Source organism: Kribbella sp. NPDC058693 (assembly GCF_042715335.1).
In the GTDB taxonomy this organism is placed as follows: Bacteria; Actinomycetota; Actinomycetes; order Propionibacteriales; family Kribbellaceae; genus Kribbella; species Kribbella jiaozuonensis.
The window spans coordinates 1,476,570-1,530,241 of record NZ_JBHXSQ010000002.1 but is presented as its reverse complement, the minus strand read 5'-3'; the positions used below and the strand labels follow the sequence as shown (position 1 = coordinate 1,530,241).

Here is a 53,672-nt window from a genome sequence, read left to right as displayed (position 1 = left end):
GGTCGAGGAGGCCGAGCGCACCGTCGACGACATCGAGGAAACGGTACGGCGCCAGGGCGGCGAACTGCGTACGGTCAGCGACGACGAGGCGATCGAGCTGGTCGACTACCCGCCGGTGACGTACCGCGAGATCGCCCGGGTGATGCTGCGCGACTACCGCAGCCGCTCGTTCCTCGGGTTCTCGATGATGGTGACGCAGGCGTTCCTCTACAACGCGATCTTCTTCACCTACGCGCTGGTGCTGAAGTCGTACTTCGGTCTGAACGACTCGAGCGTCGCGCTGTACTTCTTCCCGTTCGCGATCGGCAACCTGGCCGGACCGCTGCTGCTCGGCCGGCTCTTCGACACGATCGGCCGGCGGAAGATGATCTTCGGCACGTACACGCTTGCCGCGATCGTGCTGTTCATCACCGCGCTGCTGTTCAACTCCGGCGTGTTGAACGCCGCCTCGCTGACCGGGTTGTGGTGCGTGGTGTTCTTCTTCGCCTCGGCCGGCGCGTCATCGGCGTACCTGACCGTGAGCGAGATCTTCCCGATCGAGCTCCGCGGGCAGGCGATCTCGTTCTTCTTCGCGATCTCGCAGCTGACCGGTGGTGTGATCGCGCCGTTCCTGTTCGCGTCGCTGATCGGTTCGGGCGACAACCCGGCGCGCGGGCCGCTGACGGTCGGTTACATCGTCGGCGCGGGTGTGATGCTCGCGGGCGGGATCATCGCCTGGGTGTTCGGCGTCGACGCGGAAGGCAAGTCGCTGGAGAACATCGCCAAGCCGCTGTCGGCGACCGGCGGCGCCACCCGGTTCCAGGGCGCGACGCCGCGGATGCCGCGTACCGAACGCCGCGACCGCGAACCCTAAGATGACCGAGTGGGTTCGCTGCTGATCGCTGGTACGACGTCGGATGCCGGCAAGACGACCGTGGTCACCGGCATCTGCCGTTGGCTGGCGCGGCAGGGCGTGCGGGTCGCGCCGTACAAGGCGCAGAACATGTCGAACAACTCGATGGTCTGCGCCGACGGCACCGAGATCGGCCGGGCGCAGTGGATCCAGGCCGTTGCCGCGGGCGCCGAACCCGAGGCGGCGATGAACCCGGTGCTGCTCAAGCCCGGTAGCGATCGTCGCAGCCACGTCGTACTGATGGGACAGCCGTGGGGCGAGCTGAGCGCGCGGGGGTTCCTGACCGAGCGGGCCGAGCTCGCCAAGGCGGCGTTCGCGGCGTACGACGATCTCGCGTCGAGGTACGACGTGGTGATCAGCGAGGGTGCGGGCAGTCCGACCGAGATCAACCTGCGGCAGTCCGACTACGTGAACATGGGGCTCGCGCAGCACACGCGGGCGCCGGTCGTCGTGGTCGGGGACATCGACCGCGGGGGAGTGTTCGCGTCGATGTTCGGCACGGTGGCTTTGCTCGACGACGCCGATCAGGCGCTGATCAGCGGGTTCCTGGTGAACAAGTTCCGCGGCGACGTGTCGCTGTTGCGGCCGGGGATCGACATGCTCGCCTCGGTCACCGGCCGCCCGACGTACGGGGTCCTGCCGTGGTTGCCTGAGCTGTGGCTGGACTCCGAGGACGCGCTCGACATCCCGGTACGGCGTACCTCGCCGGGCGATCTGCTGACGATCGCGGTGGTGCGTTTCCCGCGGATCAGCAACTTCACAGACCTCGACGCGCTCGCGGTCGAGCCGACCAACAGCGTCTTCTTCACCACCAGCCCGGCCGAGGTCCGCGACGCCGATCTGGTCGTGCTTCCCGGCTCCCGCGCGACCGTCGCCGACTTGGCTTGGCTTCGTAGCCAGGGCCTGGCCGACGCGATCACTGCGCGCGTCAGTGAGGGCCGTCCGGTTCTGGGGATCTGCGGTGGGTACCAGATCCTCGGATCGTCCGTCTCCGATCCGTACGGAGTCGAGTCGGGCGGCGATCATCCCGGGCTGAGTTTGTTGCCGGTTGCAACGGTGTTTTCGCGCGAGAAGACGTTGGCGCGGCCGACGGCGACGGCGTACGAGATCCACCACGGGGTTGTCGAGGTGACAGGCGACGCGGAGGAGTTTCCGGGTGGTTGTCGGCGCGGCAACACCTGGGGCACGATCTGGCACGGGCTGCTCGACGACGACGCCGCGCGCCATGCTTTCCTCACCGAGGTCGCCGAGCTGACCGGCAAGCCCGCGCCCGACGGCTCGGTCTCGTTCGCCGGCCTCCGCGCGGAGCGGCTGGACCGGCTCGCCGACATGATCGAGGAGTACGCCGACACCGCCGCGCTGATGCGGTTGATCGAGAACGGCGCCCCGCCCGCACCCTTCGTCCCCCCAGGAGCCCCGTGAAGACCGACCTGCAGGACTACCTCCAGGGCACCCGCGCGTTGATGCTCGCCAAGCTCGAGGGGCTCAGCGAGTACGACCGCCGCCGCCCGCTGGTCCCGTCCGGCACCAACCTGCTCGGGCTGGTGAAGCACCTGGTCGGTATCGAGTACGTCTACCTCGGGACCAGCGTGGGCCGGCCGCCGGCCGAACAGCTGCCCTGGGAAGCGGACGGCTCCGTCTGGGAAGGCGCCGACATGTGGGCCAAGCCGGACGAGTCGACGGAGTACCTCACCGGCCTCTACCGCGAGGCCTGCGCCCACAGCGACCGCTCGATCGCCGACCTCGACCTGGACCACCCGGCCGAGGTCCCGCACTGGCCCGAGGGCAACCGCAGTACGTCGTTCGGCGCGCTACTCGTCCGCGTTGTCGACGAAACCGCCCACCACGCCGGCCACGCCGACATCATCCGCGAACTCATCGACGGCCAAGGCGGCAAAGACGCCAACCTGCTCGACAAGACCGGCTGGACGGAGTACTACGCGACCATCCAGCGAGCCGCGGAGACGTTCCTGGATGGATGACTTCGAGCGTCTTCGCGGGCGGCTGTTCGGGATTGCGTATCGGATGACCGGTACGGCGACCGACGCCGAGGAGATCCTGCAGGACGCCTGGCTGCGCTGGCAGGACGCCGACCGTACGTCGGTGCGGGACCCGGACGCGTATCTCGCGAAGACCGTCACCAACCTGTCCATCAAGCAGCTCACGTCCGCTCGGGCTCGGCGCGAGCTGTACGTGGGGGAGTGGTTGCCGGAGCCGGTCCTGACCGGGCGGTTCGACGCACTCGAGGTGGTGGCCGAGCGCGACTCGGTGTCGTTCGCACTGCTGCTCTTGCTGGAACGGCTGACGCCGGCTGAGCGTGCGGCGTACGTCCTGCACGAGGCGTTCGGCTACAGCCATCGCGAGGTGGCCGAGCTGATCGGTACGACGGATGCGAACGCCCGGCAGCTGCTGTCCCGCGCTCGCAAGCGAGTGGCGACCGAGCGTCGGCACCCGGTCGACCGGGCACGCTGGCGGGAACTTGTCGACCGATTCCTGGCCGCGGCTCAGTCGGGCGAGATCGAACAGCTCGAACGCCTCCTGGCCGAGGACGTCGTCTCCACCGCGGACGGCGGCGGCAAGGTGATCGCTGCCCGGAACCCGGTCGTCGGCCGGACCATGGTTGCGCGGTACCTGATCGGGACGCTGCAGAAGTTCGGCGCGGGTTTCGTCCTCCGCTTCGCCGAAGCGAACGGCGAGCCGGCACTGGTCGCCGAGGGCCCAGACGGGCTGATGGCGGTGTGCTTCCTCGAGGCTGGCCCGCACGGCGTGACCGACCTCCGCTTCGTGCTGAACCCGGACAAGCTCGCCTTCGCCGCCGCCCAGGTGTCACACATCGGAGGGCTGTCAGATCTGAGCTGGTGAACTGAAAGGACACCACATGAGCTCAATCCTCGTCACCGGCGGGACCGGCACACTCGGCCGGCCTACCGTGACCCGGCTCCGCGCCCTCGACAACGAGGTCCGCGTGCTCAGCCGCAACCCCGGCCCGGACCACGTCGTCGCCGATCTGACGTCGGGTGAAGGTCTTGCCGCGTTCGAGGGATCGGATGTGATCGTGCACCTGGCCACCAGCGAGGGGCGCCATGACGTCCAGCAGACCCGCAACCTGCTCGCGGCGGCACCAGGCGTGAAGCATCTCCTGGTGATGTCGATCGCGGGGATCGATCGCATCCCGATGCCGTACTACCGCTACAAACTGGAGGCCGAGCGCCTGGTGGCCGAGTCCGGCGTGCCGTACACGATCCTGCGCGCGACCCAGTTCCACAACCTGATCGACCGCGTCCTGGGAGCCCAACGATTCCTACCTGCGGTGCTTGCCCCGGCGATCTCTTTGCAGCCGATCGCCGTCGAGGACGTCGCCGTACGCCTTGCGGAATTGGTTGCCGGGCCGCCGGTCAACGGACGGGCTCCAGATATCGGCGGGCCCGAACGGCTGCCGGTGGTCGAGCTGGCGCGGCGGTGGAAGCAGGCTCGTGCGGTGCGTCGTCCGGTTGTGCCGTTGCGGCTGCCGGGCAAGGCGTTCCGTGCCTTCGCGGCCGGCGCGGCGATGGTCGACGGGCCTGAGTACGGTCGCATCACGTTTGCGGAGTACCTGCGATGAGGACCTATGTGCGCACGGTCCTGTGGATTCTTGCCGTCATGGAACTGGTCCTCGGGCTCTGGCTGACGATCGTGCCGAAGACGTTCTACGACCACGTGCCGACGGTGAACTGGACGCCGCCGTACAGCGATCACCTCTTCCACGACTTCGGTGGCGCGAGTCTCGGACTCGGCATCGTGCTGACCGCGGCCGCGATCCGGCTCGACCGGTTCTGGACCGTGATCGCCTTGGTCGCCTACCTCGCGTACGCCGGGCCGCACCTGGTCTTCCACCTCGGCCACCTGGAGGGCGACGAGCACGCATTGTCGATCGGGCTGGCGGTGATCCTCACGCTCATGGCGGTCCTGCCGATCACCGCTTTGGCGGGGACGCGCAAGTTGACTTGACGACTGTGACAGTGTGACTGTCACAATGGCGGGCATGGGTCCACTCGAGGGCGTGAAGGTGGTCGAGCTGGCCGGGATCGGGCCGGCGCCGTTCGCGTGCATGATGCTGGCGGAGCTCGGCGCCGACGTACTGCGCATCGATCGCCCGGGTGGCAGCCTGTCGCTCGGTCCGCCGGAGCTCGACCTGCTGAACCGCGGTCGCCGGAGCGCGGCGCTCGATCTGAAGCAGCCGGCCGCGGTGGACGTCGTACGGCGGCTTGTCGCGCGGGCCGACGTACTCGTCGAAGGCTTTCGGCCCGGCGTTGCCGAGCGGCTCGGGCTCGGGCCGGAGGAATGTCACGCGATCAACCCGCGGCTGGTGTACGCGCGGATGACCGGCTGGGGTCAGGACGGTCCGCTCGCGCAGACGGCCGGGCACGACATCGACTACCTCGGGTTATCGGGTGCCCTGCACCTGATCGGCCGGGTCGGCGGACCGCCGCAGGTGCCCGCCAACCTGCTCGGCGACTTCGCGGGCGGATCGCTGTACCTCGTGATCGGCGTACTCGCGGCTCTGCACAGTGGGCAAGGACAGGTCGTCGACGCCGCGATCGTCGACGGGTCGGCGCATCTGACCACGATGCTGCTCGGTGCGCTCGCGGCCGGATCATGGCGGCAGGAGCGCGGGACGAACCTGCTCGACACCGGTGCGCCGTTCTACGACGTGTACGAAACGGCTGACGGGAAGCATGTCTCGGTCGGTGCGCTCGAGCCGCAGTTCTATGCGGAGCTGATCGAGAAGCTGGGGATCGACGCGCCCGATCGCAACGATCCGTCGAACTGGCCCGCCCTTCGCAAGCTCCTCGCCGAGACCTTCCGGCAACGGACCCAGGCGGAATGGACGGCCGTGTTCGACGGCTCCGATGCCTGCGTCGCACCTGTCCTGCCGCTCGGCGCCGACCACCCGCATCTCGTTGCCCGAGGCACCTTTGTCGACCACCACGGCGTCCGGCAGCCTGCTCCCGCGCCGCGGTTCGACCGTACGCCGACCAGCCTGGGCCGACCGCCGGCGCGTCCGGGAGAGCACACCCGCGAGGCCCTGGCCGACTGGGGCATCACCGACATCGACGAGCTGCTCGGCTCCGGTGCCGCCGTACAGAACTGAGAGGAAACCGCCCGTGGAACGTCAGCTCTTCGACGCCGATCACGATGCCTTCCGGGAGAGCGTTCGCGCGTTCTGCGAGAAGGAGATCGTCCCGCACCACGACAGCTGGGAGGAGGCCGGGATCGTGCCGCGGGAGCTGTGGACGGCGGCTGGTGACGCGGGGCTTCTCGGATTCATGATGCCGGAGGAGTACGGCGGGGGTGGGGCGCGGGACTTCCGGTTCAACGCCGTGCTGATCGAGGAGCTGACCCGGGTCCGTGCGAGCGGGGTCGGATTCACGATCCACACCGACATCAATTCGGCGTACCTGCTGGACTATGCGACGCCCGAGCAGAAGGCGCGGTGGCTGCCCGCGTTCTGCGCGGGGGAGACGATCAGCGCGATCGCGATGACCGAGCCCGGCGCGGGGAGTGATCTGCAAGGAATCCAGACGACTGCGCGCCGCGACGGCGATCATTATGTGCTGAACGGGCAGAAGACGTTCATCTCGAACGGGATTCTCGCCGATCTGGTGATTGTAGTCGCGAAGACTGATCCGGAGGCGGGTGCGCAAGGGATCTCGCTGATCGTGGTCGAGCGCGGTATGCCGGGGTTCGAGCGGGGGCGGAATCTGGACAAGATCGGACTCAAGGCGCAGGACACCGCGGAAATGTTCTTCGACGACGTACGGGTGCCGGTGGAGAATTTGCTCGGCGAGGAGGGCAAGGGCTTCATCTACCTGATGGAGAAGCTGCCGCAGGAACGCCTGACGATTGCCGTGGTCGCGGCCGCAGCCTGCGAGAACATGCTCGAGGACACCCTGCGCTACGTGAAGGACCGCAAGGCGTTCGGCCGCCCGATCGGCTCCTTCCAGAACAGCCGCTTCGTCCTCGCCGAACTCGCCACCGAGACCCAGATCGCCCGCGTCTTCGTCGACCGCTGCATCCAGGAACTGAACGCCGGCGCCCTCACCGTCGCCGAAGCCGCCATGGCCAAATGGTGGACCACCGAACTCCAGAAGAAGGTCGTCGACCGCTGCCTCCAACTCCACGGCGGCTACGGCTTCATGACCGAGTACCCCATCGCCAAAGCCTACCTAGACACCCGAATCCAAACCATCTACGGCGGCACCACCGAAATAATGAAAGAAATAATCGGCCGCACGCTGGGCATCTAAAGAAGAAAAGAAGACAATAGAAAGAAAGGAAAGAAAAAGAAAGAAAGGAAAGAAAAAGAAAGGAAAGAAAAAGAAAGAAGAGAAGAGATGTATTTAGTTGGATGCGTGGCTGAGTTCGCCTCGTTGCCGCCGGTCAGATAGTGGACGCGGACAGGGTGGCGGGTGAGGCGAGCGCGTTCGCGTAACGCGACCGGGTTGCGTTCGAATTGACCTGAGAGCGACGGGCGTATGGATAGCGTGGTGACCTGCCGGAGAGGTAGCGGCAGGTCACCAGGTGCGAGCTGCCGTACCAACCCCTCCCGAGCGGTGCGGCACACCTGGCGTCGGGGTCTGGGAACGCCTGTTCAGGCTGACTCAGCGTAACGGTCGGATGGGCGGAGATCCAGAGCTACTCGTGCTCGGTCGATCCTGACGGGGGCAGCGTGAGCCGGCCCTGGACGACGTCGTCGGCGACCTCGGTCAGGCGGCGGTTGTTGGCGCGGGCGTAGCGTCGCAGTACCGCGAACGCCTCGTCGACGTCGACCGAGAGGCTGTGGGTGAGGAATCCCTTGGCCTGCTCGATCAGGACGCGGCTGTTGAGGGCCATCTGCAACTGCTCGGTGACGAGCTCCTGGCGGGCCAGGGTGCGCTGGTGCACGATGCCGATCGTGGCTGCGTCGGCCAGCGCCTGCCCGAGCGTGATGGTGTCCGTGCTCAGGGTCCCGGTCGACGTACTGAGCAGGTTGACCGCACCCAGCACGTTGTCCCGCAGCCGCATCGGCAGCGCCTGGACCGACCGGTAGCCGGCCTCGACGGTCGTTGCCGTGAACCGCGGCCACCGGGCCCGGGCGGTCTCGTCCCACAGGTCGGCGCACTGGACCGGACGTCCGCTGGTGAAAGCGTCCAGGCATGGTCCTTCGAGTGTTTGCAGCTGGGCTAGCTCGACCAGACGCGCCTCCTCGCTCGAGGCCGCGACGAGATTCAGTACGCCGTGGTGGTCGGCGAGCACGATGCCACAGGCCGAAACTCCCAGTAGCTCGCTGCAGCGCATCGCGAGCCGGTCCAGGAACTCGATGATGTCGAAGTCGTCGACGAGAGTGTCCGACAGCTCGATGAACACTTCCCGCACTCTGCGGTCAATTGCGGTCATCAGTCCTCCTCCTGTTCCTTCTCGACATGGTCGGGGCCAATCTCCTTCGGATCGTGCGGTGCTGTTGGTGGAGAGGCGTCGTGGTCGTTTGCCAGGTGGAGACGACCGGCCATCACGTCGACGGCGACCTCGCGGAGCGACCGACCACTGCTGTAACTGTGTGCTCGCAAGAGCGCCAAGGCGTCGACGACGCTGATGCGTTGCTGCGCCGCGAGGCGCCCCGCGGCTTGGTGTACTTCGGCACGCCGGGCCACGAACGCCGCCTCGACCACGCTGTCCAGGTCGGTATTGAGACCGCGACGATGATCCAGGGCGAGAACGAACACCGTATCGGCGAACATCAATGCGTCCTGCAGCTGATCCGGCCGGAGCGGTCCGGCCTGCCGCCGGTACACACTCAGTACGCCCAACCTGGCGGCGCCGGCAGCGACCGGGAAGGCGAATGCGCCCTGCACGCCCCGGCCGTCGACGGCTGCCGTGAACACCGGCCACCGCCGCCCGGCCTCGGGCCCACTCAGATCTGATCCCAGCACCGGGGCGCCGGTAGCCATCGCCTCCGTGCTAGGCCCTTCGCCCAACGCGAACTGCAACTCGTCCAGCTCACCGATCTCGGGATCGGTTGCCAGCAACGGCTCCAGCAGGCCGCCGTTCCGCGTCAACGCGAGCCCGGCTCCGGAGGCCGACAACGCCCGGGCGCAAGCCGTCACCGCATGTAACAACGAAGGGGCGGTGCCATCGCCGTCGGCAACGGCTTTGATCGCCCCCCACACCCTGGCACCGCGGTCGTGATCCACCCATTCCGTCCAGATTTCAACCGCCTCCGGGCGGATGCTCCACCCTAGCGGCCGGATCCCCGAAATGCTGTTCATCGCGACGCGTGCCACCAACGTCCGTCACCACGGACCTCGCGGCCGACGGAGTCCGTCTGTTACCCAGTCCCGCGATTTCTACTCCTCGGCCGCCGGCTGCTCGTTCGGCGGCACCTCCACCTCGGACTCCGGCGACGTCGGTTCGTCGGGTCGTCTGCGCACGGTCGTCTCCCGCGCCACAACCGTGCGTACGCCGTACCACCACTCACTCATCAGGGCCCCTCCCGGACGTGTCGGCGGTGCGCGAAGCTACCGAGGTCCGGGGTAGCACCAGACCCGTCATTCTAGTCCCGGCGGCCTGCTCGGTGCCCTCCCTCGCGCGGGTCGTTCTGGCGTGATTGACTGCCTTCAAGCATCGAGGGAGGTCGCCATGGGCATCGTTTCTCCGGGGTTCACCGGTCGGCGGCGGGGCGGGACGGAGCTTCCGCCCGGGCAGTACCTGACCCGGGATTTCCCGGTCCTGTCGGCCGGGCCGACACCGCATGTGCTGACGGAGCACTGGGAGTTCACCGTCACCAGCGAGACGGGCGAGAAGTACAAGTGGGACTGGGCCGCGCTGATGGCGTTGCCGGCCGAGGAGATCACCAAGGACATCCACTGCGTGACCCGGTGGTCGAAGCTGCAGACGACCTGGAAGGGCGTCTCGCTCGACACACTGCTCGCGGACGTCGAGACCGGCGCGGACTACGCGATGGCGCACAGCTACGGCGGCTACACGACGAACCTGCCGATGGACGACCTGCTCGACGGGCAGTCCTGGATCGCCTACGAGTTCGACGGCGAGCCGCTGGACCCCGAGCACGGCGGACCGGCGCGGCTGCTCGTCCCACACCTGTACTTCTGGAAGAGCGCCAAGTGGGTCCGCGGCCTGGTGCTGTCCGACACCGAGGACCTCGGCTTCTGGGAGACGGCCGGCTACCACGAGTACGGAGACCCATGGAAAGAACAGCGATACGCCGGCGACTGACCTGGCAGGTCGGCACCGTCACCGACGTACGGCGTGAGACCGAGACGGCGCGGACGATCGCCCTCGAGGTACCGGACTGGCCGGGGCATGTCGCCGGCCAGCACCTCGACGTACGGCTGACAGCGGACGACGGGTACCGGGCCTCGCGCTCGTACTCGATCGCGTCGGCCTGGTCCAAGTCGCAGCCCTCGACGATCGAGCTGACCGTCGAGCAGGTGCCGGACGGCGAGGTGTCGCCGTACCTGGTCGACGTACTCAAGGTCGGCGATCCGCTGGAGATCCGCGGACCGGTCGGCGGCTGGTTCGTCTGGAAGCCGGAGCAGGACGGGCCGGTCCAGCTGATCGGCGGCGGATCGGGAGTCGTGCCGTTGCGGGCGATGCTGCGCGCGCACGCCGAGGCAGGGAGTACGACGCCGGTCCGGTTGCTGTACTCCGTACGGCGTCCGGAATCCGTGATCTATGTGAGCGATCTGAAGGACCTGGCCGCGTCGGACGATGTCGACGTGCACCTGGTGTACACGAGGGACGCGCCGGCGGGGGAGCCACGGGTCGGGCGGATCGATGCCGACGTGATCTCGAAGTACGCGCTCAAGCCGGAGGACGGCGGGACGACGTACGTGTGCGGGCCGACGCCGTTCGTGGAGACGGTGGCGAATCTGCTGGTCGCGGCCGGACATGACCCGGCTCGCGTGAGAACTGAACGTTTCGGACCGACTGGAGGCCCGCGATGAGTGAGACCTATTTGGACGGCAACGCGGCGGCCGGATCCCTGAGCGAACTGTTCGCCGTCGACCTGACCGCGGCCATCGCGCAGTGCAACGGCTGCGGCCACACCAGCGTCTTCGCGGAGGCCCGCTTGTACGTCGACGCGCCCGGGATGATCGCCCGCTGCCCCGGCTGCGAGTCCGTGCTGCTCCGCGTCGTGACAACCCCGAACGACACCTACCTCGACCTCCGGGGCCTGACCTACCTGCGGGTCCCGAACTCCTAACGCGGCTTGTTCTGGGTACGCCGGATCGTGTCGCGCTGGGTCTCGCCGACGGCTCGTTCGTAGGCGAGCACGAGGCCCTGAATGGTGACCGGCTTGAACCGCTCGACCAGGTGCTGGATGTGCTCGGGCGGGCCGCCGGAGTCGCGGTAGTGCGGCCAGACCTTGGTCCGGAAGACCTCGGTCAGCTCCTCGGCGAGTGCGCGGCCGTGCTCGGTGAAGATCCGGCCGGCGTCCAGGACCGCCTCGACCGGGAGGTCCAGGTCGAGCAGTTCGACGCCGAGGCTGAGGTGTGCGGTCGCGACCTGGAACACGTCCTCGTCAGGCGTCGGCTCGACCACACCGAGCGCGACCAGCATCTCGATGTCGTCGTCGGTGAGCTCCCGGCCGGTACGACGTACCAGCGCGGCGCGGTCGAGCGTTTCCGGGAGGTCGCGCATCCACGGCGTCAGCAGCGTGCGGTGCAGCGCGATGTCCTGCGGGGTCGCGTCGACCGGGATGCGATCCAGGTACCCCTCGATCGCCTGCAGCGTGAACCCGTGGGCCTGGAGCTCGCGGACCAGGTCGAGGCGCGCGATGTGTTCGGGACCGTAGTACCCGACGCGACCACGTCTGATCGGTGGCGGGATCAGGCCTCGACCCGCATAGAAACGCAAAGTGCGCACAGTCATTCCGACGCGCGCCGACAGTTCATCCACTGTCAGGGTGGCGTCGTCCCCCGAGACATCCGACATGGCGGAGATCATAACGACCCGCACTTGACCATCATGACAGTTCGACTGTCACAATCGACGGCATGACCAGCGAAGCGTTTCTGTACGACGCGATCCGGACACCGCGCGGCAAAGGCAAACCGACCGGCGCGTTGCACGAGGTCAAGCCGATCCAGTTGATCACCGGCTTGCTGCAGGAGTTGCGGACACGGCATCCCGAACTGGACGCGGCCGCGATCGACGACGTCGTACTCGGGGTCGTCACGCCGATCGGCGACCAGGGCATGGACATCGCGCGGACCGCCGTACTGATGGCCGGCTACCCGGAGACGACCGGCGGCGTGCAGCTCAACCGCTTCTGCGCGTCCGGGCTGGAGGCCGTGAACCAGGCGGCGCAGCGGGTGCGGTCCGGCTGGGAGGACTTCATCCTCGCCGGCGGCGTCGAGTCGATGTCGCGGGTGAAGATGGGCTCCGACGGCGGTGCCTGGGCGATGGATCCGGAGACCGCGCTCGAGACCGGCTTCATCCCGCAGGGCATCAGTGCGGACCTGATCGCGACCATCGACGGCTTCTCGCGCACCGACGTCGACACGTACGCCACCGAGTCGCACGCCCGCGCCGCGAAGGCCTGGGCCAACGGGTACTTCGCACGCTCGGTCGTACCGGTGGCGGATCGCAACGGTCTGCAGATCCTCGACCACGACCAGCTGGTCCGGCCGGGTACTTCGGTCGAGACGCTCGCCGGGTTGCCGCTGTCGTTCGCGGCGATCGGAGAGCACGGCGGGTTCGACTCGGTGGCATTGGAGAAGTACCTGACGGTCGAGCGGATCAACCACGTGCATCACGCGGGCAACTCGTCAGGGATCGTAGACGGCGCCGCACTGGTTGCCATCGGCAACGAGAAGGCCGGCGAGGCGCTCGGTCAGGCGCCCCGCGGGCGGGTGGTATCGGTCGGCGTCAGCGGTGCCGATCCGACCATCATGCTGACCGGCCCGGCACCCGCCGCCCGGAAGGCACTCGCTCGCGCCGGTCTGGAGGCGAGCGACATCGACCTGTTCGAGATGAACGAGGCGTTCGCGGCGGCGGTCATGCATTTCATGAAGGATCTCGGCGTACCGCACGAGAAGGTGAACGTGAACGGCGGGGCGATCGCGCTCGGTCACCCGCTGGGCGCAACGGGCGCGATGCTGATCGGAACCCTGCTGGACGAGCTGGAGCGGCGCGAGCTCCGCTACGGACTGGCCACCCTGTGCGTCGGCGGCGGTATGGGCGTCGCGACGATCATCGAGAGGCTCGCAGCATGATCGAGTGGAAGAACGATGCCGGTGTCGTCACGCTGACCTTGAACGACCCGGATGCGTCCGCCAACACGATGAACGACGCGTACGTCGAGGCGATGGGCCGGACCGTCGAGCGACTCGTCGCCGAGCAGGCCCTGCTCAAGGGCGTGATCGTGACCTCGGCGAAGTCGACGTTCTTTGCCGGCGGCAACCTGCAGATGCTGTCGCAGATCCAGCCGTCCGACGCCGCCCAGGTCTTCGACACGATCGAGGAGGTCAAGCGGCAGTTCAGGACCCTTGAAACATTGGGTGTTCCGGTCGTTGCCGCGATCAACGGATCGGCACTCGGCGGCGGACTGGAGATCGCGCTCGCCTGCCATCACCGGATCGTTGCCGACGACAACCAGATCGAACTCGGCGTACCCGAGGTGACGCTCGGTCTGCTGCCGGGCGGCGGGGGAGTGACCCGCACGGTCCGGATGCTCGGTCTGCAGGATGCGCTGATGAAGGTGCTGCTCCAGGGCCAGCGGATGAAGCCCGCGCACGCGTTGAGTGTCGGGATCGTCGACGAGGTCGTCCCCGCTGAAGACCTGCTCGATGCCGCGCGCCGGTGGATCACGGCGTACGACGGGGACGCCAAGCAGCCCTGGGACCGGGACGGTTACAAGATCCCGGGCGGTACGCCGTCCTCGCCGAAGCTGGCCGCGTTCCTGCCGGCCTTCCCGGCGAATCTGCGCAAGCAGCTCAAGGGCGCGCCGTACCCTGCGCCGCGAGCGATCATGAGCGCCGCGGTCGAGGGCAGCCAGGTCGACTTCGAGACCGCCTCACGGATCGAGTCGCGGTACTTCGTCTCGCTCGCCACCGGGCAGATCGCGAAGAACATGATCCAGGCGTTCTTCTTCGACCTGCAGTCGATCAACGCGGGCGGGTCGCGGCCTGCCGACGTACCTCGCTACTCCGCGCGAAAGGTCGGCGTCCTGGGCGCCGGGATGATGGGTGCCGGGATCGCCTATGTGTGCGCCAAGGTGGGCATCGAGGTGGTGCTCAAGGACGTGTCGCTCGAGGCAGCCGCGCGCGGCAAGGAGTACTCCGAGAAGCTGCTCGCCAAGCAGGTGTCGAAGGGGCGTATGTCGGCCTCGGACGTCGAGGAGTTCCTCAGCCGGATCACGCCGACCGGCGACCCGAACGATCTCGCCGGGTGCGACCTGGTGATCGAGGCCGTCTTCGAGGACGCGGGGCTCAAGCAGAAGGTCTTCGCCGAGATCGTGGGCGTGGTCGAGCCGGACGCGTTGCTCTGCTCGAACACGTCGACGCTGCCGATCACCTCGCTCGCCGACGGAATCGACCGGCCGGACGACTTCATCGGCATGCACTTCTTCTCGCCGGTCGACCGGATGCCGCTGGTCGAGCTGATCGTCGGCGAGAAGACCTCGGACCGGGCGATCGCGCAGGCGTACGACGTCGTACGGCAGATCAAGAAGACGCCGATCGTGGTCAACGACAGCCGCGGGTTCTTCACGTCGCGGGTGTTCGGGACGCTGGTGATGGAAGGCGCCGCGATGGTTGCCGAGGGTGTCGATCCGGTGATGATCGAGCGGGCCGGGACCCTGGCCGGCTTCCCGGCGCCGCCGCTGGCGATGCTCGACGAGGTCACGCTGACGCTGCCGCAGAAGATCCGCGACGCCGCTCGCGCGGCCGGCGACAGCGCGGGTGCGTTCGACGAGCATCCCGGGATGGCGGTTGCGGATCGACTCGTCAATGAGTTCGACCGGCGCGGCAAGGCTGCTGGCGCGGGCTTCTACGACTATCCGTCGGACGGTCCGAAGCATTTGTGGCCAGGACTGTGGGAACACTTCGCGCATGACAACGCCGTACCGCTGATCGATCTGCAGGAGCGGATGCTGTTCGCGATGGCGCTCGAAACGGTGAAGTGTCTGGACGAGGGGGTGCTCCGATCGGTGCCCGATGCCAACATCGGATCGATCTTCGGGATCGGGTTCCCGCCGTTGCACGGTGGTGCGCTGCAGTACGTCAACGCCTACGGGCTAAGCGCTTTCGCAGCCCGGGCCCGCGAATTGGCCGCTGTATACGGTGCACGGTTCGAGCCGTCGGCACTGCTCGTCCGCAAGGCGGCGGCCGGCGAGATCTTCGGCTGATCACGAGCCGATACCAACTCAAGCAAACTCCACACATTCGAACAAAGAAGAGCGCGTCCGGTCTTGCGCCGGGCGCGCTTTTGAGACATTGTGCTGGCACTTCTACAACGATTGACCTGTAGTAGGTTGTGCGAAAACTCGGAGATGCTTAACGACGTTAAGTAACTCGGAACCGTGCGTCGTACCCCTGCGACGTTCCCTCTCGGGAAGGTGGAATTCATGCCTGCTCATGTTCCGAACGCCGGTCTGACCCGGCGGGATCTACTCAAGCGGACCGGTGGACTGGCCGCACTCGCCGCGTTCACCGCGGCCTGCGGCGGCAATACCGGCCGACCGTCCTCAGGGGGCGGAGACGGCGGGTCGAAGGTCAACCTGTCGCAGTGGTACCACCAGTACGGCGAAACCGGCACGCAGCAGGCGGCGACGAAGTACGCCAAGGCCTACACCGACGCGAACGTCACCGTGCAATGGACTCCGGGTGACTACGGCAGCAAGCTCTCCTCGGGTCTGTTGTCCAACAAAGGCCCGGACGTCTTCGAGAGTCAGCTCAACATCGGCATGGTGAAGAGCAACCAGGTCGTGGCGCTCGACGACATCATGGCCGATGTCAAGGACGACTTCCAGCCGGGCGACCTGGCCACGAACACCGTGGACGGCAAGATCTACGGCATCCGGATGATCGTCGACCCGCAGGTCATCTACTACCGCAAGTCCCTGCTGGACAAGGCCGGGATCAAACCGCCGGAGACGATCGACGACCTGATCTCCGCGGCCAAGGAGCTCACCACCAACAAGATGAAGGGGATCTTCGTCGGCAACGACGGCGGCAACGCGCTCGGCGGGCCGGCGATCCACGCCGGCGGCGGCACGTTGCTGACCGACGACAACAAGATCGGCTTCACCGGTGCGGACCAGGCCAAGGCGCTGGGCAAGCTGCACGAGCTGTACGCGAGCAAGGCGGTGCTGCTGGGTTCGCCGACGGACTGGACCGACCCCAGCGCGATCAACCAGGGCCTGGTGGCGATGCAGTGGATCGGCATGTGGGCCGTGCCCGGGATGCAGAAGGCACTCGGTGACGACCTCGGCGTGATCGCGTTCCCGGCGCTCGACGCGCAGCACAAGGCGGCCGTGTACTCCGGCGGCTGGACGCAGTTCGTCTCGGCAAAGAGCCCGAACGTCGACGCGGCGAAGAAGTTCGTGAAGTGGCTGTGGATCGACCAGGAGGCCGACCAGGAGGACTGGTCGCTGAACTACGGCTTCCACATCCCGCCGCGCAAGAGCCTCGCCGCCAAGGCCGCCAAGCTGCAGAGCGGTGTCGCCGCGGAGACGGTGAAGCTGACGCAGGACCACGGGTTCACCGACAACCCGGCCTGGACGCCGAAGATGAACACGGCGCTCACCGATGTCCTGACCAACGTCATCAAGAAGGGAGCCGACCCAGCCGCCGAGATCGCGAAGGCCGAGAAGACCGTCAACGCCGAGCTTTCCCGGTTGTTCGGATGAGCGCTACCGTTAAGGCGCGCACGGACCCCGCTGCTTCTGGTGAGCAGCGGGGTGGACGACGCCGGCGGAAGGGCATCGCCGGCAACACCCTGTGGTTCTGGGTGTTCGTCGGGCCGTTCGTCCTCGGCCTGCTGATCTTCTCGTACCTGCCGATCATCTGGAGTCTGGTCCTCAGCTTCTTCGAGGCATACAACACCGCGACGCCCTCGAAGTTCGTCGGTCTGCGCAACTACATCGACATGCTCACCGACCACAACTTCCTGTCGAGCCTGGGCACGTTCACGATCTTCGCGGTGTTCATCGTGCCGCTGACGTTCGTGCTCTCGCTCGTGCTGGCGTTGCTGGTCAACCAGGTCAAGATCGCGCGGGCGTTCTTCCGGTCGGTGTTCTTCCTGCCGACCGCGTGCTCGTACGTCGTCGCGTCGCTGATCTGGCGGTTGTCGATCTTCAACGGCGTCCGGTTCGGTCTCGCGAACACCGTGCTCGGCTGGTTCGGGGTCGAGAACATCGCGTGGCTGTCGACGGTCTCGCCGCCGTGGTACTGGCTCCCGCTGGTCACGGTGCGGTTGTGGCTGCAGCTCGGGTTCTACATGATCCTGTTCATCGCCGGGTTGCAGCGGATCTCGCCGACGCTCTACGAGGCGGCGTACGTCGACGGGGCGAAGCCCGGGTGGCAGGTGTTCCGGTACATCACGCTGCCGCAGCTGCGGGCGACGTCGGTCGCCGTACTGATCCTGAACCTGATCGCGGCGTACCAGGCGTTCGACGAGTTCTACAACCTGATCGGCAACGTGAACTACGCGCGGCCGCCGCTGGTGTACCTGTACGGCATCTCGCTCGGCTCGATCCAGGACCTCGGGCACGGCTCGGCCGGCGCGCTGATCCTCGCGGTCATCATCATGATCGTGACGCTGTTGCAGAGCCGGATCTTCGGCTTCGGAAAGGCGGGCGACTGATGGCAGTCTCGGAACGTACGACGGGAACGCCGCAACCGATCGGCTTCAGCCGCAGTGCGTGGGGCCGGGTCGGGATGGTGCTGCGGTGGATCGCGTTGTTCATCGCGGTCGTGCTGTTCCTGCTGCCGTTCTACCTGATCCTGCGCAACGCGCTGTCGACCGAGGCGGACATCACCGCGCCGACGTGGACGTTGTTCCCGACGCATCTGCAGTGGAGCAACATCAAGGAGCTGTTCGACGACACCCAGGTGCCGATGGCGCGGGCGCTGTACAACTCCGCGGTCGTAGGCATCCTGGGCACGGCCGGGCAGTTGCTGCTGGCATCGATGGCCGGGTACGGGTTGGCGCGGATCCCTTATCGGCACGCGGACAAGATCTTCTACGCGATCGTGGCGACGCTGATGATCCCGGGTGCGGTGACGTTCATCCCGTCGTTCATCGTGGTGTCGTCGCTCGGGTGGGTGTCGTCGCTGCGGGGCCTGATCATCCCGACGTTGTTCAGCGGGTTTGCGGCGTTCCTGTTCCGGCAGTACTTCCTCGGGTTCCCACGGGAGCTGGAGGAGGCGGCACGGGTCGACGGCGCCGGGTACTTCGGGGTGTTCTGGAGGATCGTCGTACCGAACTCGTTGCCGTTCTTCGCGGCGCTGGCAGCGATCACCTTCATCGGCAACTGGAACTCGTTCCTGTGGCCGCTGGTGATCGGCCAAGACTCGTCGTCGTGGACCATCCAGGTCGCGATGTCGACCTTCATCACCGCCCAAACCATCAACATCCACGAACTCTTCATGGCCGTAGCAGTCTCGATCCTCCCGCTGGTCCTGATCTTCGCCTTCCTCCAGCGCTACCTGATCCAAGGCGTAACCCAATCCGGCATCAAAGACTGAAAACACCCCCCGAAGGACACCCACGAAAGGACACCGCTTCGCGGCGACAGTCTTTTGCCGCCTTCGGCGGGTGGGCGTGTGCGGTGGCGTGGTGGGTGTTGTCGGCGTAGCAACTGTGTCGGTTGGGTGAGGGAACTCGGCGGCAGCTGCGGTGGCTGGGCGAACAACCCGGCCACCGCTCGCGCCATCCACCGCCACGCGCAGATCGGTCACCGCTGCGCGGCGGCTGTTTGCTGCCGCCCACGCCGCCTGCGCCGGGCACGCTGGCCTGTGCTGCATGGGCTGGTCTGTGTGACTGATGGAATGGGGGGATGACGACGACAGACTCTCGGCCGGTGTTGCGGTTTGAGGATGTGGCTAGCCAGGGGCTGTACGGGGCGACCTATGGGGCGGCGCTTGAGAACTTGCTGGGGATCAATACCGTTCCGTTCGGCGAGGTGCATGCCAGGAGTGGGCTGATGGATCCGGGGGTCGGGATGGTCCGGGCCGGAGGTGGCTACGCGCAGCCGTGGACGCGGGATGCGACGATCAACAGCTGGAACGCGACGAGCTTGCTGGCGCCCGCGCTCGCGGCGAACACGCTGTGGGCGGTGGTCGAGAAGGATGCCGCCGGCAAGCTCATGGTGCAGCAGGACAGCCAGCAGTGGGATCAGGTGATCTGGACTGTGGGTGCCTGGCACCACTATCTGGTGACCGGCGACCGGGACTTCCTGCAGCGTGCGTACGACGTTGTCACGAACACGCTCGCCCTCCGCGAGCAGGCCGCCGTCTTCGGCCGCGACGCCCGGTACGGCCTCTTCACCGGTCCGTCGTTCTTCAACGACGGCGTCTCCGGATTCCCGGCCCCGACGGCGGACGGGGACGAGTCGCGGGGCAGCGAGAGTACGTCGTACCCGGATGTCGTCTCCGCCATGTACCTGAGCACCAACGCCCTGTACTACGCGGCCTACGTGCGTGCGGCCGAGATGGCGGAGGCGCTCGGCCGGCCGGCTGATGGCCATCGCGCAAAGGCGGCAGCGATCAAGCAGGCGATCAACCAACACTTCTGGAACCCGCGAACCGGAAGCTACAACTACGAGCTCACCGCTGACGGAAGGCCAGGCCCGTACCAGGAAGGCACGGGCCTCGCGTTCACCCTGCTCTTCGGGATCGCCGACGCCGCGCAGGCCGGCTCCCTCATCTCGAACGCGCAGCGGATGCCCCGTGGAATGCCCGATACCTATCCGCACTGGGCCAGGTACTCCAGCGTCGAACCCGGACGGCACAACGCGATCGTCTGGCCGCTCGTACAAGGACTCTGGGCAAAGGGCCTGGCTGGGCACGGCGATGTGGAGGGGTTCGCAACCGAGACCAGGCTGCTCGCGGAGTTGGTCAGGGACAGCGGCGGTTTCTGGGAGATCTACGACGGGAACACAGGTGCCGTCGAGGGCGGCTACCAGGGCGCGACCAGCGTCCTGAAACGCCGCTGGGAGTCGCAGCCCGACCAGACCTGGTCGGCGACGGCATTCATCGACATGATGCACACCGGCCTGTTCGGAATGACGTTCGACGGCCGCGGCCTCACCTTCGCACCGTCACTTCCGTCCGGCTGGGGCGATGTCACGCTCAGCGGCGTACGCTACCGCGACGCAGTCCTGACAGTGACCCTTCGCGGTACGGGCAATGTCATCCGCTCGTTCCACCTCGATGGCATCTCGTCCACGAAGTACGGCGTACCGGCCTCCCTGCACGGACACCACACGATCGAGATCGCCCTGGACTCGTAGCAGTACAGAATCCGCTCAGCTTGCAGTAGCTGGGGTTGGGCGGTCGGCGAGTTTCAGCCAGATGACGCCGGTGATGATGACGGCCAGCCACAGGGCTTTCGTTGCGGACAGGGTCTCGTCGAAGAAGACCGGGCCGAGGGCGGCGGCGCCGACGGCGCCGATGCCGGCCCAGACGGCGTACCCGATGCTTACCTCGATCGTGCGGAGGGCTCGGCTGAGCGCCCAGAGCGTGAGCAGGAAGAACACGACGGCGACGGCGGACCAGGTCCGGACCGTGAAGCCGTGGCTGCCGGCGACGGAGAGGGCGTATCCGATTTCGAAGACGCCGGCCATCAGCAAGGTGAGCCAGGCGGTGCGCGGAGACATGGTGGGCTCCTCAGAGGGTGAGTTGGAGGCCGACGACGCCGCCGATGACGAGGGTGATGCCGATTGCCTTGCGCCAGGTGAGTTGCTGGCCGAAGAGCAGGGCGCCGAGCAGTGTGATGCCGACGCCGGCTAGTGAGGTCCACAGGGCGTAGCCGACGCCTACGTCGAAGGTGAGGAGGGCTCGGCTGAGGAAGTAGGTGCCTAGGGCGCCGGTGATGAGAGTTGCCGCGGTCCAGGCGCGGTGGGTGAAGCCTTGGGCCTTGCCGGCGGAGATCGCTACGGCGATTTCGAAGACCACGGCGATGGACAGGTAGAGCCAGTGCATGAGGTTCCTTTCAGGGGGTGCCTCATCAGGGTCAGACTTCACACCGGTGTGAAGTGCAAGACTGGGCTCATGCGCATCGGAGAACTCGCGGACGCCACCGGCGTCAGCACCCGCTCCCTGCGGTACTACGAAGAGCAGGGCCTGATCCGCTCGGACCGGACCGCCGGCGGCTGGCGTGAGTTCGACGAGCCGATGGTCGAGCGGGTCGTGATGATCCAGCACCTACTCGCGGCCGGTCTGGGCAGCACGACCATCGGCGAGCTCCTCCCATGCCTGGAGGCACCCCCGGCCGAGCGCACCGGCGTACTCGAGGTCCTCCTCGCTGAAGGAGTCGAGCGCCTCGAAGCCAAACGCCGCGAAATAGACCGAGAACTCGAAGTACTCCAAGCCCTCCGCCAGGACGTCAGCATCCCGACCGCGGCTAGCTGAGCAGGCTGAGCGCGCGCTCCCGGTTGGCGCGGTGGGTGAGGATCTTGGCGCGGTTGTGCGCGGACTCGTTCACGGCTGTCGTGTGGGCGCGCGGGGTCAGGTGGTCGACGTACAGCATGCCGGCTAGGTGTTGGGTTTCGTGGAGCAGGCAGCGGGCCAGGTAGCCCGTGGAGTCGACGGTGAAGGGGTGGCCTTCTAGGTCTTGGGCGTGGAGGGTGGCTCGGGTGGGGCGGGGGAGGTGGGCGTTGGCGCCGGGGAGGGAGAGGCAGCCTTCGGTGCCGGATTGGGTGCCGAAGAGGGCGGTCATGGTTTCGATGCGCGGGTTGAACGCGTGGCCGACGTGGCGGTCGCCGTGTTCGTCGGTGAGGTCGTAGACGAACAGCTGTGCGTCGGCGTCGACCTGGTTCGCGGCGAGGCCGCAGCCCTCGGCGATCCACATCGTGGTGAACATGTCGTCGATCAGCGCACCCCAGCGCGCCGCGCCGAACTCGGTCACCGGCCGGCACGGTTGGTGCAGGATCTCCTCGCCGTACTCCGTGATCCGCCGGGGCGTGCCGCGCCGTACCTCGTCGGTCAGCTCGGGCAGGCGGCGGCTCAGGCGCCCCTGGATGTACGTCGGCATACAAAGATCGTAGTCTGCAAAGTCTGACCTTTGCAAAGCTCGGGGTTAGGATGCGGCATGGCCGAGCAACGCAGTACGCCGAACCGCCGCGACGTCGTCCGCGCGCATCCGCTGCGGGAAGCGCTGCTGGACCTGATCGACCGGGACGGTACGACGACCTCCACGATCGCGGCGCGGGAACTGGGGGAGAGCACGGGGTCGTGCTCGTTCCACCTGCGACGGCTGGAGGCGCTCGGGGTGATCGAGGCGGTGCCGGGCGCGGCGGGGCGGGTGAAGCCGTGGCGGCGGATGCGGGTCGAGCAGGCGACGCTCAACCGCGAGCTCGAGGACACGGCGTACGCGAGCTGGCTGACCGCGAAGACGTCCGACGACGAGGACTTCGCGTTCAGCGAGGTGGTGACGCTGGCCGACGGGGAGCTCGCCGAACTGCGCGCCCGCCTGCATCGGGTACTCCGCGACTTCGTCGGCTCCGAGCCGAGATCGGACGCTGCGACACCGACCGCGGTGATCATCCGCGCCTTCCCGCTTCGTGAAGAGCAGTAGATCGAGGGAACCGCCCGGGAACTCACCGCGTCAGCGCAGGAGACGGCACCCAGTCGACTACGGAGTTCCCATGACCTACGGCCAGCCGGACCGCAACGCCAACCAGCAGCAAGGAGGCGCCGGGTATCCGCAGCACCTCTGGCCCGACTACTCGCAGGATCCGACCGACCCTGCTTGGCAGCCTCGGCCGATCCCGGCACAGCGGAAGAGTACGGCGTTGCTGGGCGTCCTCGCCTTCGTCCTCGGGCTCGCCGCCCTGGTGGCGCCGTTCCTGCCCATCGACATGACGGGATTCCGCCAGTATGCCGCCTTCCCGTTCGCGCTGCCGGGTACCGGGCTCGCGAGCGCGGGACTGATCGGCCCCCGGGGCGGGAAGCCATTGGCCGTGATCGGCGCTGTCCTGTGTGGGCTGGCGCTCGGAGTCGGCGCGATCATGCTGGTCAACTACCTCTGACCGGGCCCGAGATCGTCAGCCGGTGTCCTTCCGGCAGCGCCAACGTGAACGTACGCCGGTACCACGACGTGTCCTCCGGCGCCGTCGACTCGACCAGCCCGGCGGCGAGCGCGGCGTCGTACAGAGGATCGACGAGTACGCCGACGTCGAACGTGATCGTTGCGGGCGAGACGGCGCCGGCTGCACGCCGTACCTCTAGGCCGCTCTGACCGTTCCACTCGGTGAAGCCGAGATGCACGAGGCCCTCGAGCTCGAACCGGATCTGCAGCCCGAGCAGCTCACACAGCAGTCGTGCGGTGGCGGCGACGTCGCGGACCTCGAGCACCGGCATGATCCCGAACGTGGTCGGATCGGTCGGCTTCGCCGCGCGGCCCATCACGACGGACTGTGCGATCTCGCCGGGCAAGGTCCGCGGCAGCCGGCCGACGAGGTCGAGGCCGGCGTGCCGGGCGACGGCGAGCGATCGTACGTTGCGTGAGTCGATCCACGCCTCGACGCCGGTGATCGACGGCTGCTCGAGCAGGTGGTCGACGACCGCGCGAGCCGCCTCGCTCATCAGCCCGGCGCCCCAGCGGTCGCGCTGCAGGTACCAGCTCAGTCCGCGGATCGAGCTGCCTTGGTCCGAGAACACCGCGATCACGCCGACTGCGGTCGTCTCCGGCCGAACCCGCAGTACCCACGTCCAGCCGCCGTTGTCGCCGAACTCCCGCTCCAACCGCTCCCGCGACTCGCTCTCGGTCGTCGTCGGAGTCATGTACCCGCCGCGCGCCCACTCCGGGTCCGAGAACATCGCGTGCAACGCCGGCAGATAGCGCTCCAGCTCGAACTCCACGAGATCGAGCCGAGACGTCTCGAGCATCTGGGTGGACCCTTCGCTTGGGGTAAGGATGGGAAGACAACTCCAGGCCACGAAGGGTACGACGATGTCCGAGCGCACGCGGCAACCGACCAGCCACGAGCGGATGTCAGGCCGGCCGCGGGATGCGTCGTACCAGGACGGCCCGGCGCCGTGGGACGCTGGTCAGCGTCGAGCCGCGCAGGATCGGGACGCGGATGCACGAGAACGGGGCTCCGGGCTGGCTCGCGACGGTCCGGCGAAACTGAGCATGATCACGCGGGAGCAGGCCGTCGCCTATCGGTTGCACGTCAACCACCTGGTCGATCGGTTGCCGGCGGGATCGCACGAGGAGGCGGCGTACGTCGGTCTGCAGGACACCGCGCCGCGGGACGCGCTGCTCGGGCTGCACGCGCGGATGGCGGGGTGCTCGCCGTCGGACTGGGAGCATCCGTCGTTGATCCAGACGTACAGTCCGCGGGCGGCGGTGTATGTGCTGCCGGTGCGTGATTTCGGGGTGTTCACCCTGGGGCGGTTGCCGCTCGACGCGGATGCAGTACGGCGGATCGACGTACTCGCGGACCGGTTGTGCGCGACGTTGGACGGGCATGAGCGGCGCGGCGGGATGGGGCACGAGTTGCGCGAGGCGTGTGCGAGCGGGCGGATCGCGGTGCGGTGGGACACGACTTCGTTGCGGGCGCGGGAGGTGCCGCGGCCGGCGATCGGCGTCGCCGCGGCTCGGGTGGAGCTGTGCCGGCGGCATGTTCGTTGCTTCGGGCCCACAACGCCGAAGGCGTTCTCGTGGTGGTCCGGGTTGTCGCCGGCCGACGCTCGGACCGTCTGGGACTTGCTGGCTGACGAGCTGGTCGAGGTCGACTTCGACGGCGTTGCCGGGTGGATTCTTCGGGCGGACGAGGAGTCGTTGCGATCGGCAACGTCGCCGTACGGGGTTCGGTTGCTGGTGGCATCGGATCTGCGGTTGTTCGGGCGGGATCACGGCGGCCGGTTCGTGGGTCCCGGTCTGCGGGAGCTGACGCCGGTCGCGGATTCCTTTCATCCGAACGGATTGCTGGTCGACGGACGGATCGTCGGCGCGTGGGGGCGGAAGGGCGGGCGGGTCAGCGTGGTGCTGGCCGAGAAGCTGGGGGCGGCGCAGTACGAGACTCTGGAGGCGGAGGTCGCGAGTATGCCGGTGCGTGATCCGCAGCTGTCAGTCAGCTGAGGGGAATGCGTCGAGGGGCTTGCGGTTGCTGCGGAAGTTGGTGCGGAGGAGGTCGACGTTGACCTCGGGGAGGTGGAGTTCGATCAGGTCGTAGGTTTCCTCGACGAGGTCTCGCAGAAGTTGGGCGCCTTCGGGTGCTGGGCGGTTGAAGACGGCTCGGATGCGGGCAGCCAATGATGGTGGTGCCAACGATAGGTCGAGGTTGTCGAGGCGTTTGAACGCGGACGGATGGCCGCAGTACTTGCCGTTGAGGGCATGCAGGACGGTCAGCAGTTGGCTTGCGATGCGCATGAACTCGCGGGCGAGCAGGAGCGGGTTGTCGCGGTCGACGAGCATCTGCCAGCGCCAGAACTGCTCGATGTTCCCGTCCCTCCGTACGACGGCGATCGCGAGTTCCCGGGGATAAGTCCGCGCGCGCTTCTGCCAGCCGGCGACGAGGTCGGCACGTGGGCCGTGGACGTCGCGACCGTCCACGATGCCCTTGATCGCGTCCAGGCTGGGTCCGTCGGGGCGGTGCTCGGTGAGTACGTCGTCCAGCATCTCTTCGGTAGCGGACGTCAATGTGTGCACGACCTCCACCATCAGACCGTCGGGCCGCGGGGCGCCGAGGTAGACGTGGTCGTACCAAGGCGGCGATCCCTCGTTCACTGTGCGGATGTCAGCCGCCCGCGCGACGTCAGCCACCGCGACCCGCTCAGCCAGCGTGGGTCGCCGCTCCCAGAACACCCCGACCTCGACGTCCGACCACCGATCCGCATCGCCGCGTGCGGTCGACCCACTCACCATCACGGCGTCAACTCCATCGGCTGCCGCAAACGCCTCCACCACGGGGCCCACAGCTTCACGCCGCCACCGAGCCGCCTCCGTCGCCCCAGAGCCACCGCCGCTTGGTCGGTTCATCACGGCAGTAGATCACGCAGTCGGCCGACCGATCGGCGACAATCACTCCATGCCAGCCCTCTCGACCTGCCCCTGCGGTCAAGACGCGCCGTACGCCGCCTGCTGCGGCCCGCTCCACCGCGGCGAGACAACCGCTTCCACCGCGGAGCAGTTGATGCGCTCCCGCTACACCGCCTTCGTGATGCACAACGCGCCGTACCTGCAGCAGACGTGGTCGCTGACCACCCGCCCGGCCCACATCGACTTCGACACCAGCCGGGAGTGGACCGGCCTGCAGATCATCGGCACCACCGGCGGCAGCCCCTTCCACTCCGAAGGCACCGTCGAGTTCCGCGCCCACTACACCACCGCCGGCACCCCCGGCATACAACAAGAAAACAGCACCTTCACCCGCGAAGCCGGCCACTGGGTCTACGTCGCGGCCCTCTGAACTGACCGAGCCGTCAGAGACCTACCGGATGGCTCGGGTTGCGGTGCGGCCGGCGCTGGTTAGGAGGGTGCCTATTGCTACTCCTACGGCGAGGTTGATGACGGCGGTGGCGATCTTTGAGGAGGTTTCGCCGCCGGCGACGAAGGGGGCGGCTGCGGCTGCGACGGTGGCCAGGGCGATGATCCAACCGAAGAACTCGAACGGGCGTGGGGTGGACGCCAGGAGCAGGTGGAGCAGGCCGGTGGCGACGAGGGCTGCCAGGGCGCAGAACAGGGCGTAGGTCATCGTGTCGGCGTCGCCCCAGGTGCCCTCGCCCTCGGGGGCGAGGACCGGGATGTCGAACACGCCGCGGGCGAGCAGGATGCCGACGACCGCGATCAGGGCCGCCACCACGGCGGTTGCGGCGCCGGCCGACCAGAGTCGGGCGGCCGCGATCGGTGGCGCACCGCCTTGCGGGGGTTGAGGCGTCATTCCCCGAGCCTGACCGGAGATCGCGGCGAATTCATCACCCCATCCGGTTGAGTCGGCGCTTGGGCGTCCTAGGTGCGGGGCGCGCTGGGCGGGGGCACTCATCCGGATGGGGTGAGGTGCCCGAGCGGCCGCCGGGACACCATCCAGGGGTGATCCGTCGCCGGCTCGGTGGCGGCCCACCGCACGAGAGGAGACGGCAGGATGGCTGCGAAAAGGGCTGGGCGGCGATGACCGGCGTCGTCGTGTTCGCCGGCGCGCTGCTCATGATGACCGGTCTGGTGAACGTCTTCGAGGGCTTCATCGCGCTGTTCTCGGACGAGCGCCTGGTGATCACCAGGGAGAACCTGATCATCGTCGACGTGACCGCCTGGGGATGGCTGATCCTGATCTTCGGCCTGCTCCTGATCGGAGTCGGCGCCTGTCTGCTGATGGCACAGACGTGGGCAAGGATCGCAGCGATCGTGCTCGTCTGTCTGCACGCTGTCACGCAGGTCGCCTGGCTCGGCGCCTATCCGGTCTGGGGGTTGCTGATGATCGCGCTGGACGTCCTCGTGCTGTTCGCGCTCACCGCCCGGTGGAGCGGAGTACGCGACGCGCTCGGCGATTCGGGCGGAACCCAATGGAGCGGCCAGGAGGCGGCCGATCTCACCGCCGCCGAGCGACGCAGGCCGCCGCTCAGCTGACCGTGGGAGCCGTCTCGAGCGAGACGGCTCCCGTCAGTTCACTCCGCGACCTGGTACGTCGGGGTGATGATGGCCCGCGCCAGCGTGTGGAAGGCCAGGTTGAACCCGACCACGGCCGGGGACGCGTCGGAGTCCACGTCGAGTGCCTCCACGTCGATGGCGTGTACGACGAAGTAGTAGCGGTGGATCTGGTCGCCCGCGGGCGGGGCCGCGCCGCCGAAGTTCTTCGCGCCGAAGTCGTTGCGGACGTGGAAAGCGCCGTTGTCGAGGCGCTCGGGGGCGCCCGCGCCGGCCGGGAGCTCGGTGACGGTCGCCGGTAGGTTGACCAGGACCCAGTGCCAGAAACCGGAGACGACCGGCGCGTCCGGGTCGTAGCAGGTGACGACGAAGGCCTTGGTCTCCGCCGGGAACCCGGACCAGCTGAGCTGCGGTGACTTGTTCCCACCGGCGAACGCGTGGTCGTCGGACAGCGGCTGACCGTCGGCGACATCGGTGCTGGTGACGGTGAACGAACCCGTCTTCGGGAGCAGTTCGTACGGGTCCGGGGCGACGGGACGATCGAGCGACATCTGTGATCCTCCGAGAGGTGCGACGTGTGGTGATTCCGACATTACTGTCCACATCGCGCCGACCCACCCCAGGGCACCCGATCGGAGATGCGAAGATCGAGCCGGTACGGCGTGGCCCAGGAACTGATGGAGGATTCAGTGGACGGCGTGGTGGACGAGTATCTGGAGCGGATCGCTCCCGCGGACGCGGCGGCGATGCGGGCGGCCGAGGAGCGGCACGCGCAGCTGACGAAGCCGGCCGGGTCACTCGGCGTACTCGAGGAGCTGTCCGTGCGGGTGGCCGGGATGACCGGGACCTGCCCGCCGCAGGTGCCGCAGCCCGCCGTGGTGACGGTGTTCGCGGCGGATCACGGCGTACACGCGCAGAATGTCTCGCCGTGGCCGCAGGAGGTGACCGCCGCGATGCTGGCGAACTTCGCCGCCGGCGGCGCCGCCGTGAACGCGTTCGCGGCCAACAACCGGGTCGACGTACGCGTCGTGGACGTCGGCGTGGCGACCCCGGTCGAGCAACTGGACATCGTCCACGCGAAGGTCCGCCCGGGCACCCGCGACCTGTCCCAGACCGATGCCCTCACCGAGGACGAGGCGCGCGCGGCGATCGCCGTCGGGTTCGAGCTCGCGGACAAGCTGATCCAGGACGGGTACCGCTGCCTCCTGACCGGCGACATGGGGATCGCCAACACCACCGCCTCCGCCGCCCTGATCGCGACCTTCACCGGCGCGACCGCGGACGCCGTCACGGGCCGCGGCACCGGCATCGACGATGCCGCGCTCGCACACAAGACCTCCGTCGTACGGGCGGCCCTCGCGCTCCACGACGTACCGGCGTCCGATCCGCTCAAGGCGATCCAGGCGTACGGCGGTCTCGAGCACGCCGCCCTTGCCGGATACATCCTCGGGGCCGCGGCCAACCGCACGCCCGTGATCCTCGACGGCGTGATCGCCGGTGCGGCCGCGCTCGTGGCGCAGGCGTTCCACCCGGCCGTCATCGACTACTGCGTCGCCGGCCACCGGTCCGCCGAGCCCGGTCACGCGGTCGCGTTGAAGAAGCTCGGCCTGCAGCCGCTCGTGGACCTCGACCTGCGGCTCGGTGAGGGGACCGGTGCGGTGCTCGCTTACCCGATCCTGACCTGCGCCGTCCGCGCGCTCGGCGAGATGGCAACCTTCGAGGACGCGGGGATCGGTCAGTGACGCATCAGTACCTGTCCGGTCTCGTCCTCGACGGTCGGCGCGTGGTCGTCGTCGGCGGAGGCGGGGTCGCGCAACGCCGGCTCCCGCGGCTGCTCGAGTCCGGTGCTCGGATCGACCTGATCTCGCCGTCGATCACGCCGACGATCGAGGGCCTGCTCGGTAACCCGTCGCTGACGTGGATCGAGCGCGGGTTCGAGGACGGTGATCTCGACGGCGCCTGGTACGTCGTTGTCGCGACGGACGATGCCTCGGTCAACGATCGGGTGTCGGCCGAGGCGGAGGAGCGGCGGATCTTCTGTGTGCGTTCCGACGACCGTTCCCGGGCGACCGCGTGGACGCCGGCGTCGGGGCAGCACGACAACGTGACGATCGGCGTACTGGGCGGGGGCGATCACCGGAAGTCGGCCGCGGTACGAGACGCGATTCTCGAGGGGCTGCGGACAGGGGAGTTGGCTGCGCGGGATGTGGATCGGCGACCGGGGGTGTACCTGGTCGGCGGGGGACCGGGGGATCCGGATCTGATCACGGTGCGCGGGCGGCGGTTGCTGGCCGAGGCTGATGTGGTGGTGGCGGATCGGTTGGCACCGCAGCCGTTGCTGGACGAGTTGCATCCCGATGTGGAGCTGTTCGACGCGGCGAAGTTGCCGCGCGGGCGGGCGGCGCAGCAGGAGGAGATCAACCGGATCTTGGTGGAGCGCGGACGCGCCGGGAAGGTCGTCGTACGGCTCAAGGGTGGGGATCCGTACGTGTTCGGCCGGGGGTTTGAGGAGGCGCTGGCGTGTGCTGAGGCCGGGGTGCCGTGGACGGTGGTGCCGGGGATCACGAGCTCGATCTCGGTGCCGGCGGTGTCGGGGATCCCGGTGACGCATCGTGGGGTGACGCATGAGTTCACGGTGGTTTCGGGGCATATTCCGCCGTCGCATCCGGACTCGTTGGTCAACTGGGATGCGCTGGCGCAGTTGCACGGGACACTGGTGCTGCTGATGGCGGTCGAGAATCTGCCGGCGATCGCCGAGCGGTTGGTTGCTGGGGGCAAGCCTGTGGAGACGCCGGCGGCAGCGATCGCGGACGGGACGCTCCCGGGCCAGCGGATGGTGACGTCCGATCTGGCGGGGATCGCTCAGGCGATGAAGGACGAGGGTGTCGGGGCTCCGGCGATTGTTGTCATCGGCAACGTGGTTGATGTGGCTGCGCAGGCACGATGAGTCAATTGGTCGAGATCCAGGACGCGGCGGATCCGCGGCTGGCTGACTATGTGCAGTTGCGTGAGGTCAATCTGCGGCGGTTGCTCGAAGAAGAGCATGGGTTGTTCATTGCCGAGGGCGCCAAAGTGATCAGGCGGGCCGCGGAGACCGGCTACGAACCGCGGTCCTTCCTGCTCGCCCCACGCTGGCTGGAGTCGCTCCGGGACGTGCTCGACAAATGGCCGGACACACCCGTGTACGTCGTGTCGGAGGAGCTGGCCGAGCAGGTCACCGGGTTCCACGTCCACCGCGGCGCGCTCGCGTCGTACAAGCGCCGCGCGGCCGTCCAGCTAGCAGATCTGCTGACCGACGACGTACGGCGGATCGCGATCTTCGACGATATCGTTGACCACACCAACGTCGGCGCCGGCTTCCGGGCCGCGGCCGCGCTCGGCGTCGGGCTGGTGCTGGTGACGCCGACCTGCGCCGACCCGCTGTACCGCCGCTCGATCAAGGTCTCGATGGGCACCGTCTTCCAGGTGCCGTGGACGCGCCTGCAGAACTGGCCCGGCGACCTGCGGCTCCTCCAGCAGAACGGGTACGTCGCCGCCGCGATGGCGCTCGCCGACGACTCGATCACGCTCGACGAGCTGGCCGACCGCAAGGACGACAAGCTCGCGCTGATCTTCGGCACCGAGGGCCACGGCCTCAAGCCGCACGTGCTCGAACAGGCAGACCTGACCGTACGCATCCCGATGGCGGGCGGCGTCGACTCCCTCAACGTGGCATCCTCAGCGGCAGTAGCGTTCTACGCCACTCGTTGAGGGGGAGCCATGCGTACGACGGAACGCCTGGTACTGCGCCCGTTCCGCGACACGGACCTGGACCCGTGGGCCGCCCTCAACGCGGACCCGCAGGTGACGCAGTACCTCGGCGGCCCGCTGAGCCGGGCCGAGTGCGACCGCGACGCCGCCGGGATCAACGAGCTGTACGCCGCTAAGGGGTACGGGTTCCTCGCCGTCGAGCGTCGTACGGACGGTGTCTTCCTCGGCGCCTGCGGTCTGTCGAAGGAGCAGTGGTACCCGGACGATCTCGAAATCGGCTGGCGGCTGGCCCGTGAGTACTGGGGCCACGGCTACGCGAGCGAGGCGGCGGCCTCCTGGATCGAGCACGGGTTCACGGCGCTCGACCTGCCGCGCATTATTGCGGTGACCGACACCCCGAACGTCCGTAGCATCGCGGTCATGCGCCGGCTCGGGATGAGCTTCGATCACGAGGCGGTGCTGACGGAGGACGGCGTACCGTTCGACGCCACCATCTACGCGCTGACGGCGGAGGCATGGGAAACAAGCAGAAGGTAGTGCTCGTCACCGGGATGCAGGCGGCCGGGAAGTCCACGATCGCACCGTTGCTCGCGGCAAGGATGGGCCCGCCCGCGGCGACCCTCGACGGCGACGTGTTCTACCGCGGCGTCGTCGCCGGCGCGGAGATCATGACGCCGGAACCGTCCGCAGAGGCGGTCCGCCAGCTCGAGCTGCGGTACGACGCGAGCGCGCTCGTGGCGCAGCACTACGCCGACGCCGGATTCGACTTCGTCTGCAGCGACATCGTCCTGGGGGAGCACGTCGCGCGATGGTTCTCGCGGCTGCGGGGCGTCGACCCGTACCTCGTTGTACTCGTGCCGTCGGTCGAGTCGATCGTCGAGCGGGAGATCGGGCGAGGCGGCAACAATGCGTACCGGGACTGGGGGTCCTCGTTGGAGGACGGCGTACGCGCGCTGATGGCGAGCCTCGACGAGACTCCGCGCCGGGGTCTGTGGCTCGACACCACCGGGCTGACCCCGGCCGAGTCTGTTGACGCGATCGACCTGGAGAAAGCCCGCTGGTGACTCAGGTGGCGGGCGTGTCCTCGTGCGCGTCCTCGTGCTCGATCATCGGCGAGACCGGCCAGTCGGACGGGTAGTCCGGCGCGAACTCCTCGGCCTCCGCGAACAGGCGCTTCTTGTACTTGCGCGACAGCCGGTCGCCGAACACCATGCCCTGCGTGTGGTCGGTCTCGTGCTGCAGGCAGCGGGCCAGCAGACCGTTGCCCTCGAAGCTGACCGGCGCGCCGTGCCGGTCGACGCCGGTGACCTTCGCGAAGTCGGGGCGGGCGCACTTGGTGAACGCTCCGGGGAGCGACAGGCAGCCTTCGTCGCCCTCGTCCAGATTGCGGTCCTTGCCCTCCGGAACCTCGACCGTCGGGTTGCACACGACGCCCTGCACCCGGTTGCCGTCCTTGTCCGGGCAGTCGAACACGAAGACCTGCAGGTCGACGCCGACCTGGTTCGCCGCCAGGCCGACACCCTCGGCCGCGTTCATCGTCGCGACCATGTCGGCGATCAGCGTCTGCAGCTCGTCGCCGAAGTCGGTGACGGGCTTGTTGACCCGGTGCATGACATCCTCACCCCAGCGGGTGATAGGCCGCACCGAACCGTTCCCAGGCAACGTAGACATGCCGGAAATCTTAGGCCATGACCGCCGGGCGGACTGCCGGGTGGCCGCGCTCGGCGACCACCCGGCAACAGGCGTTACTTGGCGTTGACCTCGTCGCGCCAGGTGACCCACTCACGGAGCAGGCCGAGGTCGTAGTCGGGACCGCCGGCGTGCACGGTGAACAGCCGGGTGCCGACGTCGAGCAGCTGCTTGCCGGTCTCCTCGGGACGCTTGTCGCCGACGGCGACCGAACGCTCGATCTCGCCCGGGTCGCGCCCGATCGTCTTGCAGTGCTCGTCGAGGACGGCGTGCTTGTGCGCGATCGTCTCGGCGTCGCCGAAGCCGTGCCAGATGTTCGCGTGCTGCGCGACCAGCTTGAGCGTCTTCTTCTCGCCGCCGCCACCGATCAGCACCGGGATGTCGCGGGTCGGCTTCGGGTTGAGCTTGGTCCAGCGCTGCTCGATCCGCGGCAGCGCCTCGCCGAGGGCGTCCAGCCGGCCGCCCGCCGTACCGAATTCGTAGCCGTACTCGTCGTAGTCCTTCTCGAACCAGCCGGAGCCGATGCCGAAGATCAGCCGGCCGTCGCTGATGTGGTCGACCGTGCGCGCCATGTCGGCGAGCAGGTCGGGGTTGCGGTAGGAGTTGCAGGTGACCAGGGCGCCGATCTCGACCCGCTCGGTCGCCTCGGCCCAGGCGGCCAGCATGGTCCAGCACTCGAAGTGCAGACCCTCGGGCTCACCGCTGAGCGGGTAGAAGTGGTCCCAGTTGAACACCACGTCGACGCCGATCTCCTCGGCCGCGGCGACAGTACGCCGGATGTCGGCGTACTGGGCGTGCTGGGGCTGGACCTGCAGACCGATCCGTACCGGAAAGGCGCCGTACGGACGGTCGGTGGACTCGGAAGCTGTCATGGTGAAGATCCTATCCGCCGTTACGGAGGACCCTCCGGATAGGTCCAGAACGAGGAGGTACGACGGATGCCGGACGAGAGTGACGTCGACGAGTTCGCGCGGCTGTTCACGCGGTTCCTGGAGCGGATGCAGGTCGGCGGGCAGCGGACCACTCGCGAGAGCCTGCGGGACCGGCTCCGGGAGCATCTCGGCGTGGACCCCGAGCAGGTGCCGGTGGTGTCGTCGAGCTTCCCGCCGTACGACCTGCCGAACGTGCAGCGGGCGATCGAGGCGTGGTTCGACTCGTTCGAGGTGCTCGGGCTGGCGGGGTCGAACCGCGGTCATCACTCGTTGGGGGAGCTGCTGGAGCTGTCGGAGTACGACCGGTTCGGGATCGGGGCGGTGGACTACCAGCGGCTGCAGATCGATGTCGACGAGGAGATGGACTGCGTCGCGTTCGGGTTCTACCTCGGGGTGCAGGGCGAGGACCGGTTCGTGGCGCTGCTGCGGGCGGCGAATCCGCAGTACGGGCGTTCGAGCGTGGATCTCGAGATTCTTGCCGTGGAGAAGGCGGCGGGTGATCGGTTCCTCGGAGCGCTGCCGGAGTTGATCCGGGAGCACAACGTGTTCCGCGGGAAGATGGTGTCGTTCGAGGGGCACGAGTTCGGGCAGGGCGTCGGGCCGTTCCGGTTGCATCCGCGGCCGGGGATCACGCGGGCTGACGTCGTACTGCCGGAGGGTGTGCTCGAGCGGATCGAGCGGGAGGTTGTGGGAATCGCGGCGCATCGGGAGACGCTGCTGGCGGCGGGTCAGCACCTGCGGCGGGGTGTGCTGCTGTACGGGCCGCCCGGGACCGGGAAGACCCATACCATACGGTATGTCCTGTCGCAGTTGCCGGAGTTCACGGTCGTGCTGCTGGCGGGGACGAGCATTCATTTCATCTCGCAGGCGTGTGCGCTGGCGCGGATGTTGCAGCCGGCGCTCGTCGTACTCGAGGACTGCGATCTGGTGGCGGAGGCGCGGGACTATTCGCACGGCTCCGAGAATCCGCTGCTGTTCCAGGTGCTGAACGAGATGGACGGGTTGGCGCAGGACGCGGACGTCGCGTTCCTGCTGACCACGAACCGGGCGGATCTGCTGGAGCCGGCACTGATGCAGCGGCCTGGGCGGGTGGATATGGCTGTCGAGGTGCCGCTGCCGGATGCCGACGGGCGCGGGCGGTTGCTGAGGCTCTACGGGCCTGGGCTCAATCTCTCGCCCGAGGTGGTCGACGAGGTGGTGCAGCAGACGGAGGGCACGACCGCGTCCTTCATGAAGGAGCTGGTACGACGGACGGTGCTGCTTGCGGCGGAGGCGGGGGAGACGCCGTCGGCGGACCACCTCAGGGCGGCGGTCGCGGAGCTGCTGTCGTCCCGCGACACCCTGACCCGCCGCCTACTCGGCGCAACCGGCGACGAGCCGCACGACAACCACACCGGGCCCGGCACGGCGTCCGGCACGGGGGCAGGATCGGGGGCGGCAGCGGGATCCGCAGCGGGACCGGCGCCTGGGCTCTCCGGCTCGGGCGCCGAGCCGGGGGTGGCTCCGCCCGGAGCAGGCGCTGGGTTCGTGGCTCGGCCGGGGCCGCTGCCTGGGGTGTACAAGGGGTTTATCGGGTGAAGTAGGTCGCGAGGTGGTTGAGCATGGTGGCGACGCCGGGCTTGATCGGACCTTCCTGCTCGTCCGTGAGGCCGACGCTGCGGTAGTCGAGCTGGGTCTTCCCGTCAGGCAGCCCTGACAGATCGACGGTGATCTCCTCAGCGGGGTCATCGAAGTACAGGACGACGTGGTTCGGGAGATCCAGCTCGCCGTACCGGAGCGTGAACGGGACCTCGACATCACCCTCGCCGACGAAGACGGCCGAGATCAGTCCGCCCGGACGGACGTCGAGCGTGACCCGGTCGGACGGCGTGGTGAAGCCTTCGGCGAGGAACCAGGCCGCGAACGGCTCGGCCTCGGTGAACGCGCGGACGACCTCGGCGGGCGGGGCGTCGACGACCTGCTGCAACGTGAACATGATCAGAACCTCCAGGTTTGGATGACTCGATCACTGTGCCTGGAGGCGTTTACGGTTTGCTTTCGGTCGGCAGCTGGTCGGCGTAAACCTCGGCCCAGTCGCCCAGCGCGCGGATCGGGACCAGCAGGTCCTTGCCGGCGGTCGTCAGCGAGTACTCGACCCGCGGCGGCGCCTCGGCGTACCGCTGGCGTTCGACCAGGCCGTTGTGTTCGAGGCGGCGGAGGGTCTCGGTGAGGACCTTCTGGCTGATGCCGCCGATCTGCCGGCGCAGTTCACCGGGACGGGCGGCGCCGTACGAGAGCGAGTACAGCACGACCATCGGCCAGCGCCCGCTGATCAGCTCGGCGGCGACCCGCGCCTGACAGTCGGAGAAGAATCTCGGCTCCACCCGACCATTGTGCGTCGGTCGATGCACACCGGATGGTGCGTATCGGCTGGGCTGTGTCTGAGGGCATCACCGCAGCCAGAACAAGACGATGCTGGCCATGACGACGCCTGCGCCATAGTGAGGGCGTGTGGAGGTGGGGTTGTCCGCTGGTGTTGGGGTTCTGGGTTGGTACGGGAGCGAATAACCCCCAACGCGCGAGGGTATCCGCTGGTGGTGGCGGGGGATGTGCCAGTTGTGGCCACAACGTTCTTGATGAGGCACTGGAACACGTCAGCGCTCACACAACCCGCCGGCGAGGAGGTTGTGGAACCCGAGCCACGACCACCGGTATTGCCTTCGTCGGCACCCACTCGGCTAGAAGTTGCCTCAAGCAACATCTATAGGCCAAGCGGCTGTGGATAACTGGAATCCCTTGAATACAAGGGCTTGTGGGTTTGAGAACTGTCGGTGGGGGTGTATATCGTCAGTGGCATGGACCTTCTGGACGAACGGCCGGCGTGGTCGATGAGTGGCGGCGAACTGCTGGCCGCTCTCGACGCCGTGGATGCCGATATCGCCCGGAAGGAGACCTATCGGCTGCAACTTGTCGCACGCATCGACGAGACCGGCTATGCCGAGGAGCTCGGAGCCCGGGACGCCGTCGAGCTGCTGACCCTCCGGCACCGCCAGAACCGTCGCGACGCCTACCGCGACGTCAAGCTCGCGCGGGCCCTGCCGAAGTACCGTGATGTCTCCGCCGCGCTGGTTGAGGGCACTCCAGCTCCGGGCCTTGCCGACGCGGGACCTGCCGACCGCGGGTGGTTGTTGCGTCCGGCGCAGGCCGCGGCGATCGTGTCCGCCCTGGAGCGGGTGCGCTCGAGGGTGCCGGTCGAAGACCTCGATGTCGCGGAGAAGCAGTTGGTGGGCCTGGCCGCGCACCTTTCGCCAGACGAGCTCCGCGCGACCGCCAAGCAGATCTGTGACCTACTGGACTCTGACAGCCCCGAGCCGGATGAACACAAGGCCTACGCCCGAGAGTCCTTGACACTGGCTCCTGCGGAGAACGGAGTGAAGTTTCGCGGCTACCTCGCCAACGAGAACGCCGAACTCCTCCGAAGCCTGATCCACGCCGGCGCCCGCCCCCACAAGACAATCGACGGCGAGCTCGACCCCCGTCCACGCGACAAGCGCCAGGCCGACGCCCTCAGCAGCGCTTTGACCATCGCCGCAACTGCCACCGACGCGGGCTGCCAAACCCGCCCGGCAAACGACCCTCCGTCAACGCGGGATGCCGGTGCCCCGGCCGCCGACGCCGGCAAGGATGGATGGACACCTGGTTTCGGGGCGAAGGCGAACATCACCGTCACCATCGACTTCCACGACCTCAAGGCCGCGACCGCCAACGCCACCGGCCAACTCGTGTACGGCGATGGACTGTCCGCGGCGACCATCCGTCGGCTGGCCTGTGACGCAAGGATCCTCCCGCTCGTGCTCGGCTCGAACTCCGAGCCGCTCGACGTCGGCCGGTCGGAGCGACTGGTCACCCGGGCGATGCGCCGCGCCTTGAACGCCCGCGACAAGGGCTGTGTGGTCTGCGGCGCACCGCCGATCATGTGCGACGCCCACCATGTGAAGTCCTGGATCGAGGGCGGCGAGACCAACATCGAGAACCTCGCTCTGCTCTGTCGCCGACACCACACCGACCTCCACAACGGCCACTGGACCATCACCATCACAGCAGGTGTAGTCAACGTGAGCCGCCCCGCCTGGGCCGACCCACCGCCCAACGCCGCACGACCTGGTTTCCCATCGGACGCAATACGGCCTGGTTCCCGGTCCGGTCCAGCGCACGCGCCATCCGACCCACTCGCGCCTGCACTGCCCCACTCGACAAGCAGTTGGCCGGAGCGGCCGGAGCGCAATGCAACGACGACACCGCCTGAGCCGACGACGACTGCGTCGGTCCGGGAGGCGACGTACCGCGCCATCTGGGGTGAGGACCCCACGCCCCAGACCGAGCCGCCGACCTCGGGTCGGATCACGTCCTCCTGCGACCAGCGGTTTGATCCATGGGCCGAGACCCCGACCGCGCCCACCGGCAGCCCACGATCAAGCATTCCAGTCCGCAACGAACGAGCAGACACGCCCTAGTCGAGACAGAACTCGTTGCCCTCGATGTCTTGCATGTTCTGGCAGGACTCGTTGACGCCGTCGTAGCGCAGCAGCTGCCCGCGTACCGCGCCGAGCGCTTCCAGCCGGACGCATTCGGCCTCGAGGACTGCCAGCCGTTCCTCACGCACGAGTCCCGTGCCGACCCGGACGTCGAGGTGGACCCGGTTCTTCACTACCTTGCCCTCGGGGACGCGCTGGAAGAACAGCCGCGGGCCGACACCGGTCGGATCGACACAGGCGAACGCCGCACCCTGATTCTCAGCCGGCAGCGATTGGTCGAACTCGGTCCAGGTCTCGAAACCCTTCGGCGGCGGCGGTACGACGTACCCGAGCACCTCGCACCAGAAGCGAGCGACGCGCTCCGGATCGGCGCAATCGAAGGTGACCTGGAACTGCTTCACGGACGACATCCGCCCAGCATAGACACCGGAAGGTGCGCATCGGACTGTCTACGTTCGTACCCATGCGAATAGGAACACTGGGCAACGGACTCATGGCCGAGGCGCTCGCCGGCCAGTGGGTCAAGGCCGGCCACGAGGTCATGATCGGCGGCCGCGATCGCGACCGCGCCGTGGAGGCGGCCAAGCGGATCGCCGCCGCGGGTGGGTCGCGGGTGGAGGCGGGGTCGTTGGTGGAGGCGGCGGAGTACGGCGAGGTGGTGTTGCTCGCAGTGCCGGCCGAGGCTGCGGTGGAGGTAGCGGGAGTGGTGCCGGCGGGGCGGACGGTGATCGACTGCACGAACGCCTTGGATCACAGGGATTTCACGTTGGCGCACCCGGCGACGGCTGAGGCGATCAGCCGCACATTCCCCGACGTGCACGTGGTGAAGGCGTTCAACCTGGCGGCGGATGCGGTCTGGCGCAACCCGCCGGCCGGGCTCGGGGTGCCGATCTGTGGTGATGACGGAGTGGACGTCGTTGCGGAGTTGGTGCGGGACATCGGCTGTGTGCCGGTGGCCGCAGGCGGGCTGGTGCGCGCAAAGTTGCTGGAGGCAACGGCTGCGCTGGCGATCGGGATCTGGGTCGGCGGGGGAGATGTGCGCGGGATGTTCCCGTCGCTAGGCGACGCTTTCGGCGCGGTCCTGCCGGGCGAGTCGTAGGCTCCAGGCCGGGAACAGCAGGTACGTCCCGGCCCAGCTGGCGCCGGCCACGAAGGTCCACACCGGCGCGGTGTCCAGGTCGTCGATCCCCAGGAAGATGCCCGGTACGCCGATGAGCCCGAGCAGCATCACCACACCCGCAACCAGCCCGGCCCGCCCCACCTGACGGGCGCTTCCAACCAGCCAGACCCCGATGAGCGCGAACCCCGCGCTCGACCACAAACCGGCGAGGTAGTACCCGGTGATGCCGCTCATCACCAGCACCGTGCCCACGATCGTCAGCACGGTGCCGACCGCGGTGATCCCCACCAACAGCTTGGACGGATGGACAAGCCAGGCCAGGACGAGGCTGAGCATGCCGAGGGCGGCGTTGCCGACGTCGTTGATGCTGCCGAAGGGCTCGCCGGTGGCGTAAAAGATGAGCAGGCAGGCGCAGGTGGTGAAGCCCACGATGCTGTGGGCCGTCGCCACCGCTCTAGTGCTCACCCTTGGATGATCGCGCAAAAAGCTGGTTCAGGTCAGCCTGCGGGATCTGGTCGGCGGCGAACGTGATCGTGCCCTTCGTCGCCAACTCCTCCGCGCTCCGGCGGACGAACCCTAGCGCTGCCCGGGCGATGCTGCCGCCGAGGCTGATCCGTGTCACCCCGGCGCCCTGCAGGTCGGCGACGGTCAGCGTCGACGTACCGAGGCCGATCACTACGTTCAGCGGGCCGTCGATCTCCTGCACCAGCAGGCGGATCGCGTCCAAGTCGTTCACACCAGGCACGTACAGGCAATCGGCGCCCGCCGCACGGAAACGGTTGGCGCGATCGATCGAGTCGGCCAGCGACGTCGGCGTACGCAGCAACTGCCCGTCCGTCCGCGCCGTCAGCACGAACTCGGACCCCGCCGCCTCCCGCGCCGCGACGATCCGCTCGACCGCGAGCTCGACGTCGTACAGCTCCCGTCCGTCGTAGTCCTCGATGTTCCCGCCCGCCAGCCCGGCCTCGCGGGCCAGCGTGATCGTGTCCGCGACCCGTGCCGGCGCAGCGCCGTACCCGTCCTCGAGATCCCCGTTCACCGGTACGGCGCTCGCCGCCGCGATCTCCCGGACCCGCTCGAACATCGCGTCCCGCGACACCGCCGGCGCGCCGTCGGGCAACGTGTGATCGCCCTTCGCCATCGAGAACGCGATCCCCGCACCGGTCGTCGCGATCGCCGCAAAGCCAGCAGCCGCAAGGATCACCGCACTCCCGGCATCCCAGGCATTCGGCATCACGAAACGATCGGCATGCAACTCGCGGAAAGTCATGCCCCGAGTCTGTCACCCCGACGCTTCGGCACCCGCCGAACTACGACAGCTTGGAGGCAGCCGCCTCGTCCAGCAACCACAGCGTGCGGTTCTGGCCCTTCGGGTGGGCGGCGGGTACGTCGCCCTCGGCGAGAGCCGTCGCGACCGCATCGGCCTTGTCCTCGCCGGAGACCACGAACCAGACCTCACGGGTCCGGTCGAGGAGCGGGAAGGTCAGCGACACCCGGGTCGGCGGCGGCTTCGGCGAGTCGTGCACGGCGACCGCTGCGACGTCGATGACATCGAGCTGCGGAAACCCCGGGAACAGCGACGCCACATGCCCGTCGGGACCGACGCCGAGCATCAGTACGTCGAACGTCGGCGAGCCCGCGGCCTCCAGTTCGGAGGCGTACGCCGCTGCCGCTTCCTCGGCGCCCTGCCCGGTGTCCGCGGGCATCGGATGCACCCGCGCCGGGTCGACGTCCAGGGCGGACAGCAATGCGTCTCGCGCCTGCGTCACGTTGCGCTCGGGGTCGCCGTCGGGCAGGAACCGCTCGTCGCCCCACCAGAACTCGACCCGCTGCCAGTCGACCTCAACCCGTGCCGGCGACTCCGCGACCGCCTGGTACACGACCGACGCCACCCTGCCGCCGGTGAGGACGACGTGCGCGATCCCGCCGGTGCTCTGAGCGTCGGCGAGCGCCGTGATGAACCTGCCGGCCACCGAGAACGCCAGGTCCTCCGCATCGGAATGAATCAGCAGTTCCGGATCCACAGTCATCGCTTAGCCGCCGTCCTCTTCGCCGCCGCCTTCTTCCCCGGCGCAGTCTTCTTGGCCGCGGTCTTCTTGGCCGCAACCTTCTGAGCAGCCGCCTTCTTCGCCGCTGCCGGCTTCTCGGCGGCCTTCTTCTGCGCAGCCACGACCTTCTTGCCGGCCGCAGTCACACTCGCCGCCGTCGACTTCCGGGCCGTCGCGTCCACCTTCTTCTCCGCAGCCGGCAGCTGGTCACGCTCGACCTTGCAGGCCAGCGTCTTCGCGTACACGTCATCCGGATCGAGCCGCCGCAACTCCTCGCTCAGCAGCTCCGACGTCGTACGCCGCTTCAACGCCACGGGCCGATCCGGCTGACCCGGCACGCTGAACGTCGCCACCGCACCATCCGGCCGCGTCAGCGCGATCGCCCCCGACGGCGTGAACAGCCGTACGGCGGTCACCCCCGGCCCACGCGAATTCCGCTGCTCCACCGGCACCTTGAGCCGCGACTGCAACCACGCAGCCATCAGGTCGGCACTCGGGTTCCCCTTGGCGGCCGCGACCTCGGCCCCGGTCACCTTCGTCGGGTACTGATCCAGCGCAGCCGCCATCAGCGCACGCCACGGCGTCAACCGCGTCCACGCGAAGTCGGTGTCGCCCGGCTTGTAGCCCTCGGCCCGAGCACTGAAGTCCACCGACGCGCGCCGCGTCGCGGCAGCATCCGTCACGCGACGCCGACCGAGCCGCCCGAGCGGGTCGTCGGCCGGGACCTTCGGCCCGCCACCCGGCCACCACACGATCACGGGGGAGTCGGGCAGCAGCAGCGGCGTGATCACGGACTCCGGCACCTTCGCCAGCTCACCGTGCAGCCGCAGCAGCACGGCCTCACCGGGGATGCCCTCGCCGACGCGTACCTCGGCGTCCAGCCCGCTCGCGCCCCGGCCCGGCCGCAGGATCGCGACCAGGACCCGGGACGGGTGTTCGCGGCCGGCCTCGTTCGCGGCCTTCATCGCGTCGTGGTGCGACGCCTCGTCGACGACGACCACGATCGTGCCGACCATGCCCATGGCCGGCGACCCCGCGTGCCGGCGGGCCTTCAGCAGCGCCGAGGCGATCTCGCTCGACGTGGTGTCGGTCAGGTCGATGATCATGGCCGCCTCCAGGCACGTCCGTCGCGGGCGAGCATCTCGTGCGCCGAGTCCGGACCCCAGTCACCGGACGGGTACTGCTCCGGCTTGCCGTGGCGGGCCCAGTAGTCGAGCACCGGGTCGAGGATCTTCCAGCCCAGCTCGACCTCGGTGTGCTGCGGGAACAGCGGCGGATCGCCGAGCAGTACGTCGAGGATCAGCCGCTCGTACGCCTCCGGGGACGACTCGGTGAACGAACCGCCGTACTGGAAGTCCATGTTCACGTCGCGGATCTCCATCGTCGTCCCGGGCACCTTGGCACCGAAGCGGATGGTGATGCCTTCGTCCGGCTGGATCCGCAGGACCAACGCGTTCTGGCCGAGCTCTTCGGTCTCGGTCTTGGTGAACGGCAGGTGCGGCGCGCGCTTGAACATCACCGCGACCTCGGTCACCCGACGGCCGAGCCGCTTGCCGGTGCGCAGGTAGAACGGGACGCCCGCCCACCGGCGCGTGTCGACATCGACCCGCAACGCCGCGAACGTCTCCGTCGCGGACGAGCTAGGAATGCCGTCCTCCTGCAGGTATCCCTTGACCTTCACGCCACCGGCCCAGCCGGCCGCGTACTGACCGCGAGCACTGTGCAGGTCCAGCCGCTCCGGCAGCTGTACGGCGTTCAGCACCTTCTTCTTCTCCTGGCGCAGCGACCAGGCGTCGAAGCTGACCGGCTCCTCCATCGCGACCAGCGCGAGCAGTTGGAGCAGGTGGTTCTGGATCACGTCGCGGGCGGCGCCGATGCCGTCGTAGTACCCCGCGCGGCCGCCGATGCCGATGTCCTCGGCCATCGTGATCTGCACATGGTCGACGTAGTTGCTGTTCCAGATCGGCTCGAACATCTCGTTCGCGAACCGCAGCGCGAGGATGTTCTGGACCGTCTCCTTGCCCAGGTAGTGATCGATCCGGAACACCGCCTCAGGCGGGAACACCGACTCGACCACCCGGTTCAGCTCGCGGGCGCTCTTCAGGTCGTGACCGAACGGCTTCTCGATCACGACCCGCCGCCACGAGCCGGGCTTCTCGTCGGTCAGCCCGTGCTCGGACAGCTGCCGCACGACCTCCGGGAACAGCCCCGGCGGGATCGACAGGTAGAACGCGTGGTTGCCGCCCGTACCGCGGGTGACGTCCAGCTCGTCGACCGTCTCGCGCAGCCGCTCGAACGCCACGTCGTCGGTCAGGTCACCCGGCACGAACCGGAAGCCCTCGGAGAGCTGCTGCCAGACCTCCTCGCGGAACGGCGTCCGGGCGTGCTCCTTCACCGAGTCGTGCACGATCTGGGCGAAGTCCTGGTTGGTGTAGTCACGGCGGGCGAACCCGACCAGGGCGAAACCCGGGGGCAGCAGCCCCCGGTTCGCCAGGTCGTAGACCGCCGGCATCAGCTTCTTGCGGGCCAGGTCGCCGGTGACGCCGAAGATCACCAGGCTGCACGGCCCCGCGATCCGCGGCAGCCGCCGGTCCTGCGGATCCCGCAGCGGGTTCCGGTACGGCGTGACGTCGCCCGGCCCTTCGTCGAGCTCAGCGGTCATGGCCCGCTTCCTCCCCGTACTAGTTCGCGAACAGAGCCAGGAGCTGCTGTACGCCGTTCGACACGTCGGTCAGGTGCAGACGCAGTACCGGGCGCCCGCGCTCCGCGAGTACTCCGGCGTCGCCGGCGGCCTGCGCCGTGATCAACGTACCGAAACTGAACGGCCGATCCGGGATCTCCACGTCGGTCGCGTGTGCGCCGGTGATCTGCAGGTACACGCCCTCCGGGTGGCCGCCCTTGTGGTACTGGCCGGTCGAGTGCAGGAACCGCGGTCCCCAGCCGAAGGTCACCGGACGACCGGTCTTGGTCGCCAGCGCCGGCCGTACGCCGAACAGGTCGGCGTCCCGCTCGGAGTCCAGGTACGCCATGACTGCGACGTAGCCCTTCGCGTCGAGCTTGCCCAGCAGCGCGTCCACCGCACCCTGCAGCGTGTCCACACCGTCCAGCAGCCCTTCGGAGCCGCGAACCTCGACGGCGCCCTCGGTGAAGGCGGCCGCCTCCGGCTTCGGCTGCGCGTCGAGCAGACCACGCGCGGCGGCCTTGGCGCTCTCCACGTCCGGCTGGTCGAACGGGTTGATGCCGAGCAGATAGCCCGCCACGGCCGTCGCCGTCTCCCAGAGCAGCATCTGACCGCCGAGCGAGCCCGAGGTCAGCGCCGTCGGCACACCGCTGGTCGCCTTCTCGGCGAGCAACGCGTTGGTCAGGTCAGCAGCCTCGCTGTGCAGCTCCGGCGCACCGACCTCGACCGCAACCGGCAGTACGCCGGTGCCGAGCTTGCCGGTGCTCTCCGCGATCAGCTGCTCGGCCCAGTCCGGGAAGCCCACGATGTCGGACCCGTCGGCCGTGATGATCGCCTTGTCCCGGCCCGCGCTCGCCGCGAGCACAGCGCCCAGCCAGAGCGCCGGGTTGTCGGTCGAGTCGGCCTGCAGCTCAGGCGCCGCCTCGGCCGCTTGGTCGAGCAACTCGGCGATGTCCGCGCCGGCCAGTCCGGACGGCACCAGGCCGAACGCCGTGAGCGCGCTGTACCGGCCGCCCACGTTCGGGTCGGCGAGGAACGTCTTGCGGTAGCCCTCGTCCGCCGACAGCTTCTCGAACGGCGAACCCGGGTCCGTCACGACGACGACCCGCGACGCGGCGTCGATCCCCGCGTCCTCGAACGCCTTGACGAACGTACGCCGGTGGCTGTCGGTCTCGACCGTCCCGCCGGACTTGCTGGACACGACGATCACGGTCTTCGAGAGGTCACCGGCCAGCGCCCGCGCGACCACGCTCGGGTCGGTCGAGTCCAGTACGACGAGCTCGACGCCCGCCGTACGGGTGATGACCTCGGGCGCGAGCGACGAGCCGCCCATACCGGACAGCACGATCCGGTCCAGGCCCTCGGACCGCAGGTCTGCCTGCAGCGCCTCGATCTCGGCCAGCAGCGGCCGGGAGGTGTCGTGCAGGTCGACCCAGCCGAGCCGGATCGACGCCTCGTGCTCGGCGTCCGGGCCCCAGATCGTCGCGTCCTTCGCGGCGATCCGGGAGGCGATCTTCTCGGCGACCAGCTTGTCGACGACCTCGGCCCAGTCGCCGTTCTGCGTGCTGACCTTCGGAGCGCTCACTTGGCCGCGCCCTTCAGGGCCGCGGTGACGGTGTCCTGCAGCTCGGACCAGGAGGCGTCGAACTTCGCCACGCCCTCGTCCTCGAGCACCTGGACGACCTCGTCGTACGAGATGCCGAGCTTCTCCAGGTCGGCGATCACCTTGCGGTCGGCGTCGTAGTCGCCGCGGACCGTGTCGCCGGAGAACTCGCTGTGCTCCTCGACCGCCTTGATGGTTGCCTCAGGCATCGTGTTCACGACGCCCTTGGTGACCAGGTTGTCGACGTACAGGGTGGGGGAGTACGACGGGTCCTTGGTGCCGGTGGAGGCCCACAGCGGCCGCTGCGGCTTGGCGCCGGCGGTCTCGAGCTCGCGCCAGCGGTCGGTGTCGAAGATCTCCTCGTACGCCTCGAACGCGAGCCGGGCGTTGGCGATCGCGGCCTTGCCCTTCAGCGCCTTCGCCTCGTCGGTGCCGATCGCGTCCAGCCGCTTGTCCACCTCGGTGTCCACCCGGCTGACGAAGAACGACGCCACGCTGGCCATCTTGGTCACGTCGTGGCCGTTCTCGACGGCCTGCTCGAGGCCGGACAGGAACGCGGCCACGACCGCCTTGTAGCGCTCGAGGGAGAAGATCAGCGTCACGTTCACGCTGATCCCGGCGGCCAGCGTCTCGGTGATCGCCGGCAGGCCTTCCTTGGTGGCGGGGATCTTCACGAAGACGTTGTCCCGGCCGACGATGTCCCACAGCAGCTTGGCCTGCTCGACGGTCTTCGCCGTGTCGTGCGCGAGCGTCGGCTCGACCTCGATCGACACCCGGCCGTCCTGGCCCTCGGAGTCGTCGTACGCCGGCTTGAACACGTCGGCGGCGTCGCGGACGTCGTCGGTGGTGATGACCCGGATCGCCTCGTCGGTGGAGACGCCCTGGGAGGCCAGGTGGGCGACCTTCTCGGCGTACGCGTCGGCGTCCGAGATGGCCTTGGCGAAGATGGTCGGGTTCGTGGTCACACCGACCACGTGCTTGTCCTCGATCAGGGCCTGCAGGCTGCCGCTGGTCAGCCGCTCACGGGACAGGTCGTCGAGCCAGATGGAGACACCCGCGTCGGCGAGTGCTTTCAAGCGATCGTTCATGTGTCCGATGCCTTCTTCCGAAGTGTTCTGTTGTGGGTTTCTTCAGCTGGCGTCGGCCGGTCCGACCGGTCCGGCGGCGGCGCGGCCGGGCGGCACGCCCGGTCCGCTGATCTGTGCGGCGGCAGCGATGCTGTCCTTGGCCGCCTGCACGACCGCGTCGGCGGTGATGCCGAACTCGTCGTACAGCGTCTGGTACGCCGCGGAGGCGCCGTAGTGCTCCAGGCTCACGCTGCGGCCGGCGTCGCCGACGATGTCGTGCCAGCTCAGCGCGATCCCGGCCTCGACCGAGACCCGGGCCCGGACATCGGCCGGGATGACCGACTCGCGGTACGCGTCGTCCTGCTCGTCGAACCACTCGCGCGAGACCATCGAGACCACGCGGGCGTTGACGCCCTCCTCGGCCAGCTTGGCCCGCGCCTCGACGGCGAGCTGGACCTCCGAGCCGGTGCCGATCAGCACGACGTCCGGCGTACCGTCCGTGTCGAGCAGCACGTAGGCGCCCTTGTGCACGTTCTCCGTGGTGGCGTATCCGTCCGTGCCCCGCGGGAACGTCGGCACGTTCTGCCGGGTCAGCACGAGCCCGGCCGGGCGGTCGGTGTGCTCGAGGATCGTGGCCCACGCGGCCGCCGTCTCGTTCGCGTCACCGGGGCGGACGACGTCCAGGCCCGGGATCGCCCGCAGCGCCGACAGGTGCTCGATCGGCTGGTGCGTCGGGCCGTCCTCGCCGAGGCCGATCGAGTCGTGCGTCCAGACGTACGTCACCGGCAGCTTCATCAGCGCGGCGAGCCGGACCGCCGGGCGCATGTAGTCGGAGAAGACCAGGAACGTTCCGCCGTACGGGCGGGTCAGGCCGTGCAGGGCGATGCCGTTCAGCACCGAGCCCATGGCGTGCTCGCGGATGCCGAAGTGCAGCACCCGGCCGTACTCGTTGCCCTGGAACTCCTTGGTGGCGTGCTCCGCCGGGATGAACGACGGCTGGCCCTTCGGGGTGGTGTTGTTCGAGCCGGCCAGGTCGGCCGAACCGCCCCACAGCTCGGGCAGCTCCGGCGACAGCTTGGTCAGCACGTCACCGGAGGCGGCGCGGGTGGCGACACCCTTGGCGTCGGCGTCCCAGCTCGGCAGCGCGTCCTTCCAGTCGGCCGGCAGCTCGCGCTTGGAGAGCCGGTCCAGCAGCGCGGCGCGCTCCGGGTTCGCGGCCTTCCACTCGTCGAACCTGCCGCTCCACTCGGCCTCGAGGGCCTTGCCGCGGTCCTGCGCCTCGCGGGTGTGTGCGAGCACGTCGTCGGCGACCTGGAACGACTGCTCCGGGTCCCAGCCGAGGACCTTCTTGGTCGCGGCGACCTCGTCGGCGCCGAGCGCCGAGCCGTGGATCTTGCCGGTGTTCTGCTTGTTCGGGGCCGGCCAGCCGATGATCGTGTGCAGCCGGATGAAGCTCGGCTTGTCAGTGACGGCCCTCGCCGCCTCGATCGCGTCGTACAGCGCCTGGACGTCCTCTTCGTAGCCCTTGCCGCCGTTGGTCCAGTCGACGTCCTGGACGTGCCAGCCGTACGCCGCGTAGCGGGCCACGACGTCCTCGGAGAAGGCGATGTTGGTGTCGTCCTCGATCGAGATCTTGTTCGCGTCGTAGATGACCGTGAGGTTGCCGAGCTGCTGGTGCCCGGCCAGCGACGAGGCCTCGGCCGAGACGCCTTCCTCCAGGTCGCCGTCCGACGCGATCACGTAGATCTGGTGGTCGAACAGACCCTCGCCCTTCGGCGCGTCCGGGTCGAGCAGGCCGCGCTCGCGGCGGGCCGCCATCGCCATCCCGACCGCGTTGCCGACGCCCTGGCCGAGCGGACCGGTGGTGGTCTCGACACCGGGGGTGTGCGAGTACTCCGGGTGGCCCGGCGTCTTGCTGCCCCACGTCCGCAGCGCCTTCAGGTCGTCCAGCTCAAGGCCGAAGCCGGCCAGGTAGAGCTGGATGTACAGCGTCAGGCTGGAGTGCCCCGCCGACAGCACGAACCGGTCGCGGCCGGCCCAGTGCGGGTCGGCCGGGTTGTGCCGCATCACCTTCTGGAACAGCAGGTACGCCGCCGGCGCGAGACTCATCGCCGTACCGGGGTGGCCGTTGCCGACCTTCTCCACCGCGTCCATCGCGAGCACCCTGACGGTGTCGACCGCGCGCTGGTCGAGCTCGGTCCATTCAAGCTTGGGGCTGGTCTTCTCCGTCACGCCGACGGCGCTCCTCTCGATGGTCATCTTCTAGGTATCTCACGCAGAGCCTACTGTGATGAAGGCTGTCCGCTGCACATTGCTCAACTGCTTGTCAACCATCTGGTGACTCCCCCTGTTCCCGGGCGGACTCCCCGGATCGGAGGGGGGTGCGAGAACCCTCCTACGGGGCGTCGTAGACTGCTGAATCGTCAGCGCCGGAGGCTCGGCGTCAACCCACTGTTTTCGAGGTGTTCGTGACGGCCGTCGACCCGCGTCCAGCCGCGACGACGTCGTACCCGACGCCGCTGGTGGACGCTACCGCTGTGGTGAGTCCGTCGGTGCGCGACGTGGTGAAGGCGTACGTCGGTCTGACCAAGCCGCGCATCATCGAGCTGCTGCTGATCACCACCGTGCCGGTGATGTTCCTGGCCGCCGGGGGAGTGCCCGGGCTCGAGGTCGTCGTGGCCACCCTGATCGGCGGCATCCTCGCCTCCGGCAGCGCGAACACGATCAACTGCGTGCTCGACCGCGACATCGACGAGCAGATGCGCCGGACCCGGCGCCGCCCGTTGCCGCGGCACGCGGTCAGCCCGCGCTCGGCGACGATCTTCGGTGTCGTGCTCGGTGTGCTGGCCACGCTGGAGCTCGGCTTCTTCGTCAACTGGCTGTCGTCCGGCCTGGCGCTCGCAGCGAACCTGTTCTACGTCTTCGGCTACACGATGGTGCTGAAGCGCCGGACCGTGCAGAACATCGTCTGGGGCGGTATCGCCGGCTGCTTCCCGACCCTGATCGGCTGGACCGCGGTCACCGGCAAGCTGGCCTGGACCCCGGTCGTGCTGTTCCTGGTGGTGTTCTTCTGGACGCCGCCGCACACCTGGTCGCTGGCGATGCGCTACCGCGAGGACTACGCATCGGTCGACGTGCCGATGCTGCCCGTGGTCGCGACCCCGGTCGCGACCGCGCGGCAGATCATGGCGTACTCCGTTGTCATGGTGATCACGTCGCTCGCGCTCTGGCCGATCGCCGACACCGGGTACGTGTATCCGCTGGCCTCGATCGTGCTCGGTTTCGTCTTCCTGCGTGAGGCCCGCCGGTTGTTGCTCCGGGCCCACACCGGTGCGGAAGGCGCGGCCCTGCGGCCGATGCGGCTCTTCCACTTCTCGAATATCTACCTCGCGCTGCTGTTCATCGCCGCGGCCATCGATCCGCTCCTGCACTGAGCGTCGCCCGCCGGGCGCTCGGAGTTCTCCCGTTGACCATTTCGTGACCTCATGTTGCGATGGGGTGGTCTGTGGAGGGGGTTCCACACCTGGGGAGGCGCTGCAGCAGGGGGAATCGCATGGGGGTACGAACACGTGTTGCCGCGCTCGCGGCAGTTGCGTTGGCCGGATCCGTCCTGGTCGCCGGCCAGGCCGACGCCGGCGGCAACCATTCCAGTCTGAAGCCGATCGCGACCGGGTTGAACGGTCCGCGCGGCGTATCGACGTACAAGAACCTGGTCATCTACAGCGTGACCGACGGGTCCGTGTACGTGACGAACGGCCGCAAGTCCGTGAAGCTCGGCAAGGTGCCGGGCACGGGCGGGTTCCCGCCCGCGATCGACACGAACAAGTGGGGTACGACGTACGCACTGACCGGTGCGGGCGGCGAACCGGGCCAGCCACCGGTGCCGGGCAGTTCGACGCTGTACCGGTTGCGGTACGGGAAGACGCCGGTCAAGGTCGCGGACATCGCGGCGTACCAGGCGCACGACCCGGATCCGTACAACCAGGCCGACTCACCGACGGAGTCCAACCCGTTCGGCGTCGCGGCCCTGAGCGACGGCACGGTCCTGGTGTCCGATGCCGCCAACAACGATCTGCTGAGGGTGTGGCCGAACGGTCACGTCAAGACGGTCGCGCGGCTGAAGCCACGCACGGTCAAGGTCCCGGCCGGTCTCGGTAACGAGGCTCCGCCGGCAGGTACGCCGTTCGTCGCCGAAGCAGTGGCCACGTCGGTCACCGTGGGTTCTGACGGTTACTACTACGTCGGCGAGCTCCGTGGCTTCCCGGCAACACCTGGTACGTCGGAGATCTGGCGGATCAGGCCGGGCTCGGTGAGCGCGGTGTGTGACCCGGTCAAGCCGAACAAGGGCAACTGCCAGCGGTACGCCGACGGTTACACGTCGATCGTCGACCTGGCCGGCGGTCCGCACGGCACGCTCGCGGTCGTCCAGTTGGCGCGGGACAGTTGGCTCGCGTTCGAGTCCGGTGGTTCGACCATCGGCTCGCTCTACCTGCAGTACCCCGGCAAGAACCACAAGGCCGGCTACAAGAGGGAACTGGTCCGCGGCCAGCTGAACCTCCCCGGCGGCACAGCCTTCGACCGATGGGGCGGCTTGTACGTCTCCGCACCGGTCTTCGGCCCAGGCGCCGTCTACAAGGTGCGCTACTGAAGTAGAACGAGTACGGCGGGACGCCCGTTTCAGGTTGCGGGCGTCCCGCGCTCGCCGTACACGGCCGTGACGAGCGCGATCAGCAGCCCGGCCAGGAACATGTGCACGAGCACGACACCCCAGGGCAGACCGGTGAAGTACTGCGTGAAGCCGACGGCGCCCTGCAGCAGCTCGATCGCCAGCAGCCAGGCCGCCAGCTTCCGCAACGTGCGTGAGGTCGCAGTCACCCGCGTCGCGATCACCAAGGCGATCGTGATGCCGAGCAGCCCGAACACGACGTCCGCGTGGAGCTGACTCACCAGTTCGGGGTCGAAGCCGTTGCGCCCGGTCTCCGGATCACCCGAGTGCGGACCGGCGCCGGTGACAACGGTGCCTAGGGCAACAGTCAGCCAGACCGCCACCACACAAGCCGTTGCGAGCGCGCGGACCACCGGGGGAGTGTGCGGGTACGGGCTGGTGCGCGACCGGCGCATCATCGACACCGTCAGCGTGATGATGATCGGTGAGACGAGGAAGTGCGCCGAGACGATCCACGGGTTCAGTCCGGTCAGCACGCTGATACCGCCGATGACCGCCTGCAGCGGCACGCCGAGAGCCGCGGCCGTCGCCAGCCGGCGGAGGTCGTGGCGGACCGGGCGGTAGCGCATCACGACCAGCCAGGTACAGATCGCGACGACACCGACCACGAACCCGAGCATCCGGTTCGTGAACTCGATCGCGCCGTGATAGCCGAGCGCGGCGTGCGGCACGTACGAATCGTCCGTACACGACGGCCACGTCGGGCAGCCGAGGCCGGAGCCGGTCAGACGGACCAGACCGCCGGTCACCACGATGCCGATGTTCACCGCCACCGAAGCCCAGCCCCAGCGGCGAACCACGTCCAGGCTCGGCTCGGGCACGAGGCGCCAGAAACGGCTGACTGGTTCGGCTTCTCGAGGCGGGGGCTCCGTCGTCATCACCGGGACACTCTAAAGCTCAGTCCCAGCGGAAGGTCCGGGAGACCAGGTATCCGAGCACGCCGGCCCACAGTGCCAGCGACAAAGCGGCCGCCCATGGGATCACCCCTTCGACGGTCGAGTTCGCCAGTCCGTTGGCCAGGGCGGCACTCGGCAGCAGGCGTACGACGCTCTGCATGCCGGACGGGTACTCATTGACGGGCGTCATGATCGCCCCGCCGACCAGCAGCAAGAGGTACAGCAGGTTCGCAGCGGCCAGCGTTGCCTCGGCACGCAGCACTCCGGCCATCAGCAGACCGAGGGACGCGAAGGCCGCGGTGCCGCACAGGACGGTGAGGATCACACCGATGACCGCTTCGGCTCCACCTACTGGTTTCCAGCCGAGCGCGAAGCCGGTGCCGATCAGCACAGCGAGCTGGATCAGCTGGACGATCAGTACGGCGCCGATCTTGCCTGCGAGCAGTCCGGTGCGGGAGAGCGGGGAGGCGCCTAGGCGCTTGATCACGCCGTACCTGCGCTCGAAGCCGGTTGCGATCGCGAGCGAGGTGAACGACGAGGACAGGATGGCCAGGGCGAGGACGCGAGGGACGGCCTGGTCGATCGGCCGGCCTTCGCCGAGCGGCAGGCGGTCGCCCAGGCCGGTCGCGCCGAGCAGCAGCAGGATGCCGAGCGGGATCACGAGCGCCAGCAGCAGTTGCTCGCCGTTGCGGACGAGCAGCTTGAACTCCATCCGCGAGTGCGCGAGCACCTTCCGCGGCCACGGCGCACTCCCGGGTTGCGGTGCGTAGGTACTCATGAGCGCTCCGGCTTGGCGGTCAGCTCGAGGAACACGTCTTCGAGGGACTTCTTGTGATGCTCGGTCAGGTCGTCGGGGGTCCCGGAGGCGATCACCTTGCCGGCCGACACCACGTGGACCTGGTCGGACAGCTGCTCGGCCTCGTCCATCGCGTGCGTGGTGAGGACGACGGTGACGCCGT

Annotated in this window: 60 protein-coding genes (2 of these 60 cut by a window edge); 33 read left to right on the top strand and 27 right to left on the bottom strand. The window is 68.3% G+C overall.

The features are described 5' to 3' along the window. The 8 genes in view from ACFWUU_RS16930 to ACFWUU_RS16895 are tightly spaced (at most 34 nt apart) and all read left to right on the top strand, a layout consistent with a single transcriptional unit that may run on beyond the window. Window positions 1-853, top strand: partial view of an MFS transporter gene (locus tag ACFWUU_RS16930; RefSeq protein WP_137254877.1) — the 3' portion only. It extends 674 nt beyond the left edge of the window; 853 of the gene's 1,527 nt are visible here — the last part of the coding sequence; its start codon lies beyond the left edge, outside the window; its stop codon occupies window positions 851-853. Window positions 854-862: 9 nt separating this feature from the next. Continuing rightward, window positions 863-2,314, top strand: a complete 1,452-nt coding sequence (locus ACFWUU_RS16925; RefSeq protein WP_380176593.1) for a cobyric acid synthase — start codon at window positions 863-865, stop codon at window positions 2,312-2,314. After that, window positions 2,311-2,874 (top strand): DinB family protein, encoded by a 564-nt coding sequence (locus ACFWUU_RS16920; protein ID WP_380176591.1) that lies wholly within the window; start codon window positions 2,311-2,313, stop codon window positions 2,872-2,874. The genes ACFWUU_RS16925 and ACFWUU_RS16920 overlap by 4 nt, the downstream gene beginning before the upstream one ends. Then, complete coding sequence (locus tag ACFWUU_RS16915) at window positions 2,867-3,754, top strand: RNA polymerase sigma-70 factor (protein ID WP_380176589.1); 888 nt, start codon at window positions 2,867-2,869, stop codon at window positions 3,752-3,754. Before ACFWUU_RS16920 ends, ACFWUU_RS16915 begins: the two co-directional genes overlap by 8 nt. 16 nt (window positions 3,755-3,770) lie before the next feature. Then, the gene (locus ACFWUU_RS16910) at window positions 3,771-4,493 is read left to right on the top strand and encodes an SDR family oxidoreductase (RefSeq protein ID WP_380176587.1); all 723 of its coding nucleotides are present in this window, start codon (window positions 3,771-3,773) and stop codon (window positions 4,491-4,493) included. After that, entirely contained in the window at window positions 4,490-4,879 is a 390-nt protein-coding gene (locus tag ACFWUU_RS16905; protein WP_380176585.1) for a hypothetical protein, read from the top strand. Before ACFWUU_RS16910 ends, ACFWUU_RS16905 begins: the two co-directional genes overlap by 4 nt. A gap of 34 nt (window positions 4,880-4,913) precedes the next feature. After that, window positions 4,914-6,023 carry a CaiB/BaiF CoA transferase family protein gene (locus ACFWUU_RS16900; protein ID WP_380176583.1) on the top strand — a complete coding sequence of 370 codons (1,110 nt, stop codon included), beginning with the start codon at window positions 4,914-4,916 and terminating at the stop codon, window positions 6,021-6,023. Between the two features lie 13 nt (window positions 6,024-6,036). Then, window positions 6,037-7,179 carry an acyl-CoA dehydrogenase family protein gene (locus tag ACFWUU_RS16895; protein WP_380176580.1) on the top strand — a complete coding sequence of 381 codons (1,143 nt, stop codon included), beginning with the start codon at window positions 6,037-6,039 and terminating at the stop codon, window positions 7,177-7,179. A gap of 388 nt (window positions 7,180-7,567) precedes the next feature. Here the strand turns inward: ACFWUU_RS16895 and ACFWUU_RS16890 are convergent, their stop codons facing one another. From ACFWUU_RS16890 to ACFWUU_RS16880, 3 genes are all read right to left on the bottom strand, one after another. Then, window positions 7,568-8,308 (bottom strand): ANTAR domain-containing protein, encoded by a 741-nt coding sequence (locus tag ACFWUU_RS16890; protein WP_380176577.1) that lies wholly within the window; start codon window positions 8,306-8,308, stop codon window positions 7,568-7,570. Further along, window positions 8,308-9,015 carry a GAF and ANTAR domain-containing protein gene (locus ACFWUU_RS16885; RefSeq protein WP_380176575.1) on the bottom strand — a complete coding sequence of 236 codons (708 nt, stop codon included), beginning with the start codon at window positions 9,013-9,015 and terminating at the stop codon, window positions 8,308-8,310. The genes ACFWUU_RS16890 and ACFWUU_RS16885 overlap by 1 nt, the downstream gene beginning before the upstream one ends. Before the next feature lie 240 nt (window positions 9,016-9,255). Next, a complete protein-coding gene (locus ACFWUU_RS16880; RefSeq protein ID WP_380176573.1) occupies window positions 9,256-9,390 on the bottom strand; it encodes a hypothetical protein in 135 nt (44 codons plus the stop codon). Between the two features lie 157 nt (window positions 9,391-9,547). On the opposite strand from ACFWUU_RS16880, the gene ACFWUU_RS16875 reads away from it, so the two are divergent. The 3 genes from ACFWUU_RS16875 to ACFWUU_RS16865 are packed head-to-tail and all read left to right on the top strand — an operon-like array spanning window position 9,548 to window position 11,135. Then, a complete protein-coding gene (locus ACFWUU_RS16875; protein WP_137254887.1) occupies window positions 9,548-10,144 on the top strand; it encodes a sulfite oxidase-like oxidoreductase in 597 nt (198 codons plus the stop codon). Continuing rightward, the gene (locus ACFWUU_RS16870) at window positions 10,114-10,875 is read left to right on the top strand and encodes a ferredoxin reductase (RefSeq protein ID WP_380176571.1); all 762 of its coding nucleotides are present in this window, start codon (window positions 10,114-10,116) and stop codon (window positions 10,873-10,875) included. The genes ACFWUU_RS16875 and ACFWUU_RS16870 overlap by 31 nt, the downstream gene beginning before the upstream one ends. Then, a complete protein-coding gene (locus tag ACFWUU_RS16865; protein WP_137254889.1) occupies window positions 10,872-11,135 on the top strand; it encodes a DUF6510 family protein in 264 nt (87 codons plus the stop codon). The genes ACFWUU_RS16870 and ACFWUU_RS16865 overlap by 4 nt, the downstream gene beginning before the upstream one ends. Here the strand turns inward: ACFWUU_RS16865 and ACFWUU_RS16860 are convergent. After that, entirely contained in the window at window positions 11,132-11,866 is a 735-nt protein-coding gene (locus ACFWUU_RS16860; RefSeq protein WP_233714757.1) for a MerR family transcriptional regulator, read from the bottom strand. The two genes, ACFWUU_RS16865 and ACFWUU_RS16860, sit on opposite strands and share 4 nt — an antisense overlap. Before the next feature lie 62 nt (window positions 11,867-11,928). On the opposite strand from ACFWUU_RS16860, the gene ACFWUU_RS16855 reads away from it, so the two are divergent. The 6 genes from ACFWUU_RS16855 to ACFWUU_RS16830 all read left to right on the top strand — a co-directional run bounded on the left by ACFWUU_RS16855 (window position 11,929) and on the right by ACFWUU_RS16830 (window position 20,390). After that, the gene (locus ACFWUU_RS16855) at window positions 11,929-13,149 is read left to right on the top strand and encodes an acetyl-CoA C-acetyltransferase (RefSeq protein ID WP_380176569.1); all 1,221 of its coding nucleotides are present in this window, start codon (window positions 11,929-11,931) and stop codon (window positions 13,147-13,149) included. Further along, window positions 13,146-15,281, top strand: coding sequence for a 3-hydroxyacyl-CoA dehydrogenase NAD-binding domain-containing protein (locus ACFWUU_RS16850; RefSeq protein ID WP_380176567.1), 2,136 nt, complete (start codon window positions 13,146-13,148; stop codon window positions 15,279-15,281). Before ACFWUU_RS16855 ends, ACFWUU_RS16850 begins: the two co-directional genes overlap by 4 nt. Window positions 15,282-15,500: 219 nt before the next feature. Beyond that, window positions 15,501-16,784 carry an ABC transporter substrate-binding protein gene (locus ACFWUU_RS16845; RefSeq protein ID WP_137254891.1) on the top strand — a complete coding sequence of 428 codons (1,284 nt, stop codon included), beginning with the start codon at window positions 15,501-15,503 and terminating at the stop codon, window positions 16,782-16,784. Continuing rightward, window positions 16,781-17,740: a carbohydrate ABC transporter permease gene (locus tag ACFWUU_RS16840; protein WP_137254892.1), complete on the top strand. Its 960-nt coding sequence runs from the start codon at window positions 16,781-16,783 to the stop codon at window positions 17,738-17,740. Before ACFWUU_RS16845 ends, ACFWUU_RS16840 begins: the two co-directional genes overlap by 4 nt. Then, a complete protein-coding gene (locus ACFWUU_RS16835; RefSeq protein WP_137254893.1) occupies window positions 17,740-18,624 on the top strand; it encodes a carbohydrate ABC transporter permease in 885 nt (294 codons plus the stop codon). The genes ACFWUU_RS16840 and ACFWUU_RS16835 overlap by 1 nt, the downstream gene beginning before the upstream one ends. A 458-nt stretch (window positions 18,625-19,082) precedes the next feature. After that, entirely contained in the window at window positions 19,083-20,390 is a 1,308-nt protein-coding gene (locus ACFWUU_RS16830) for a glycosyl hydrolase family 65 protein (RefSeq protein WP_380176565.1), read from the top strand. Window positions 20,391-20,405: 15 nt separating this feature from the next. Here ACFWUU_RS16830 and ACFWUU_RS16825 read toward each other — a convergent pair whose 3' ends face one another. Both ACFWUU_RS16825 and ACFWUU_RS16820 read right to left on the bottom strand, forming a co-directional pair. Then, window positions 20,406-20,756 (bottom strand): DMT family transporter, encoded by a 351-nt coding sequence (locus ACFWUU_RS16825; RefSeq protein WP_380176563.1) that lies wholly within the window; start codon window positions 20,754-20,756, stop codon window positions 20,406-20,408. A 10-nt stretch (window positions 20,757-20,766) separates the two neighbouring features. Further along, window positions 20,767-21,081: a DMT family transporter gene (locus ACFWUU_RS16820; RefSeq protein WP_380176561.1), complete on the bottom strand. Its 315-nt coding sequence runs from the start codon at window positions 21,079-21,081 to the stop codon at window positions 20,767-20,769. Between the two features lie 69 nt (window positions 21,082-21,150). Between ACFWUU_RS16820 and ACFWUU_RS16815 the strand changes: the two genes are divergently transcribed. Further along, a complete protein-coding gene (locus ACFWUU_RS16815; protein ID WP_380176559.1) occupies window positions 21,151-21,510 on the top strand; it encodes a MerR family transcriptional regulator in 360 nt (119 codons plus the stop codon). Here the strand turns inward: ACFWUU_RS16815 and def (ACFWUU_RS16810) are convergent. Beyond that, window positions 21,503-22,132 (bottom strand): peptide deformylase, encoded by a 630-nt coding sequence (def, locus tag ACFWUU_RS16810; RefSeq protein WP_380176557.1) that lies wholly within the window; start codon window positions 22,130-22,132, stop codon window positions 21,503-21,505. The genes ACFWUU_RS16815 and def (ACFWUU_RS16810) overlap by 8 nt on opposite strands. 57 nt (window positions 22,133-22,189) lie before the next feature. Between def (ACFWUU_RS16810) and ACFWUU_RS16805 the strand changes: the two genes are divergently transcribed. Both ACFWUU_RS16805 and ACFWUU_RS16800 read left to right on the top strand, forming a co-directional pair. After that, window positions 22,190-22,675, top strand: a complete 486-nt coding sequence (locus ACFWUU_RS16805; protein WP_137254899.1) for a winged helix-turn-helix domain-containing protein — start codon at window positions 22,190-22,192, stop codon at window positions 22,673-22,675. Window positions 22,676-22,745: 70 nt separating this feature from the next. Further along, complete coding sequence (locus ACFWUU_RS16800; RefSeq protein WP_380176555.1) at window positions 22,746-23,129, top strand: hypothetical protein; 384 nt, start codon at window positions 22,746-22,748, stop codon at window positions 23,127-23,129. Here the strand turns inward: ACFWUU_RS16800 and ACFWUU_RS16795 are convergent. Beyond that, the gene (locus ACFWUU_RS16795) at window positions 23,116-23,988 is read right to left on the bottom strand and encodes a GNAT family N-acetyltransferase (protein ID WP_380176553.1); all 873 of its coding nucleotides are present in this window, start codon (window positions 23,986-23,988) and stop codon (window positions 23,116-23,118) included. The two genes, ACFWUU_RS16800 and ACFWUU_RS16795, sit on opposite strands and share 14 nt — an antisense overlap. Window positions 23,989-24,052: 64 nt before the next feature. On the opposite strand from ACFWUU_RS16795, the gene ACFWUU_RS16790 reads away from it, so the two are divergent. Beyond that, entirely contained in the window at window positions 24,053-25,186 is a 1,134-nt protein-coding gene (locus ACFWUU_RS16790; RefSeq protein ID WP_380176551.1) for a DNA glycosylase AlkZ-like family protein, read from the top strand. On the opposite strand, the gene ACFWUU_RS16785 is transcribed toward ACFWUU_RS16790, so the two are convergent. After that, a complete protein-coding gene (locus ACFWUU_RS16785; protein WP_380176549.1) occupies window positions 25,175-25,972 on the bottom strand; it encodes a hypothetical protein in 798 nt (265 codons plus the stop codon). The two genes, ACFWUU_RS16790 and ACFWUU_RS16785, sit on opposite strands and share 12 nt — an antisense overlap. Window positions 25,973-26,135: 163 nt before the next feature. On the opposite strand from ACFWUU_RS16785, the gene ACFWUU_RS16780 reads away from it, so the two are divergent. After that, window positions 26,136-26,516, top strand: a complete 381-nt coding sequence (locus tag ACFWUU_RS16780; RefSeq protein WP_380176547.1) for a YchJ family protein — start codon at window positions 26,136-26,138, stop codon at window positions 26,514-26,516. A 21-nt stretch (window positions 26,517-26,537) separates the two neighbouring features. Here the strand turns inward: ACFWUU_RS16780 and ACFWUU_RS16775 are convergent, their stop codons facing one another. Then, window positions 26,538-26,987 carry a DUF6069 family protein gene (locus ACFWUU_RS16775; RefSeq protein ID WP_380176545.1) on the bottom strand — a complete coding sequence of 150 codons (450 nt, stop codon included), beginning with the start codon at window positions 26,985-26,987 and terminating at the stop codon, window positions 26,538-26,540. Window positions 26,988-27,136: 149 nt separating this feature from the next. Here ACFWUU_RS16775 and ACFWUU_RS16770 point away from each other — a divergent pair, with 149 nt between their 5' ends. Beyond that, complete coding sequence (locus tag ACFWUU_RS16770) at window positions 27,137-27,670, top strand: hypothetical protein (RefSeq protein WP_380176543.1); 534 nt, start codon at window positions 27,137-27,139, stop codon at window positions 27,668-27,670. Between the two features lie 38 nt (window positions 27,671-27,708). Here the strand turns inward: ACFWUU_RS16770 and ACFWUU_RS16765 are convergent, their stop codons facing one another. Next, window positions 27,709-28,239: a YbhB/YbcL family Raf kinase inhibitor-like protein gene (locus ACFWUU_RS16765; RefSeq protein ID WP_380176541.1), complete on the bottom strand. Its 531-nt coding sequence runs from the start codon at window positions 28,237-28,239 to the stop codon at window positions 27,709-27,711. An 87-nt stretch (window positions 28,240-28,326) separates the two neighbouring features. Here ACFWUU_RS16765 and cobT point away from each other — a divergent pair, with 87 nt between their 5' ends. From cobT to ACFWUU_RS16740, 5 genes are read left to right on the top strand one after another with little or no spacing between them, the layout of a single operon-like run. Further along, entirely contained in the window at window positions 28,327-29,430 is a 1,104-nt protein-coding gene (cobT, locus tag ACFWUU_RS16760) for a nicotinate-nucleotide--dimethylbenzimidazole phosphoribosyltransferase (protein ID WP_380176539.1), read from the top strand. Then, window positions 29,427-30,635 carry a uroporphyrinogen-III C-methyltransferase gene (cobA, locus tag ACFWUU_RS16755; protein WP_380176537.1) on the top strand — a complete coding sequence of 403 codons (1,209 nt, stop codon included), beginning with the start codon at window positions 29,427-29,429 and terminating at the stop codon, window positions 30,633-30,635. The genes cobT and cobA overlap by 4 nt, the downstream gene beginning before the upstream one ends. Further along, window positions 30,632-31,438, top strand: a complete 807-nt coding sequence (locus tag ACFWUU_RS16750; protein WP_380176535.1) for a TrmH family RNA methyltransferase — start codon at window positions 30,632-30,634, stop codon at window positions 31,436-31,438. Before cobA ends, ACFWUU_RS16750 begins: the two co-directional genes overlap by 4 nt. Before the next feature lie 9 nt (window positions 31,439-31,447). Continuing rightward, window positions 31,448-31,975, top strand: coding sequence for a GNAT family N-acetyltransferase (locus ACFWUU_RS16745; protein ID WP_380176533.1), 528 nt, complete (start codon window positions 31,448-31,450; stop codon window positions 31,973-31,975). Beyond that, window positions 31,954-32,502 (top strand): hypothetical protein, encoded by a 549-nt coding sequence (locus ACFWUU_RS16740; RefSeq protein ID WP_380176531.1) that lies wholly within the window; start codon window positions 31,954-31,956, stop codon window positions 32,500-32,502. The genes ACFWUU_RS16745 and ACFWUU_RS16740 overlap by 22 nt, the downstream gene beginning before the upstream one ends. A gap of 1 nt (window position 32,503) precedes the next feature. On the opposite strand, the gene def (ACFWUU_RS16735) is transcribed toward ACFWUU_RS16740, so the two are convergent. Next, the gene (def, locus tag ACFWUU_RS16735; RefSeq protein WP_380176528.1) at window positions 32,504-33,109 is read right to left on the bottom strand and encodes a peptide deformylase; all 606 of its coding nucleotides are present in this window, start codon (window positions 33,107-33,109) and stop codon (window positions 32,504-32,506) included. A gap of 74 nt (window positions 33,110-33,183) precedes the next feature. Beyond that, entirely contained in the window at window positions 33,184-33,999 is an 816-nt protein-coding gene (locus ACFWUU_RS16730) for an LLM class F420-dependent oxidoreductase (protein WP_137254913.1), read from the bottom strand. A 66-nt stretch (window positions 34,000-34,065) separates the two neighbouring features. On the opposite strand from ACFWUU_RS16730, the gene ACFWUU_RS16725 reads away from it, so the two are divergent. Then, window positions 34,066-35,637, top strand: a complete 1,572-nt coding sequence (locus ACFWUU_RS16725) for an AAA family ATPase (RefSeq protein WP_380176526.1) — start codon at window positions 34,066-34,068, stop codon at window positions 35,635-35,637. Here ACFWUU_RS16725 and ACFWUU_RS16720 read toward each other — a convergent pair. Together ACFWUU_RS16720 and ACFWUU_RS16715 are read right to left on the bottom strand one after the other, a co-directional pair. Further along, entirely contained in the window at window positions 35,627-36,034 is a 408-nt protein-coding gene (locus tag ACFWUU_RS16720; RefSeq protein ID WP_380176524.1) for an SRPBCC domain-containing protein, read from the bottom strand. The two genes, ACFWUU_RS16725 and ACFWUU_RS16720, sit on opposite strands and share 11 nt — an antisense overlap. Window positions 36,035-36,083: 49 nt before the next feature. Then, complete coding sequence (locus ACFWUU_RS16715; protein WP_380176522.1) at window positions 36,084-36,422, bottom strand: winged helix-turn-helix transcriptional regulator; 339 nt, start codon at window positions 36,420-36,422, stop codon at window positions 36,084-36,086. Window positions 36,423-36,893: 471 nt separating this feature from the next. On the opposite strand from ACFWUU_RS16715, the gene ACFWUU_RS16710 reads away from it, so the two are divergent. After that, entirely contained in the window at window positions 36,894-38,552 is a 1,659-nt protein-coding gene (locus tag ACFWUU_RS16710) for a DUF222 domain-containing protein (protein WP_380176521.1), read from the top strand. Here the strand turns inward: ACFWUU_RS16710 and ACFWUU_RS16705 are convergent. Then, window positions 38,549-38,983, bottom strand: coding sequence for a VOC family protein (locus ACFWUU_RS16705; protein ID WP_380176519.1), 435 nt, complete (start codon window positions 38,981-38,983; stop codon window positions 38,549-38,551). The two genes, ACFWUU_RS16710 and ACFWUU_RS16705, sit on opposite strands and share 4 nt — an antisense overlap. A gap of 53 nt (window positions 38,984-39,036) precedes the next feature. On the opposite strand from ACFWUU_RS16705, the gene ACFWUU_RS16700 reads away from it, so the two are divergent. After that, window positions 39,037-39,672, top strand: a complete 636-nt coding sequence (locus tag ACFWUU_RS16700) for an NADPH-dependent F420 reductase (protein WP_380176517.1) — start codon at window positions 39,037-39,039, stop codon at window positions 39,670-39,672. Here ACFWUU_RS16700 and ACFWUU_RS16695 read toward each other — a convergent pair. Genes ACFWUU_RS16695 through tkt form a run of 8 tightly spaced genes read right to left on the bottom strand, consistent with a single transcriptional unit; the run spans window position 39,631 to window position 49,350 of the window. Beyond that, complete coding sequence (locus ACFWUU_RS16695) at window positions 39,631-40,158, bottom strand: hypothetical protein (RefSeq protein ID WP_380176515.1); 528 nt, start codon at window positions 40,156-40,158, stop codon at window positions 39,631-39,633. The two genes, ACFWUU_RS16700 and ACFWUU_RS16695, sit on opposite strands and share 42 nt — an antisense overlap. Continuing rightward, window positions 40,148-40,963: an isocitrate lyase/phosphoenolpyruvate mutase family protein gene (locus tag ACFWUU_RS16690; RefSeq protein ID WP_380176513.1), complete on the bottom strand. Its 816-nt coding sequence runs from the start codon at window positions 40,961-40,963 to the stop codon at window positions 40,148-40,150. The genes ACFWUU_RS16695 and ACFWUU_RS16690 overlap by 11 nt, the downstream gene beginning before the upstream one ends. A 40-nt stretch (window positions 40,964-41,003) precedes the next feature. Then, the gene (gene pgl, locus ACFWUU_RS16685; RefSeq protein WP_380176511.1) at window positions 41,004-41,723 is read right to left on the bottom strand and encodes a 6-phosphogluconolactonase; all 720 of its coding nucleotides are present in this window, start codon (window positions 41,721-41,723) and stop codon (window positions 41,004-41,006) included. Continuing rightward, entirely contained in the window at window positions 41,720-42,847 is a 1,128-nt protein-coding gene (locus ACFWUU_RS16680) for a glucose-6-phosphate dehydrogenase assembly protein OpcA (RefSeq protein ID WP_380176509.1), read from the bottom strand. Before ACFWUU_RS16680 ends, pgl begins: the two co-directional genes overlap by 4 nt. Beyond that, window positions 42,844-44,403: a glucose-6-phosphate dehydrogenase gene (gene zwf, locus ACFWUU_RS16675; RefSeq protein WP_380176507.1), complete on the bottom strand. Its 1,560-nt coding sequence runs from the start codon at window positions 44,401-44,403 to the stop codon at window positions 42,844-42,846. Before zwf ends, ACFWUU_RS16680 begins: the two co-directional genes overlap by 4 nt. Window positions 44,404-44,422: 19 nt before the next feature. Then, window positions 44,423-46,006, bottom strand: coding sequence for a glucose-6-phosphate isomerase (locus ACFWUU_RS16670; RefSeq protein ID WP_380176505.1), 1,584 nt, complete (start codon window positions 46,004-46,006; stop codon window positions 44,423-44,425). Then, window positions 46,003-47,112 carry a transaldolase gene (gene tal, locus ACFWUU_RS16665; RefSeq protein ID WP_137254925.1) on the bottom strand — a complete coding sequence of 370 codons (1,110 nt, stop codon included), beginning with the start codon at window positions 47,110-47,112 and terminating at the stop codon, window positions 46,003-46,005. The genes ACFWUU_RS16670 and tal overlap by 4 nt, the downstream gene beginning before the upstream one ends. A 42-nt stretch (window positions 47,113-47,154) precedes the next feature. Beyond that, on the bottom strand, window positions 47,155-49,350 hold the full coding sequence (tkt, locus tag ACFWUU_RS16660; protein ID WP_380176503.1) for a transketolase: 2,196 nt from the start codon (window positions 49,348-49,350) through the stop codon (window positions 47,155-47,157). A 260-nt stretch (window positions 49,351-49,610) separates the two neighbouring features. On the opposite strand from tkt, the gene ACFWUU_RS16655 reads away from it, so the two are divergent. Together ACFWUU_RS16655 and ACFWUU_RS16650 are read left to right on the top strand one after the other, a co-directional pair. Next, the gene (locus ACFWUU_RS16655; RefSeq protein WP_380176863.1) at window positions 49,611-50,525 is read left to right on the top strand and encodes a heme o synthase; all 915 of its coding nucleotides are present in this window, start codon (window positions 49,611-49,613) and stop codon (window positions 50,523-50,525) included. A 119-nt stretch (window positions 50,526-50,644) separates the two neighbouring features. After that, window positions 50,645-51,739: a ScyD/ScyE family protein gene (locus ACFWUU_RS16650; RefSeq protein WP_380176501.1), complete on the top strand. Its 1,095-nt coding sequence runs from the start codon at window positions 50,645-50,647 to the stop codon at window positions 51,737-51,739. A 29-nt stretch (window positions 51,740-51,768) separates the two neighbouring features. Here ACFWUU_RS16650 and ACFWUU_RS16645 read toward each other — a convergent pair whose 3' ends face one another. The 3 genes in view from ACFWUU_RS16645 to ACFWUU_RS16635 are tightly spaced (at most 19 nt apart) and all read right to left on the bottom strand, a layout consistent with a single transcriptional unit that may run on beyond the window. After that, entirely contained in the window at window positions 51,769-52,695 is a 927-nt protein-coding gene (locus tag ACFWUU_RS16645) for a heme A synthase (RefSeq protein WP_380176499.1), read from the bottom strand. Window positions 52,696-52,714: 19 nt separating this feature from the next. Next, a complete protein-coding gene (locus ACFWUU_RS16640; protein ID WP_380176497.1) occupies window positions 52,715-53,491 on the bottom strand; it encodes an ABC transporter permease in 777 nt (258 codons plus the stop codon). Then, window positions 53,488-53,672 carry the final stretch of an ABC transporter ATP-binding protein gene (locus ACFWUU_RS16635; protein ID WP_380176495.1) on the bottom strand. Its footprint extends 535 nt past the window's final position, so 185 of the gene's 720 nt are visible here — the last part of the coding sequence; the start codon falls outside the window, past its right edge; its stop codon occupies window positions 53,488-53,490. The genes ACFWUU_RS16640 and ACFWUU_RS16635 overlap by 4 nt, the downstream gene beginning before the upstream one ends.

Bases quoted from the DNA above. Each gene is read 5' to 3' on its own strand.
- ACFWUU_RS16680 (WP_380176509.1), bottom strand. From the start codon at position 42,847: ATGATCATCGACCTGACCGACACCACGTCGAGCGAGATCGCCTCGGCG.
- ACFWUU_RS16780 (WP_380176547.1), top strand. From the start codon at position 26,136: ATGCCAGCCCTCTCGACCTGCCCCTGCGGTCAAGACGCGCCGTACGCC.
- ACFWUU_RS16915 (WP_380176589.1), top strand. From the start codon at position 2,867: ATGGATGACTTCGAGCGTCTTCGCGGGCGGCTGTTCGGGATTGCGTAT.
- ACFWUU_RS16860 (WP_233714757.1), bottom strand. From the start codon at position 11,866: ATGTCGGATGTCTCGGGGGACGACGCCACCCTGACAGTGGATGAACTG.
- ACFWUU_RS16740 (WP_380176531.1), top strand. From the start codon at position 31,954: ATGGGAAACAAGCAGAAGGTAGTGCTCGTCACCGGGATGCAGGCGGCC.
- ACFWUU_RS16830 (WP_380176565.1), top strand. From the start codon at position 19,083: ATGGATCCGGGGGTCGGGATGGTCCGGGCCGGAGGTGGCTACGCGCAG.
- ACFWUU_RS16720 (WP_380176524.1), bottom strand. From the start codon at position 36,034: ATGTTCACGTTGCAGCAGGTCGTCGACGCCCCGCCCGCCGAGGTCGTC.
- ACFWUU_RS16875 (WP_137254887.1), top strand. From the start codon at position 9,548: ATGGGCATCGTTTCTCCGGGGTTCACCGGTCGGCGGCGGGGCGGGACG.
- ACFWUU_RS16910 (WP_380176587.1), top strand. From the start codon at position 3,771: ATGAGCTCAATCCTCGTCACCGGCGGGACCGGCACACTCGGCCGGCCT.
- ACFWUU_RS16870 (WP_380176571.1), top strand. From the start codon at position 10,114: ATGGAAAGAACAGCGATACGCCGGCGACTGACCTGGCAGGTCGGCACC.
- ACFWUU_RS16645 (WP_380176499.1), bottom strand. From the start codon at position 52,695: ATGACGACGGAGCCCCCGCCTCGAGAAGCCGAACCAGTCAGCCGTTTC.
- ACFWUU_RS16730 (WP_137254913.1), bottom strand. From the start codon at position 33,999: ATGACAGCTTCCGAGTCCACCGACCGTCCGTACGGCGCCTTTCCGGTA.
- ACFWUU_RS16900 (WP_380176583.1), top strand. From the start codon at position 4,914: ATGGGTCCACTCGAGGGCGTGAAGGTGGTCGAGCTGGCCGGGATCGGG.
- ACFWUU_RS16905 (WP_380176585.1), top strand. From the start codon at position 4,490: ATGAGGACCTATGTGCGCACGGTCCTGTGGATTCTTGCCGTCATGGAA.
- ACFWUU_RS16805 (WP_137254899.1), top strand. From the start codon at position 22,190: ATGGCCGAGCAACGCAGTACGCCGAACCGCCGCGACGTCGTCCGCGCG.
- ACFWUU_RS16845 (WP_137254891.1), top strand. From the start codon at position 15,501: ATGCCTGCTCATGTTCCGAACGCCGGTCTGACCCGGCGGGATCTACTC.
- cobT (WP_380176539.1), top strand. From the start codon at position 28,327: ATGCGAAGATCGAGCCGGTACGGCGTGGCCCAGGAACTGATGGAGGAT.
- ACFWUU_RS16745 (WP_380176533.1), top strand. From the start codon at position 31,448: ATGCGTACGACGGAACGCCTGGTACTGCGCCCGTTCCGCGACACGGAC.
- tkt (WP_380176503.1), bottom strand. From the start codon at position 49,350: ATGACCATCGAGAGGAGCGCCGTCGGCGTGACGGAGAAGACCAGCCCC.
- ACFWUU_RS16825 (WP_380176563.1), bottom strand. From the start codon at position 20,756: ATGTCTCCGCGCACCGCCTGGCTCACCTTGCTGATGGCCGGCGTCTTC.
- ACFWUU_RS16835 (WP_137254893.1), top strand. From the start codon at position 17,740: ATGGCAGTCTCGGAACGTACGACGGGAACGCCGCAACCGATCGGCTTC.
- tal (WP_137254925.1), bottom strand. From the start codon at position 47,112: ATGAACGATCGCTTGAAAGCACTCGCCGACGCGGGTGTCTCCATCTGG.
- ACFWUU_RS16840 (WP_137254892.1), top strand. From the start codon at position 16,781: ATGAGCGCTACCGTTAAGGCGCGCACGGACCCCGCTGCTTCTGGTGAG.
- ACFWUU_RS16820 (WP_380176561.1), bottom strand. From the start codon at position 21,081: ATGCACTGGCTCTACCTGTCCATCGCCGTGGTCTTCGAAATCGCCGTA.
- def (WP_380176557.1), bottom strand. From the start codon at position 22,132: ATGCCGACGTACATCCAGGGGCGCCTGAGCCGCCGCCTGCCCGAGCTG.
- ACFWUU_RS16750 (WP_380176535.1), top strand. From the start codon at position 30,632: ATGAGTCAATTGGTCGAGATCCAGGACGCGGCGGATCCGCGGCTGGCT.
- def (WP_380176528.1), bottom strand. From the start codon at position 33,109: ATGTCTACGTTGCCTGGGAACGGTTCGGTGCGGCCTATCACCCGCTGG.
- ACFWUU_RS16705 (WP_380176519.1), bottom strand. From the start codon at position 38,983: ATGTCGTCCGTGAAGCAGTTCCAGGTCACCTTCGATTGCGCCGATCCG.
- ACFWUU_RS16855 (WP_380176569.1), top strand. From the start codon at position 11,929: ATGACCAGCGAAGCGTTTCTGTACGACGCGATCCGGACACCGCGCGGC.
- ACFWUU_RS16790 (WP_380176551.1), top strand. From the start codon at position 24,053: ATGTCCGAGCGCACGCGGCAACCGACCAGCCACGAGCGGATGTCAGGC.
- ACFWUU_RS16710 (WP_380176521.1), top strand. From the start codon at position 36,894: ATGGACCTTCTGGACGAACGGCCGGCGTGGTCGATGAGTGGCGGCGAA.
- ACFWUU_RS16725 (WP_380176526.1), top strand. From the start codon at position 34,066: ATGCCGGACGAGAGTGACGTCGACGAGTTCGCGCGGCTGTTCACGCGG.
- ACFWUU_RS16880 (WP_380176573.1), bottom strand. From the start codon at position 9,390: ATGAGTGAGTGGTGGTACGGCGTACGCACGGTTGTGGCGCGGGAGACG.
- ACFWUU_RS16775 (WP_380176545.1), bottom strand. From the start codon at position 26,987: ATGACGCCTCAACCCCCGCAAGGCGGTGCGCCACCGATCGCGGCCGCC.
- pgl (WP_380176511.1), bottom strand. From the start codon at position 41,723: ATGACTGTGGATCCGGAACTGCTGATTCATTCCGATGCGGAGGACCTG.
- ACFWUU_RS16650 (WP_380176501.1), top strand. From the start codon at position 50,645: ATGGGGGTACGAACACGTGTTGCCGCGCTCGCGGCAGTTGCGTTGGCC.
- ACFWUU_RS16890 (WP_380176577.1), bottom strand. From the start codon at position 8,308: ATGACCGCAATTGACCGCAGAGTGCGGGAAGTGTTCATCGAGCTGTCG.
- zwf (WP_380176507.1), bottom strand. From the start codon at position 44,403: ATGACCGCTGAGCTCGACGAAGGGCCGGGCGACGTCACGCCGTACCGG.
- ACFWUU_RS16765 (WP_380176541.1), bottom strand. From the start codon at position 28,239: ATGTCGCTCGATCGTCCCGTCGCCCCGGACCCGTACGAACTGCTCCCG.
- ACFWUU_RS16865 (WP_137254889.1), top strand. From the start codon at position 10,872: ATGAGTGAGACCTATTTGGACGGCAACGCGGCGGCCGGATCCCTGAGC.
- ACFWUU_RS16850 (WP_380176567.1), top strand. From the start codon at position 13,146: ATGATCGAGTGGAAGAACGATGCCGGTGTCGTCACGCTGACCTTGAAC.
- ACFWUU_RS16795 (WP_380176553.1), bottom strand. From the start codon at position 23,988: ATGCTCGAGACGTCTCGGCTCGATCTCGTGGAGTTCGAGCTGGAGCGC.
- ACFWUU_RS16640 (WP_380176497.1), bottom strand. From the start codon at position 53,491: ATGAGTACCTACGCACCGCAACCCGGGAGTGCGCCGTGGCCGCGGAAG.
- ACFWUU_RS16785 (WP_380176549.1), bottom strand. From the start codon at position 25,972: ATGGTGAGTGGGTCGACCGCACGCGGCGATGCGGATCGGTGGTCGGAC.
- ACFWUU_RS16800 (WP_380176555.1), top strand. From the start codon at position 22,746: ATGACCTACGGCCAGCCGGACCGCAACGCCAACCAGCAGCAAGGAGGC.
- ACFWUU_RS16700 (WP_380176517.1), top strand. From the start codon at position 39,037: ATGCGAATAGGAACACTGGGCAACGGACTCATGGCCGAGGCGCTCGCC.
- ACFWUU_RS16690 (WP_380176513.1), bottom strand. From the start codon at position 40,963: ATGACTTTCCGCGAGTTGCATGCCGATCGTTTCGTGATGCCGAATGCC.
- ACFWUU_RS16815 (WP_380176559.1), top strand. From the start codon at position 21,151: ATGCGCATCGGAGAACTCGCGGACGCCACCGGCGTCAGCACCCGCTCC.